At 72.8% G+C, this 56152-nt stretch carries 55 protein-coding genes (2 of these 55 cut by a window edge); 21 read left to right on the top strand and 34 right to left on the bottom strand.

Annotation, left to right across the window (positions count from 1 at the left end; all coding sequences use genetic code 11):
* Positions 1-227, top strand: the 3' end of a protein-coding gene (locus ABD262_RS12755; RefSeq protein ID WP_344136590.1) for an MptA/MptB family glycosyltransferase. 1294 nt of this gene lie to the left of the window's left edge; the window shows 227 of its 1521 coding nt (coding positions 1295-1521); its start codon lies off the left edge, out of view; its stop codon occupies positions 225-227.
* Here ABD262_RS12755 and ABD262_RS12750 read toward each other — a convergent pair.
* Positions 166-2364: an alkaline phosphatase family protein gene (locus tag ABD262_RS12750; RefSeq protein WP_344136587.1), complete on the bottom strand. Its 2199-nt coding sequence runs from the start codon at positions 2362-2364 to the stop codon at positions 166-168. The two genes, ABD262_RS12755 and ABD262_RS12750, sit on opposite strands and share 62 nt — an antisense overlap.
* Positions 2365-2405: 41 nt before the next feature.
* Here ABD262_RS12750 and ABD262_RS12745 point away from each other — a divergent pair, with 41 nt between their 5' ends.
* The 4 genes from ABD262_RS12745 (at position 2406) to ABD262_RS12730 (ending at position 7976) form a co-directional block, all read left to right on the top strand.
* Positions 2406-3731, top strand: coding sequence for a glycosyltransferase 87 family protein (locus tag ABD262_RS12745; RefSeq protein WP_344136585.1), 1326 nt, complete (start codon positions 2406-2408; stop codon positions 3729-3731).
* Positions 3728-4681: a D-2-hydroxyacid dehydrogenase family protein gene (locus ABD262_RS12740; RefSeq protein ID WP_344136582.1), complete on the top strand. Its 954-nt coding sequence runs from the start codon at positions 3728-3730 to the stop codon at positions 4679-4681. The genes ABD262_RS12745 and ABD262_RS12740 overlap by 4 nt, the downstream gene beginning before the upstream one ends.
* 204 nt (positions 4682-4885) lie before the next feature.
* Complete coding sequence (locus ABD262_RS12735) at positions 4886-6544, top strand: FAD-dependent oxidoreductase (protein WP_344136579.1); 1659 nt, start codon at positions 4886-4888, stop codon at positions 6542-6544.
* A 25-nt stretch (positions 6545-6569) separates the two neighbouring features.
* Positions 6570-7976 carry a sensor histidine kinase gene (locus ABD262_RS12730; protein ID WP_344136576.1) on the top strand — a complete coding sequence of 469 codons (1407 nt, stop codon included), beginning with the start codon at positions 6570-6572 and terminating at the stop codon, positions 7974-7976.
* A gap of 97 nt (positions 7977-8073) precedes the next feature.
* Here the strand turns inward: ABD262_RS12730 and ABD262_RS12725 are convergent, their stop codons facing one another.
* From ABD262_RS12725 to ABD262_RS12695, 7 genes are all read right to left on the bottom strand, one after another.
* Positions 8074-8856: an alpha/beta fold hydrolase gene (locus tag ABD262_RS12725; RefSeq protein ID WP_344136572.1), complete on the bottom strand. Its 783-nt coding sequence runs from the start codon at positions 8854-8856 to the stop codon at positions 8074-8076.
* Positions 8857-8889: 33 nt separating this feature from the next.
* Positions 8890-9186, bottom strand: coding sequence for a hypothetical protein (locus ABD262_RS12720; RefSeq protein WP_344136569.1), 297 nt, complete (start codon positions 9184-9186; stop codon positions 8890-8892).
* Positions 9187-9271: 85 nt separating this feature from the next.
* Complete coding sequence (locus tag ABD262_RS12715; RefSeq protein WP_344136566.1) at positions 9272-10120, bottom strand: alpha/beta fold hydrolase; 849 nt, start codon at positions 10118-10120, stop codon at positions 9272-9274.
* A gap of 95 nt (positions 10121-10215) precedes the next feature.
* Complete coding sequence (locus tag ABD262_RS12710; protein ID WP_344136563.1) at positions 10216-11319, bottom strand: CapA family protein; 1104 nt, start codon at positions 11317-11319, stop codon at positions 10216-10218.
* Complete coding sequence (locus tag ABD262_RS12705; protein ID WP_344136560.1) at positions 11301-13094, bottom strand: ABC transporter transmembrane domain-containing protein; 1794 nt, start codon at positions 13092-13094, stop codon at positions 11301-11303. The genes ABD262_RS12710 and ABD262_RS12705 overlap by 19 nt, the downstream gene beginning before the upstream one ends.
* Before the next feature lie 2 nt (positions 13095-13096).
* Positions 13097-14209, bottom strand: a complete 1113-nt coding sequence (locus ABD262_RS12700) for a DUF1611 domain-containing protein (protein WP_344136557.1) — start codon at positions 14207-14209, stop codon at positions 13097-13099.
* A 303-nt stretch (positions 14210-14512) separates the two neighbouring features.
* Complete coding sequence (locus ABD262_RS12695) at positions 14513-15133, bottom strand: TMEM165/GDT1 family protein (RefSeq protein WP_344136554.1); 621 nt, start codon at positions 15131-15133, stop codon at positions 14513-14515.
* Positions 15134-15175: 42 nt separating this feature from the next.
* On the opposite strand from ABD262_RS12695, the gene ABD262_RS12690 reads away from it, so the two are divergent.
* On the top strand, positions 15176-15598 hold the full coding sequence (locus ABD262_RS12690) for a DUF4446 family protein (protein WP_344136552.1): 423 nt from the start codon (positions 15176-15178) through the stop codon (positions 15596-15598).
* On the top strand, positions 15595-16533 hold the full coding sequence (pheA, locus tag ABD262_RS12685) for a prephenate dehydratase (RefSeq protein ID WP_344136549.1): 939 nt from the start codon (positions 15595-15597) through the stop codon (positions 16531-16533). The genes ABD262_RS12690 and pheA overlap by 4 nt, the downstream gene beginning before the upstream one ends.
* A gap of 20 nt (positions 16534-16553) precedes the next feature.
* Here pheA and zwf read toward each other — a convergent pair whose 3' ends face one another.
* Positions 16554-17984, bottom strand: coding sequence for a glucose-6-phosphate dehydrogenase (gene zwf, locus ABD262_RS12680; protein ID WP_344138187.1), 1431 nt, complete (start codon positions 17982-17984; stop codon positions 16554-16556).
* A 265-nt stretch (positions 17985-18249) separates the two neighbouring features.
* Between zwf and efeU the strand changes: the two genes are divergently transcribed.
* From efeU to efeB, 3 genes are read left to right on the top strand one after another with little or no spacing between them, the layout of a single operon-like run.
* Positions 18250-19104 (top strand): iron uptake transporter permease EfeU, encoded by an 855-nt coding sequence (efeU, locus tag ABD262_RS12675; RefSeq protein WP_344136546.1) that lies wholly within the window; start codon positions 18250-18252, stop codon positions 19102-19104.
* 33 nt (positions 19105-19137) lie between these two features.
* Positions 19138-20271, top strand: coding sequence for an iron uptake system protein EfeO (gene efeO / locus ABD262_RS12670; protein WP_344136543.1), 1134 nt, complete (start codon positions 19138-19140; stop codon positions 20269-20271).
* Positions 20268-21560, top strand: coding sequence for an iron uptake transporter deferrochelatase/peroxidase subunit (gene efeB / locus ABD262_RS12665; protein ID WP_344136540.1), 1293 nt, complete (start codon positions 20268-20270; stop codon positions 21558-21560). The genes efeO and efeB overlap by 4 nt, the downstream gene beginning before the upstream one ends.
* Here the strand turns inward: efeB and ABD262_RS12660 are convergent.
* Genes ABD262_RS12660 through ABD262_RS12650 form a run of 3 tightly spaced genes read right to left on the bottom strand, consistent with a single transcriptional unit; the run spans position 21542 to position 23972 of the window.
* Positions 21542-22225, bottom strand: a complete 684-nt coding sequence (locus ABD262_RS12660) for a phosphatase PAP2 family protein (protein ID WP_344136538.1) — start codon at positions 22223-22225, stop codon at positions 21542-21544. The two genes, efeB and ABD262_RS12660, sit on opposite strands and share 19 nt — an antisense overlap.
* On the bottom strand, positions 22162-22860 hold the full coding sequence (locus ABD262_RS12655) for a phosphatase PAP2 family protein (protein ID WP_344136535.1): 699 nt from the start codon (positions 22858-22860) through the stop codon (positions 22162-22164). The genes ABD262_RS12660 and ABD262_RS12655 overlap by 64 nt, the downstream gene beginning before the upstream one ends.
* Positions 22860-23972, bottom strand: coding sequence for a diacylglycerol/lipid kinase family protein (locus ABD262_RS12650; protein WP_344136532.1), 1113 nt, complete (start codon positions 23970-23972; stop codon positions 22860-22862). Before ABD262_RS12650 ends, ABD262_RS12655 begins: the two co-directional genes overlap by 1 nt.
* Positions 23973-24122: 150 nt before the next feature.
* Here ABD262_RS12650 and ABD262_RS12645 point away from each other — a divergent pair, with 150 nt between their 5' ends.
* A complete protein-coding gene (locus ABD262_RS12645) occupies positions 24123-24659 on the top strand; it encodes a DinB family protein (RefSeq protein WP_344136529.1) in 537 nt (178 codons plus the stop codon).
* A gap of 93 nt (positions 24660-24752) precedes the next feature.
* Here the strand turns inward: ABD262_RS12645 and ABD262_RS12640 are convergent, their stop codons facing one another.
* The gene (locus ABD262_RS12640; protein WP_344136526.1) at positions 24753-25391 is read right to left on the bottom strand and encodes a LysE family translocator; all 639 of its coding nucleotides are present in this window, start codon (positions 25389-25391) and stop codon (positions 24753-24755) included.
* 169 nt (positions 25392-25560) lie between these two features.
* Here ABD262_RS12640 and serS point away from each other — a divergent pair, with 169 nt between their 5' ends.
* The 3 genes from serS (at position 25561) to ABD262_RS12625 (ending at position 29015) form a co-directional block, all read left to right on the top strand.
* Positions 25561-26823 carry a serine--tRNA ligase gene (gene serS / locus ABD262_RS12635; protein ID WP_344136523.1) on the top strand — a complete coding sequence of 421 codons (1263 nt, stop codon included), beginning with the start codon at positions 25561-25563 and terminating at the stop codon, positions 26821-26823.
* A gap of 158 nt (positions 26824-26981) precedes the next feature.
* A complete protein-coding gene (locus tag ABD262_RS12630) occupies positions 26982-28193 on the top strand; it encodes an alpha-hydroxy acid oxidase (RefSeq protein ID WP_344136520.1) in 1212 nt (403 codons plus the stop codon).
* A 9-nt stretch (positions 28194-28202) separates the two neighbouring features.
* Positions 28203-29015: an HAD family hydrolase gene (locus ABD262_RS12625; protein WP_344136516.1), complete on the top strand. Its 813-nt coding sequence runs from the start codon at positions 28203-28205 to the stop codon at positions 29013-29015.
* Between the two features lie 61 nt (positions 29016-29076).
* Here the strand turns inward: ABD262_RS12625 and ABD262_RS12620 are convergent, their stop codons facing one another.
* Positions 29077-30309: an FAD-dependent oxidoreductase gene (locus ABD262_RS12620; RefSeq protein WP_344136513.1), complete on the bottom strand. Its 1233-nt coding sequence runs from the start codon at positions 30307-30309 to the stop codon at positions 29077-29079.
* Between the two features lie 56 nt (positions 30310-30365).
* Between ABD262_RS12620 and ABD262_RS12615 the strand changes: the two genes are divergently transcribed.
* The gene (locus ABD262_RS12615) at positions 30366-30830 is read left to right on the top strand and encodes a MarR family winged helix-turn-helix transcriptional regulator (protein ID WP_344136510.1); all 465 of its coding nucleotides are present in this window, start codon (positions 30366-30368) and stop codon (positions 30828-30830) included.
* Here the strand turns inward: ABD262_RS12615 and ABD262_RS12610 are convergent.
* On the bottom strand, positions 30822-31430 hold the full coding sequence (locus ABD262_RS12610) for an LURP-one-related family protein (RefSeq protein WP_344136507.1): 609 nt from the start codon (positions 31428-31430) through the stop codon (positions 30822-30824). The two genes, ABD262_RS12615 and ABD262_RS12610, sit on opposite strands and share 9 nt — an antisense overlap.
* A gap of 155 nt (positions 31431-31585) precedes the next feature.
* On the opposite strand from ABD262_RS12610, the gene ABD262_RS12605 reads away from it, so the two are divergent.
* The 4 genes from ABD262_RS12605 to ABD262_RS12590 all read left to right on the top strand — a co-directional run bounded on the left by ABD262_RS12605 (position 31586) and on the right by ABD262_RS12590 (position 35475).
* Complete coding sequence (locus tag ABD262_RS12605; RefSeq protein WP_344136504.1) at positions 31586-32536, top strand: DUF2332 domain-containing protein; 951 nt, start codon at positions 31586-31588, stop codon at positions 32534-32536.
* Between the two features lie 31 nt (positions 32537-32567).
* A complete protein-coding gene (locus tag ABD262_RS12600) occupies positions 32568-33395 on the top strand; it encodes an RNA methyltransferase (RefSeq protein ID WP_344136501.1) in 828 nt (275 codons plus the stop codon).
* A 70-nt stretch (positions 33396-33465) separates the two neighbouring features.
* The gene (locus ABD262_RS12595) at positions 33466-34101 is read left to right on the top strand and encodes a VOC family protein (RefSeq protein WP_344136498.1); all 636 of its coding nucleotides are present in this window, start codon (positions 33466-33468) and stop codon (positions 34099-34101) included.
* Between the two features lie 231 nt (positions 34102-34332).
* Complete coding sequence (locus ABD262_RS12590) at positions 34333-35475, top strand: acyltransferase family protein (protein ID WP_344136496.1); 1143 nt, start codon at positions 34333-34335, stop codon at positions 35473-35475.
* A 68-nt stretch (positions 35476-35543) separates the two neighbouring features.
* Here the strand turns inward: ABD262_RS12590 and ABD262_RS12585 are convergent, their stop codons facing one another.
* The 4 genes from ABD262_RS12585 to purB form a co-directional block, all read right to left on the bottom strand.
* Positions 35544-37106 carry an HNH endonuclease signature motif containing protein gene (locus ABD262_RS12585; protein ID WP_344136493.1) on the bottom strand — a complete coding sequence of 521 codons (1563 nt, stop codon included), beginning with the start codon at positions 37104-37106 and terminating at the stop codon, positions 35544-35546.
* A 105-nt stretch (positions 37107-37211) separates the two neighbouring features.
* Positions 37212-37610 (bottom strand): MmcQ/YjbR family DNA-binding protein, encoded by a 399-nt coding sequence (locus ABD262_RS12580; RefSeq protein WP_344136490.1) that lies wholly within the window; start codon positions 37608-37610, stop codon positions 37212-37214.
* Positions 37611-37620: 10 nt separating this feature from the next.
* The gene (locus tag ABD262_RS12575; protein ID WP_344136487.1) at positions 37621-37989 is read right to left on the bottom strand and encodes a DUF2568 domain-containing protein; all 369 of its coding nucleotides are present in this window, start codon (positions 37987-37989) and stop codon (positions 37621-37623) included.
* A gap of 106 nt (positions 37990-38095) precedes the next feature.
* Positions 38096-39508 carry an adenylosuccinate lyase gene (gene purB / locus ABD262_RS12570; protein ID WP_344136485.1) on the bottom strand — a complete coding sequence of 471 codons (1413 nt, stop codon included), beginning with the start codon at positions 39506-39508 and terminating at the stop codon, positions 38096-38098.
* Between the two features lie 161 nt (positions 39509-39669).
* On the opposite strand from purB, the gene ABD262_RS12565 reads away from it, so the two are divergent.
* Positions 39670-40707: an aldo/keto reductase gene (locus tag ABD262_RS12565; RefSeq protein WP_344136482.1), complete on the top strand. Its 1038-nt coding sequence runs from the start codon at positions 39670-39672 to the stop codon at positions 40705-40707.
* Positions 40708-40764: 57 nt separating this feature from the next.
* On the opposite strand, the gene ABD262_RS12560 is transcribed toward ABD262_RS12565, so the two are convergent.
* The 15 genes from ABD262_RS12560 to ABD262_RS12490 all read right to left on the bottom strand — a co-directional run bounded on the left by ABD262_RS12560 (position 40765) and on the right by ABD262_RS12490 (position 55142).
* Positions 40765-41598: an ankyrin repeat domain-containing protein gene (locus ABD262_RS12560; RefSeq protein ID WP_344138185.1), complete on the bottom strand. Its 834-nt coding sequence runs from the start codon at positions 41596-41598 to the stop codon at positions 40765-40767.
* A gap of 47 nt (positions 41599-41645) precedes the next feature.
* Positions 41646-43193 carry an LLM class flavin-dependent oxidoreductase gene (locus ABD262_RS12555; protein WP_344136479.1) on the bottom strand — a complete coding sequence of 516 codons (1548 nt, stop codon included), beginning with the start codon at positions 43191-43193 and terminating at the stop codon, positions 41646-41648.
* Positions 43194-43219: 26 nt separating this feature from the next.
* Entirely contained in the window at positions 43220-43609 is a 390-nt protein-coding gene (locus ABD262_RS12550) for a tetratricopeptide repeat protein (RefSeq protein WP_344136476.1), read from the bottom strand.
* A 24-nt stretch (positions 43610-43633) separates the two neighbouring features.
* Positions 43634-44155 carry a low molecular weight protein-tyrosine-phosphatase gene (locus tag ABD262_RS12545; RefSeq protein ID WP_344136473.1) on the bottom strand — a complete coding sequence of 174 codons (522 nt, stop codon included), beginning with the start codon at positions 44153-44155 and terminating at the stop codon, positions 43634-43636.
* 8 nt (positions 44156-44163) lie between these two features.
* A complete protein-coding gene (locus ABD262_RS12540) occupies positions 44164-44940 on the bottom strand; it encodes a M56 family metallopeptidase (protein WP_344136470.1) in 777 nt (258 codons plus the stop codon).
* Positions 44941-45008: 68 nt separating this feature from the next.
* On the bottom strand, positions 45009-45443 hold the full coding sequence (locus tag ABD262_RS12535; protein WP_344136467.1) for a BlaI/MecI/CopY family transcriptional regulator: 435 nt from the start codon (positions 45441-45443) through the stop codon (positions 45009-45011).
* A gap of 10 nt (positions 45444-45453) precedes the next feature.
* Positions 45454-47262, bottom strand: a complete 1809-nt coding sequence (cydC, locus tag ABD262_RS12530) for a thiol reductant ABC exporter subunit CydC (protein ID WP_344136464.1) — start codon at positions 47260-47262, stop codon at positions 45454-45456.
* Complete coding sequence (gene cydD / locus ABD262_RS12525) at positions 47259-48881, bottom strand: thiol reductant ABC exporter subunit CydD (RefSeq protein WP_344136461.1); 1623 nt, start codon at positions 48879-48881, stop codon at positions 47259-47261. The genes cydC and cydD overlap by 4 nt, the downstream gene beginning before the upstream one ends.
* A complete protein-coding gene (gene cydB, locus ABD262_RS12520; RefSeq protein WP_344136458.1) occupies positions 48881-49906 on the bottom strand; it encodes a cytochrome d ubiquinol oxidase subunit II in 1026 nt (341 codons plus the stop codon). The genes cydD and cydB overlap by 1 nt, the downstream gene beginning before the upstream one ends.
* Before the next feature lie 81 nt (positions 49907-49987).
* Complete coding sequence (locus ABD262_RS12515; protein WP_344136455.1) at positions 49988-51421, bottom strand: cytochrome ubiquinol oxidase subunit I; 1434 nt, start codon at positions 51419-51421, stop codon at positions 49988-49990.
* A 192-nt stretch (positions 51422-51613) separates the two neighbouring features.
* A complete protein-coding gene (galE, locus tag ABD262_RS12510; protein ID WP_344136452.1) occupies positions 51614-52630 on the bottom strand; it encodes a UDP-glucose 4-epimerase GalE in 1017 nt (338 codons plus the stop codon).
* Between the two features lie 91 nt (positions 52631-52721).
* The gene (locus ABD262_RS12505) at positions 52722-53480 is read right to left on the bottom strand and encodes a peptidylprolyl isomerase (RefSeq protein WP_344136449.1); all 759 of its coding nucleotides are present in this window, start codon (positions 53478-53480) and stop codon (positions 52722-52724) included.
* A gap of 109 nt (positions 53481-53589) precedes the next feature.
* Positions 53590-54000 carry a hydroxyphenylacetyl-CoA thioesterase PaaI gene (gene paaI / locus ABD262_RS12500; protein ID WP_344136446.1) on the bottom strand — a complete coding sequence of 137 codons (411 nt, stop codon included), beginning with the start codon at positions 53998-54000 and terminating at the stop codon, positions 53590-53592.
* Between the two features lie 27 nt (positions 54001-54027).
* Positions 54028-54813 carry an SRPBCC domain-containing protein gene (locus ABD262_RS12495; RefSeq protein ID WP_344136443.1) on the bottom strand — a complete coding sequence of 262 codons (786 nt, stop codon included), beginning with the start codon at positions 54811-54813 and terminating at the stop codon, positions 54028-54030.
* On the bottom strand, positions 54810-55142 hold the full coding sequence (locus ABD262_RS12490; protein ID WP_344136440.1) for an ArsR/SmtB family transcription factor: 333 nt from the start codon (positions 55140-55142) through the stop codon (positions 54810-54812). The genes ABD262_RS12495 and ABD262_RS12490 overlap by 4 nt, the downstream gene beginning before the upstream one ends.
* Positions 55143-55204: 62 nt before the next feature.
* Between ABD262_RS12490 and paaN the strand changes: the two genes are divergently transcribed.
* A protein-coding gene (gene paaN / locus ABD262_RS12485; protein WP_344136437.1) for a phenylacetic acid degradation protein PaaN crosses the window boundary here: on the top strand, positions 55205-56152 show its 5' portion. Its footprint extends 792 nt past the window's final position; only the first 948 of its 1740 coding nucleotides appear in the window; its start codon is at positions 55205-55207; the stop codon falls past the right edge of the window.

The raw sequence follows: 56152 nt of genomic DNA, 5'->3' as shown, positions 1-56152 counted from the left end.
TGGCCGCGAGCGTGCTCGACACGATCCTCGTCGTCCGCCTCGCGGCGATGGCCGTCGCCTACGTGCCGGGGCGCGTGGTGGGCATGACCCCGACCGTCGAGCGGGTCTCGCTGTGGGTGCGTCGCACCCCGGTCCCGTATGCCGGGCTGCTGGTCTGGGGGTGGCTCACCCGCGCCGCGACGCGCGGGTCGTGGCGGACGAACGAGCCTCGTCCTCCAGCACCCTGACGCTGACGGCGATGATCAGCGGCACCGCGATGATGGCGCCGTTGGCCGGGATGGCGACCCCGGAGTCGTTGATGGCGAAGCCGATCGTGAGCGTGACCAGCAGGGCGATGAGACCCGGACGCAGGGTCGGGCACGCCTCGTAGGACCGCTGGAGCGAGCGCGACCCCCACGACGTCGGCCTGGCCAGGATGTAGATGACGAACACCAGGGCGATCGGCACGAGCAGCGACAGCCGGTAGTTGCCGAACAGGATGTCGATGTTCTGCTGCAGCTTGCGCGCGATGATGTCGAAGGCGCCGCCGCTGAAGATGGAGCGGAAGAACCGGCCCAGGTGCGACTGGTTCTCCACCCCACGCAGCGAGTCGAGGAAGCCGACCAGCAGGAACAGCCCGATGGTCGCGCCGGCGAGGACGGCGCCGCGTCTCCAGGTCATCTGGATGCCCAGGATGGCCAGGACCAGGTAGGCCAGGCCGGGCAGCAGGGCGGGCGGGCCGCCCCCGTCGGCACCCCACCCGGGGTAGCCGTCGACGACCACCGCGGCCAGCCCGATGGCCAGGGCGGCGACCGCAGCGACCTTCGGCCGACCCTGCTTCACGTAGTAGCTCGAGACGGCGATGCACAGCAGGAGGGCGGCGGTCGCGAAGAGGGCGAAGGTGACGTTGCCCATGCCGTAGAACCGGCCGCCGACGACGGGCTGCAGCCCCATCAGCGACGAGATCTGCAGGTGGGACCCGAACATGACGTCCCCGCCGAGCACGAGCAAGGTCACGAGGGCCACCACGACCAGCGGACCGGTGAGCCGGCGGCTCCAGGGACCCAGCAGGGCGATGGCGGAGATGATCGCGACGAAGAGGCCGACGCTGAGCACGACGGCGATCATCGGGACGGGGAAGCGCCACCACGGGATGAGGTTGGCCAGGAAGGTCGATGCGGGCACGGTCGAGGCCACGACGGCGACCCGGCGGGTGATCCGCAGCATCCGCAGGCGCAGGTCGATCGACCCGAAGTCGCGCCGCCAGACCACCGCGGCCAACAGGTAGATCGCGATCTGGGTGTAGACCACGCCGTTGAAGAACGGCGGCACCAGCGGGTGCACCTCGTGGCTGGCCTCGTCGAAGTCGAGCAGCTGCCGCAGCCGGTCCTGCGCGGCCGCGTCGGAGTTGCTGCCCGTGTCACCGCCGGTGTCGCCCCGGCGCAGGGCCGTGCCGCCCAGCGAGTCTGGGACGGGCACACCGGCGGCGGTCAGGGCGGTCACGGTCAGGTCGGCCGACTGGACCAGCCCGTCCTGTCGGGTCGAGGGGGAGTAGAGCGTGCCGGAGCCGAAGTGCGGGCCCTTGGCGGCGACCAGTCGCAGCCGTTCGCTGCTCCCGGCGTCCGACAGGCTCGCCACGACCACGTCCGACCCGCTCGGGGCGGCAGCGAGGACCTCGCCGATGCGCGCGTCGATCGCGGTGGCCTGCTGCGCCCGCGACCCGGGCGCGGTGGCCGCCTCGCCGGCGGGCAGGTCCTCGGGGTCGCGCAGCGAACCGACGTCCACCAGCGTCACCCGGCACCCGGTGAGCAGGCCGGTCAGCGCGGAGGCGTCGTACGCGGCATACCGGGGGACCGCACCGGACTTGTAGGCGGCGCCGACCCCGGCCCCCGGCCCCACCGCCTGGATGCACTGCTTGTTGCTGGCGAGCTGTTCGCCCAGGGTGCCCAGCGTGGAGTCGAACTTGAGGTCGTCGGTGGCCTTGACGTAGTCGTTCCAGCCCGGCACGAACCCGCTGTCGACGACGGGGACCGGTGGGCACGGGTCGGTGGTCTTGCGGGAGCCGTTCTTCCCCGGTCCGGGCGCGGCGGCGCGGTTGCCGGCCGACAGGCTCAGCCAGCCGTCGACGGGGCAGGTGTTCGTGAAGACCGAACGCACCGACACCGCCGCCGTCGACCCGTCGCGCAGGAACGTCCACAGCGCCGGCGTGCCCTGGGCGCTGACGTCGCTCCAGGTGAGGCCGCCGGTGCCGATCAGGATGATCGGGTTGGGACCGTCAGTGCTCGGTGCCGCGCTCGCGCTCGGCCCCGGGAGCACCGCGGCGAGGACCGTGACGAAGAGGGTTGCGAACAGGCCGACGAGGGAGTGCTTGGCGCGGCGGGTCACCGGTACAGGCTACGGGTCGCCCCGCAGGACAGAATGGAGGCGTGACCACCGCGACGCCGACCGCTGCCGTGGCCCGAGGTCGTGGACGCCGGATCCGCGCCGTGGGCCGGTCCGTGGGCTCCCGGGTCGCGGCGTGGTCGCCCCGGGCCAGGTGGGCGCTCGCCGTGGTCGTGGTCCTCGCGGGGGCGGCGATCCCCGTGCTGCGCTACCTGGTCTTCTGGCCGCTGGACCAGTGGCAGGTCGACGTCGAGGTCTACCGCGAGGCGGGCGTGTCGATCCTCACCGGCCGGCCCATCTACTCGGCGATGACCGAGGCGCCCCAGCTGCTGCCGTTCACCTACCCGCCGTTCGCGGCCGTCATCGCGATCCCGCTGGCCCTGGTGCCGTTCGGCGCCGTCGGCTGGCTGTGGACGCTGGCCCAGATCGCGGCCACCGCCGCGATCGTCTGGTATGCCGGGTGGCGCCTGATCCACCGCACCGGCCGCCTCGTGCCGGTCACCCTCGCCCTGCTCACCGTGCCGATGCTGTGGCTGCACCCCGTGTCGGACGGCATCAGGTTCGGGCAGGTCAACGCCTTCATGGTGCTGGCCTGCCTGATGGACCTGCGTCGCCCGCGGCCCGGTCTGCTCCGCCGGATCCCGCCGGGCGTGCTGGTCGGGTTGGCCATGTCGATCAAGCTCACCCCCGGGGTCTTCGTCGTCCACTACCTCCTGAACCGGCGGTGGAAGGAGGCCGCGACCGCGGTCGGGACCGCCGTCGCCGTCACGCTGGGGTCCTGGCTGCTGCTGCCGGAGGCGTCGTTCGCCTTCTGGGGTGGTGCCCTGCAGGACCCGGCTCGCCTGGGCCCCAACGCGGGCACCTCCAACCAGAGCATCCGCGGCTTCCTGCTGCGGGTCGGGCCGAGCGGGCTGGTCGGCGACGTGCTCTGGCTGGTGCTGGTCGCCGTCGTCGGCTTCGTGGGCTTCCAGCTGGCCCGACGGGCCTACCGGGCCGGTGACTCGATCAGCGAGGTCGCCGCGGTCGGGCTGATGGCCGTGCTGCTGTCGCCGGTGGCGTGGATCCACCACCTGCACTGGATGGTCGTGGTGGTCTTCGCCGTGCTCGGTGCCGACCCGCTCCGCGACCGCCGACGGATGCTCGCCGCGGGCGTCGTCACGGCCTTCTTCCTGTGTCGGATGCCGTGGTGGGGCATCACCTGGCTGAGCCACCCGGACTGGCCGCGCTGGATCGGTCGCGTGCTCCAGAACGCCGACACCTTCGGCTCCCTGCTGGCCCTCGCCCTGCTGTGGTGGGCGCTGCACCGCACGGCGCCCACGCGGCATACCGGCGACGCTCGTGACCCGGTCGGGCAGGACGTGCCGTCGTGAGGGTCGCGGTGCTCGACGACTACGCGGACGCGTTCGGCGCCCTGCCGTGCGCGCAGCGGCTGGCGGGCCACGAGGTGGTCGCCTTCACCGACTCGGTGACCGGTGACGCGCTGGTGCAGCGGCTCGACGGGTTCGACGCCGTGGTGCTGCTCCAGCAACGCACCGCCCTCCCGCGTGGCGTGGTCGAGCGACTGGCGACCCTGCGGCTGGTGAGCCAGACCGGACGCAACACCAGCCACCTCGCGCTCGACGCGCTGGCCGCCAAGGGGATCGTGGTGAGCGCCGGTGGCGCGGGCGGCCCCCACGCGACCGCCGAGCTGACCTGGGCGCTCATCCTCGCCGCCCAACGACGGCTGCCGCAGGAGGTCGCTGCGCTCCGCGCCGGCCGCTGGCAGTCGTCGGTCGGCATCGGCCTCCACGCGAGAACCCTTGGGGTCTATGGCCTCGGACGGATCGGCGGACTCGTCGCCGAGGTCGGGCGGGCGTTCGGGATGCAGGTCGTGGTGTGGGGTCGGCACGGCTCGCTCACCCGCGCGACCGAGGCCGGGTATGCCGCGGCGGCCAGTCGCGAGGACTTCTTCGGCCGCAGCGACGTGCTGGCCGTGCACCTGCCGCTCAACGCCGACACCGCGGGCATCGTCACCGCCGCGGACCTCGCCCTGATGAAGCCCGACGCGTTGTTCGTCAACACCTCCCGCGCAGGGGTCGTCGCGCCGGGCGCCCTCGTGGCTGCGCTCGAGGCCGGGCGTCCGGGGCGGGCGGCCGTGGACGTCTTCGAGACCGAGCCCGTGCTGGGCGCTGCCGACCCGCTGCTGGCGCTGCCGACGGTGACGGCGACCCCGCACCTCGGCTACGTCGAGCGGGACGTCATCGCCGCCCTCTACGACGCGGCGGTCGACCACGTCCTGGCCTTCGCTGACGGCGCACCCGTCAACGTCGTGTCCGCCTGACCTCCCCCCCGCAAAACGGCGGTTGCTCGACGATACGGGCCCCATGGAGGCCGTTTCGTCGAGCAACCACCGTTTTGCCGGGGGCGCCAGCACGGGTCCAGCTGGGCCATGGCGCCCGTCCGGGGCGGCGGGTAGCCTCCGAGCAGCGGACCGGCGCCGCTCCGGGCGCCGGGCCCGGCCCGGCTCCGGGGGACGGAGCAGCCCGTGGCGAAGCCGACGATCCTGGCCGTCGACGACGACCCCGTGGTGTCCAAGGCGATCACCCGCGACCTGCGCGACCGGTTCGGCGCGGACTTCCGGGTCGCGGGTGCCACCTCGGGGCTGGGGGCCCTGGAGCTGCTGACCGAGTTCACCCTGCGCGGCCGGGCCGTCGCCCTCGTGGTGTCGGACCAGCGGATGCCCGGGATGACCGGGATCGAGCTCCTGGAGCGCGTCCGCACCGTCAGCCCCGACACCAAGCTGCTGCTGCTCACCGCCTACGCCGACACCGACGTCGCCATCAAGGCGATCAACGACATCGGTCTCGACTACTACATGCTCAAGCCCTGGGACCCTCCGCAGGACAAGCTCTACCCCGTGGTCGAGGACCTGCTCGGCGACTGGCGGGACGGTCATCGCGACAGCGCCGACCAGGTGCGCGTCGTCGGCCACCGCTGGTCCGACCGGAGTCAGGAGGTCAAGACCTTCCTCACCCGCAACCACGTGCCCTACGCGTGGCTGGACGTGGAGCGGGACGAGGGCGCCGCCGAGCTCGTCGAGCTGGCCGGGGCCCGGCCGGGCGACCTGCCGCTCGTGCTGGTGCCCGAGGGCGACCCGCTGCGCAGCCCGACCAACCGTGAGGTGGCCGCGGCCCTGGGCCTGCACACGCTCGCCGACGCGCCCCTCTACGACCTCTGCATCGTCGGGGGCGGTCCGGCCGGGCTCGCCGCCGCAGTCTACGCCTCGTCGGAAGGGCTGCGGACCGTGGTGGTCGAGCGCGACGCCCCCGGGGGGCAGGCCGGGCAGAGCGCGTCGATCGAGAACTACCTCGGCTTCCCCAAGGGGCTCTCCGGGGCCGACCTGACCCACCGCGCGGTGGCGCAGGTGGCGCGGTTCGGGGCGGAGATGGTGGTGGCCAGGGAGGCCGTGGGGCTGCGCGTCAAGGGGCCGGTGCGCTCGGTCGTCATCGACGGCGCCGACGAGCTGGAGGCCCGGGCCGTGGTCATCGCGACCGGGGTCTCCTACCGGCGACTCGAGGCCACCGGGCTGGACGAGCTGGGCGCCAGGGGGGTGCACTACGGGGCCTCCGCCACCGAGGCGGCCCAGTGCGAGGGCGAGGAGGTCTACGTCGTCGGCGCGGCCAACTCCGCCGGCCAGGCGGCCCTGAACCTCGCGCGCTACGCCAAACGGGTGGTGATGCTGGTCCGCGGAGCCGGCCTGGAGCTCACCATGTCGCAGTACCTCGTCGCGCGCATCGAGGCCGCCACGAACATCGAGGTCCGGGTCGGGTGCGAGGTCGCGGCCGCCCGGGGCCAGGAGCACCTCGAGTCGCTGACCCTGCGCGACCGGGCGACCGGCGCGACCGAGGAGGTCGACACCTCGTCGCTGTTCATCTTCATCGGCGCCATGCCCCGCACCGACTGGCTGGGCGACGACGTCCTGCGCGACGACCACGGGTTCGTGGTGACCGGCCCGGAGCTGCTGCAGCGACCGGGGCGGTCGGCCTGGCCGGCGGACCGGCCCCCGTTCGCGCTGGAGACCAGCGTCCCGGGGGTCTTCGCCGCCGGCGACGTGCGGCTCGACTCGATGAAGCGGGTCGCCTCGGCCGTGGGTGAGGGCGGCATGGCGGTGCACCTCGTGCACCGGTTCCTGGCGACGACATGAGCGCCCCCGACACGCGCGCCGCGACATGAGCGCCGAGGAGCTCGCGCACATCCCGCTGTTCGACGGGCTCACCGCCGAGCAGCGGGCGCGGCTCTGGGCGGCCGGGACCGAGTGGTCGTTCGACGGCGGCGAGGTCGCCTTCCGCGAGGGCAGGCCCGCCGACTTCTGGTGGGTGCTGCTCGAGGGGTCGCTCAGCCTCTCGCGCCGGGTCGGCCACCAGGAGACGGAGCTGGGAGTGATGACCAACCCCGGCCAGTGGGCCGGGGGCTTCCAGGCCTGGGACGCCCACGGCGTGTACCTCGCCACGGCCCGGGCCGCGACACCGGGGCGCCTGCTGCGGGTGCCGGCGGAGTCCCTCGGCGAGCTGGCCAGGGAGTGGTTCCCGTTCGGCGTCCACCTCATCGCCGGGCTGGTCAACACCGTCCGCAGCATCGAGGCCAAGGCCCGCCAGCGCGAGTCACTGGTCGCGCTCGGCACCCTGGCCGCTGGTCTGGCCCACGAGATCAACAACCCCGCGTCGGCCGCGACCCGTGCGGTCGACGCCCTCGACCGGGCCACGGAGGCGCTCGGGTCGTCGTTGCGCCGGCTGGCCGAGAGCGGCACGACGCCCGCGCAGTTCGTGGCGCTCGACACCCTGCGCCGGTCGGTCACCGAGGCCGGGGCCGAGCTCGACCCCGTCGCCGCGGCGGACCGGGAGGAGGAGCTGGCCGACTGGCTGGTGCGCCACGACGTGGACCGTGACTGGGTCATCGCGCCACCGTTCGCGGCGGCCGGCGCCGACCCGGCCCTCCTCGACCGGGTCGCCGCCGGTCTCGAGCCCGCCCAGCTGGCACCGGCCCTGGAGTGGATGGCCAGCTCGCTGGCCGTCGACGGCCTGCTGGGGGAGATCCGCGAGGCGACCCACCGGGTCTCGGAGCTGGTCGGGGCGGTGCGGTCCTACTCCCAGCTCGACCGCGCCCTCGTGCAGCAGACCGAGGTCACCGAGGGCCTCGAGAGCACCTTGGTCATGCTCGGCCACAAGCTGCGCGGCGGGATCACCGTGGTCCGCGACTACGCGCCGGACCTCCCCCTCGTCGAGGCCATCCCCGGCGAGCTCAACCAGGTCTGGACGAACCTGGTCGACAACGCCGTGGACGCCATGGCCGGCTCGGGCACGCTGTGGCTCACCGTCCGCGCGGCCGGGCCCGAGCCCGGGGCCGGTGTCGTCGTGGAGGTGGCCGACGACGGGCCCGGCGTGCCCGACGACGTGGTCGCGCACGCGTTCGAGCCGTTCTTCACCACCAAGGAGGTGGGCAAGGGCACCGGGCTGGGGCTCGACATCTCCCGGCGGATCATCGTGGAGCGGCACGGCGGCGAGATCACCCTGGAGCCGAGGCGCGGCGGCGGGGCGCTGGTCAGGGTGCGCGTGCCGCTGCGGGCCGCCGAGGGCTGACGGTCGCCCCACCACCCACCCGTGCCGCACCGCCGGTCCCTGCCCGCCGGTGCGGACAGGTCGGTGCGGGCAGGTCGGTGCGGGCACGTCGGGCGGATCACTGGAACAGGACTGCCCGGGCGGCGGCCGAGGCGAGCATGGACCGGCCGTCGTGGCCCACTCCCGGCACCACGGACAGCGTGTGGCCCGACGGCCGGACGCCGAGCTGGGCGTCGAGGTGGTCGAAGAAGCGCTGCCCCCGCTCGAGGCGGTTGCGACCCTGGAGGTCGGCCTCGCAACCGCTGTCGAGGTCGGCGTCGCGCTCGGTGTCCGAGCCGCCGAGGAGGAGGGCGACCCGGTGGACGGCATACCGCTGGGGGATCCCGGGGTGCTCGCCCAGGTAGGTGTTGAGGCCCTCGAGGCCGTACTTCCAGGTGTTGTAGCCGGAGCAGCCGGTCACGCTCTGGAGGGTGCCGTCGGCCGCCCAGCGCTGGCCGCCGAGGTAGGCGTAGCTCGACGGGTTCATCGGCACGAACGCCGCGAAGGGAGCATCGCTGCCCTCCGCGTAGCGCTGCACGAGCTGGCCGCCCGCGGAGTGGCCGACGACCACGAGCCGCACGCCCGCGCCATACGTCTGGCGCGCTGCCGCTGCGAGCTGGTCCAGGGCGGCGAAGCTCGAGATCCTGGCGCCGACCGTGTTGGCGCTGACGTTTCCCTCGCGCCACCCGGAGCCCCAGGTGAGGTGCGGGTCGCCGCTCGGCACCGGATCGGTCCGGAAGTGGGGGGCGACGACCAGGGTCGTGCCGAGGACCCCTGCGGCGCTGGCCGCGTCGATCGCGTACCGGGCGTAGTCGCAGTAGTTGCCGGAGCTCCCGTGGACGACGAAGACCACCCGGCGCACCGAGCCGGCCTGGTGCGTGACCGAGCCGTTGCCTCAGTAGTCGAGGGTTGCCGCCCCGATCGCGAAGGTCCGGCTCGACGGTGCCGTGCTGGTGGTCGCCTCGGCCCGGCCTGCGGTGAGGCAGGCACCCGCGACGAGGCAGAGGGCCGCCGTCACGCGTCCGGTGCGGGCCGCGGCCGTGGCTCGAGCGGCCGGTGGCGAGGAGTGCCACCGGGTATGCCGTGCCGCACCGCGCGTCGGGCGCGGCCGCCGCGCCGCCGGGGCCAGGGTGCGACACCTGCGGTGGGAGCGGTGCGCGGGGTGGACTGTCGGGGTCTGTGGGCTGCTCATGGCGACCGCCTGCCTTCACGTCGGGGGATGCCGACAAGACGGTGTGGGGGCGGCGCGCGTTACGGCGCCGGCTGCGGCGCGAGCCCTATCGGGCGAAGAGGTCGGCTGCGGCCGCCGACATGGCCGAGTGGTCGTGGGCCACCCCGGGGACGACCTGGAGGCTCCAGTGGAAGGGGGTGCCGAGCTCGCGAGCCCGGGTGCTGGCCACCTCGTAGAAGCGCTGGCCCCGGTCGATGCGGGTGGCGCCCTGCCGGCTTGCCCCGTCGTCCTGCCGGAGGTTGTCCTCCTCGACGTCGTCACTGCCGAGCAGGACGGTCAGGTCGCGGGCGAAGAGGGTCGGCAGGTCGACCCCACCCGGCGCGTCGCCCAGGCCGTAGGGGAACGACACCGAGGCGTCGGTCTCGGTGTACCACCCGGCGTTGGCCGCCACGGCGCGTCGCACCGGGGCGTCCGGGACGAACTCGAGGTAGCGGTGCACGAACTGGGCGCCGGCCGAGTGCCCGAAGAGGTCGAAGTCCGCCTCGCGCACCCCGCTCCTGGCCCGGGCCTGCTCGACCAGCGGCTCGAGGTAGGAGAAGGTCCACTCCGAGGGCGACACCGGGTCGCCCGAGTCGTCGACCACCCCACCGAGGTTGTAGGCGGCCACGCCGGGGAAGTCCTGGCGGTCGAACTCGGGGGCGACCACGACCCACGGGTGGTGCCGCAGGAGCGGGACCCACGAGTCGCGGTACTCGGCGGCGTTCCGGTTCGTGCCGTGCATGACCACGACCACCCGGCCACCGGCCACGTCACCCGAGCCCACGGCATAGAAGACCTTGATGGGTGTCCGACCGGCCGGCGCGAGCTCGAACGAGCCGGTGTCGTGCGGTCCCCAGGAGCGGTCGGTCGGGGAGCTGCAGGCCGCGCTCACGGCGATCGTCACGAGAAGCACCATCCAGGTCAGTCGGGGTCGTCCGGGTCGTCGGGGTGGTCCGGGTCGTGTGGGTCGTCGGGGTGGTCCGGGTCGTGTGGGTCGTGCAGGTCGTCGCATCAGAACGAGATCGACGCGGTGTTCTGGTTCCACGTCACCCGGGTGCCCAGCACCCGCTGTGCCGCGGCGCGGGTGGTCGGCGGGCAGGCGCGGGCCACGTAGCCGTCGAGGGTGTTGTCCGTCTGGACGCAGTCGAGGCGCAGGGTGCCGCGGCCCGTCGCGTCCCAGCGCAGGTGGGCCACCGCACCGACCCCGACCTTGCCGTAGCTCGCGAACCGGCCGGGCGCCCCGAACGCGAGGTTGCCCAGGCCGTAGGCCACCGGGGTGCCGTGCAGCAGCTCGACCGGCTGGAGGACGTGGGCGCCCGTGCCGATGACCGCGTCGTAGCCGGCGTCGACGAGGACCCCCGCCCAGTAGCGCTGTTGCGCATTGACGTCGGCGTAGTTGTCGCCCCAGTGGACGAAGGCCACGATCCGGGTGGCCCCGGCGGCGCGGGCGGTCAGCACCCCCCGCTCGACGCGGTCCACGGTCAGCGGCACCATGCCCGGCGTGGTCTCGGTGCTGCGGTGCAGGGGACCGAAGTTCTCCCCGAAGGCGATCACGGCGACGGTCTCCTGCGGGGAGCTGAGCAGGAGCGGCCGCATGGCCTGCGCGAGGTCCGCACCGGCCCCGAACGTCGACATGCCCGCCGCCTGCGCGAGCTGCTGCGTCTCGGCCAGCCCGGCGCCGCCGCGGTCCATGGCGTGGTTGTTGCCCAGGCCCAGGACGTCCACCCCGGCGCGGGCCAGCGCCTTGGCTCCCGCGGGGGCCACGGCATAGGAGTACTTGGCGCCCGGGTTCGCCGGGCTGGCCACGGTCGTGATCGGCCCCTCGGCGTTGACGATGGTGACGTCGCCGCCCAGGAGCGGCGTCACCCCCTTCAGCGGCGCGTCGGGGCCGGCGGCGTCGATCAGCTGCTGCGCCCCGTCGCCGAGCATCGTGTCGCCCGTGAAGGTCAGGTCGAGGCGACCGTCCGGGCCCGCGGAGACCGTGCGGTTCACGACCTCCGGGTCGTCGGGAGCAGCGACCGCGAGCTGCCACCCGACGGACCCGAGGCACACGGTGGTCACGGCGGTGAGGACGGCCATCAGCCGTCGGTCACGGGTCAGGTGGTGGCGGGCCATCGGGTCTCCTCGGGGTTGCGGCCGGTCCATTGCTCTTCGCGGTAGGTGCCGCTGTCCTTGACCTCGGTGAGGCGGCCCCGCTCGACCACCCAGATCACGTCGGCCTCGGCGAGGTCGGCCGGGTCGTCCGTGCACCACAGCACCGTGCCGCGGTGACGCAGCACCATGGCGCGGGCCAGGATGCGGCTCGCCGGGTCGAGCGCCTCGAAGGGGCGGTTGAGCAGCAGGATGGGCGGGTTGCCCATCAGGGCCCGGCCCAGCGCGATCAGCTGCCGGTCGGCGGGAGAGATGTTCTGCCCACCCTCGACGAGCCACTCGTCCACCCCGGAGCCACCGAGCCGGGGCAGGGCCTGGTGCAGGCCGAGCCCGAAGGCGATCCGCTGGACCTCCTGCGGCGTCGACGACCTGGCCGAGTAGGTGAGGTTGCGGGTCACCGTCCCGCGCATCAGCGGGAGGTCGGGGCCCACCATCCCCACGGCGCGACCGATCGAGCTCGGAGCGGTCTCGACGAGGTCCTGGTCATCGATGATGACCGCGCCACCGTCGGGGTCGACGAGGCGCGCCACGACGTCGAGCACGGTGGCGGCTCCGGAGTCGGCGCCGCCCGCGATCGCCACGACCGTCCCCGGCTCGACCAAGGCGGTCAACCCGTCGAGCGCACCCTGCACGGTGACGTCGTTGAAGCGGAGCTCGCCCCGCCGCACCCGCAGTGGGGGGAGCAGGGCGGTCTCCACCGCACGGCTCGAGCTGGTCAGGAAGTCGAGGATCTTCAGGCGGGAGACGGTGCCGCGGTGCCAGTAGTCGTGCATCAGCCCCAGGGTGCGCACCGAGCGGGTGAGGAACCGGGCGACCAGGACCTCGAGCAGCACCGTGGCCGGGAGCACGTCACCGCGTCGGGCCTGGACCACGCCGGTGGCCACGACGGCGGCGGTGCCCACCATGCTCGTGCCGGTGGCCAGGCCCCGGAGCCGGCCCCGGAGGTCGGCCACCCGCACGAGGGCCCGGTTGAGCGAGTCGTTCTGCCGAGACAACCTGGCGAACTCGCCACCGGTGCGGCCGGCCACCTGCGTGACGGCCAGGGCGTTCAGCTGCTCGGTGATGTTGCCGATGACCAGCGAGCGCCGGCGGCGCATGGTGCGGGTGGCCGAGCGCATCGCCTGGCCGCTGTAGAGGGAGGCGACCGCTCCCAGTGAGAACACCGCCACGAGCGAGCACGCCATCGGCCAGTTGAGGACGAAGCTCCCGGCCAGCCCGGCCACCAGCGTGATGGCGGCCGAGGTCCCCTGGAGCTGGCCGCGGCTCAGCCACATCCGCAGCATGCTCAGGTCGCCGGTCAGCCGCAGCAACAGGCCGCCCCTGGCGCGGTGGAGGAGGTGGCCCGGCAGCATCCGCTGGAGGTGGGCGTACATCTCCATCCGGAGGCGACGCACCACGGCATACCCGGCCCGCTCGGTGACGCTGAACTCGATGGCGCGCAGGATGCCCAAGGTGGCGCCGAGCCCGGCGAGGACGGCGCAGGCCAGGAGGGAGTGGCGGTACTGGCGCTCGGCGGCGAACCCGACCGTGGTCGGCTCCAGCACCTCGACGACCTTCGACAGCAGCAGGATGAAGGCGAGCAGGCAGGCGCCCTGGGCCAGGCCGAGTGCCACGACCGCCCAGACCGCCGCACGGGGGACGCGGAACCGGTCGCGGTCTCCGTGGGGTCCGCCCAGGGCCTTGAGGTCGGCGCGCCGAGGGGTCTGCGAGGACGGCCCGAGGGGTGGTGGTGCGTCCACGGTCAGATCGCCTGGTGGAGCAGGGGAGCGGTCGGCGCGTCGGCCAGCCGTGCGTCGGCCAGCTGCACGTCGGCCAGCTCGATGAGCTCGGGGTCAAGGCCCTCGAGCTCGATCGGCCAGGCCGCGGGGGGCGGCGGCTCGGGCTGTCGGGCCAGCGCCGGGTCGATCCCCAGCACGGGCATGACCAGCTCGGGGGCCTGCAGCTCGGGGATGCCCCAGACCGGCAGGCCGGTGGCCTCCTGCGTCTCGCGGATGGCCAACGGCGACCGCGTGAGCATGCCCGACACGGCCGCCACCTCGAACCCGCGCTCGCGCAGGTGGGCGACCCCGTGGGCGGCACCCATCGCGTCGGACGCGGCCAGCACGACCACGTCCAGCAGGTCGTGGACGACCGGCGAGGTCAGCAGCATGCGGTTCTCCTGCTGGAAGACACCGTCGGCGATCTCGACGAAGTTGACGCCGCAGCCCGCTGTCGTGAGCTGGGCGACCAGCTGGGTCATGGCCGACTCCAGGACCGGGATGGGCTGGCGGAACGTCGAGGCGAGCCCGGCGTCGGTGAAGTCGAACATCCGGTGCGCGCCGGCATCCAGCATCACCCAGTAGTCGTTGCCGGACCCGGTGCCGGTCACCTTGACCGAGCCGGGGCTGACCCCGACCTTGCTCAGACCGTGCAGCAGGTAGTGCATCGTGGTCGTCTTGCCGGCGTTCATGGACGTGCCGAGGACGGCGATGGTCCGCGGGCGCACGGCCGGTGGCGCCACCTCGGGCATCCGGAAGTCCCACACGTTGAGCGGTCGTCCGAGCTCGTCGCCGACCAGCCCCAGGGGGACGATGTCGGTGGCGCGGCGCACGGACCTGCTCTGCGACAGGGCCTGTGAGGCGATCCCACCGGAGGCCACCAGCTGCACCCGCCCGAGCGAGCGGGGCACGTGCGACTCGAACTGGTCGGTGGCGTAGCGGTCGGCGTACGCCACGATCACGAGGTCGCCGAGGTGCAGGGCGCTCCTGCGGCCGTTCGGCTGCTCGATCCGGCGGTGGTGCCCCAACCGCTCGACCTGCGCCAGCACCACGTCGCCCGAGCGGGGACGGACGGCCCCACCGACCAGTGTGTGCATTGCCGACCCCGGCACCCGCCGGGTGGCGAAGCTCTGCCGTGCCCGCTCCCTCGTCCTCGTGTCCAACGGCCGGACCCACACGTCCTGTCGAGACATGACCCCTCCTCCAGAGTTCGCTCAGAGCCACCCACCGGCGCGGGCCACCTCGGGCCCGACCCCCTCGTCAGCCCGCACCGGGCACGACGACGCCAGCGACGCGGTCACTGGTCCTGATGACCGCATGACGACGGCTCGCTCAAGGGATAGAGAGCGGGGAGTGGACGAACGGTGACGCGGGCGGCAGGGCGCGCGGTCGTCGCCGACTCAGATGGAGATGACCTCGAGGACCTGCAGGACGGTCAGCGCCGCGAGGAGGAAGCAGACGCCACCGCCGATCCGGCGGATCGTGGCGAGCTTGACCCGGGTCAGGAGCGCGCGTCCGAGCACCGCCGCGAGGGCGGACACGGTGGCCAGGGCGAGGAAGGCGCCGATGAAGACCGACACGGGTTGCTTGAACTGGAGCACCATCGAGGCGGTGAGCAGCTGGGAGAGGTCGCCCCACTCGGCGAGGAACAGCACCCCGAACGAGACCCCCACCGCCTTGAGCCCGACCGCGGTCGCAGCCCCCTTGTGGGCGAACTCCTCCTCGGTCTCGGCCTCCTCCTCGTCGGCCTTGTCCGCCCCCCTGACGAGGATGAGGCCGCCCACGAGGAACATCACGGCGGCGAACACCTCCACCGGTCGCTTCGGGAGCTGGGCCAGCAGGCCACCGACGGTGACGGCGACCAGCGTCTGCACGGCGAACGCGAGGGACACGCCGATCCAGACGAAGAGCGGTCGGAACCTCGTGGCCAGCACCAAGGTCGCGATGAACGTCTTGTCGGGCAGCTCGACCAGGAAGATCGCCCCGAAGACGATGGCGATGGTGGCGATGTCGAAATCCATATCGCGTCGACTCTATCCACGAGCCCCCAATACGCTGACGGGGTGTCCGCCCCCCAGACCCTCGCCGTGGCCGCGCTCGTCGTGGCCGGCCTCGCACTCCTGGTGGCACTGCTGGCCGTCATCGTCGTCAACCGGGTGCGGGTGCAGCTGCGCGAGGTCGAGGGCCAGCGTCCGGTCGGCACGGGCGACCTCGCCGCACTGCGCGCCGACATCGCCCAGGCGCTGCGGCACGTCGCGGTGGTGCGCTACGACGCCTTCGGCGACATGGGCGGGCGGCTGTCGTTCAGCGCCGCCGTGGTCGACGACCGTGGTGACGGGCTGGTGTTCTCCTCGATCCACGCCCGCGGCGAGTCCCGCACCTACGCCAAGGGGATCGTGGGTGGCGGCTCCGACGCGACCCTGACCCCCGAGGAGCAGCAGGCGCTCGCCGCTGCCCGCACCGGATCCCCAGGAGCATCGACATGACCTCCGTGACCAGGCACGGCTACTTCGGCCCCGCCGGCACCTTCACCCAGATGGCGCTGCAGGCGTGGGCGCCCGCCGAGGGGCAGGAGCACGTGCCGCTCCCGTCGGTCGAGGCTGCCCTCAACGCCCTGCGCGCCGGTGAGGTCGACGCCGCGATGGTGCCGATCGAGAACTCCGTCGAGGGCGGCGTGAGCGCCACGCTCGACGCCCTCGCGAGCGGCGAACCCCTCGTCGTCGTGGGGGAGGTGCTGGTCCCGATCACCTTCGTGCTCGCCGCGCCCCCCGGTATGCCGCTCGGCGAGGTCCACGCCGTCGGCACCCACAGCCACGCGTGGGCCCAGGTCCGCGGCTGGATGAGCACCCACCTGCCCGACGCGGCCTACGTCCCGACGTTGTCGACGGCCGCCGCCGCGGCCGGGCTGGCCGCTCCCGACGGTGCGGCCGCGGCATACCAGGCGGCGGTGTGTGCGCCCGTCGCGGCGCGCAACTGCGGGCTCGAGGTGCTCGCCGAGGGCATCGGTGACAACGCCGCCGCGGTGACCCGCTTCGTCTCGGTGGCCCGTCCCGGCCGGCTGCCCGAGCGCACCGGCGCCGACAAGACGACGCTGGTGCTGTTCCAGCGCGACGACCACGCGGGTGGGCTGCTCGAGCTGCTGGAGCAGTTCGCGGTGCGCGGCATCAACATGTCGCGGCTGGAGTCGCGTCCGACCAAGTCGTCGATGGGCGACTACTGCTTCTCGATCGACATCGAGGGGCACGTGCTCGACGAGCGGGTCGGCGAGGCGCTGCTCGGCCTCAAGCGGGTGTGCGCCGACGTACGGTTCCTGGGCAGCTACCCGGCCGCGCACGGCACCGCGGTCCGCGTGACGCCACACACCAGCGACGCGGCGTTCGGCGAGGCGCGCGCCTGGCTGCGCAGCCTCCGCGGCGCCTGACGACGCCTCCCTGGCAGGGCTTACTTCTTCTCGCGCCAGACGCGCTCGAACGGCAGCCGCCAGGCGTGCGGCGCGATGAGCTGGTGGATCGCGTTGGGTCCCCACGACGAGGCCGGGTACGGCTTGGCCTCCGGCGGGTTGTCGAGCAGCGGCTGCGAGCGCTCCCAGAGCGACTCGATGCCCTCGGCCGTCGTGAACAGCGTGTGGTCGCCGCGCATGGCGTCGAGGATCAGCCGCTCGTAGGCCTCGAGGACGTCGCCCACCCGCTCGGTCTCGCGGGTGGAGAACTGCATCGAGAGCTTCTCCAGCCGCATGCCGGGGCCGGGGCGCTTGCCGTAGAACGACAGCGACACCTTCGACTCGTCGGCCAGGTCGAAGGTGAGGTGGTCGGGGCCCGCGTTGCCCACCCCCGAGTGGGTCGGGAACATCGACCGGGGCGCCTCCTTGAAGGCGATCGAGATGATCCGCGCGCCCTCGGCCAGCTTCTTGCCGGTGCGCAGGTAGAACGGCACGCCGGCCCAGCGCCAGTTGTCCAGCCCGACCTTGAGCGCGATGAAGGTCTCGGTGTCGGAGTCGCCCGGCACGCCGTCGAGGTCGGTGTAGCCGGCGAACTGGCCCCGCACGACGTCGGCGGGGTCGATCGGCAGCAGCGACCGGAAGACCTTGTTCTTCTCCTCGGAGATGGCCCGCGGCTCGAGGGCGGTCGGCGGCTCCATCGCCACGAACGCCAGCACCTGGAACAGGTGGGTGACGACCATGTCCTTGTAGGCGCCGGTGGCCTCGTAGAAGCCGGCCCGCTCGTCCAGGCCGAGGGTCTCGGGGATGTCGATCTGGATGTGGTCGATGAAGTTGCGGTTCCAGATCGGCTCGAACAGCCCGTTGGCGAACCGGAAGGCGAGGATGTTCTGGGCCGCCTCCTTGCCGAGGAAGTGGTCGATCCGGAAGACCTGGCTCTCGTCGAACGTCTCGTGCACCGTGTTGTTGAGCGCGATGGCGCTGGTGAGGTCGGTGCCGAACGGCTTCTCCATCACCACCCGCGAGCGCGCGACCAGGTCGGCGTCGCGCAGCATCTGGATCACGGCCACGGCGGCCTTCGGCGGCACCGAGAGGTAGTGCAGCCGCAGCGTGTCCGGCCCGAGCGACTCCTCGGCGTTCTTCACCGCGGCGGCCAGCGCCTCGGCACCGGCCGACTGGGGCACGTAGACGAGGTTGTCGTCGAACTTGTCCCACTGCTCGGGGGTCAGCGGGTGGGTGCCGAACTCGTCGACGGCCTGGCGCGCGAACTCGCGGAACTGCTCGTCGCTCAGCTCCTCCAGCGAGGTGCCGACGACCCGGATCGCGGGCGCCAGCTCCGACGAGACGAGGTGGGCCAGCCCCGGCAGCAGCTTGCGTCGGGCGAGGTCGCCGGTGGCGCCGAACAGCACGATGACGTGCGGGTCGGCCTTCTCCAGGGCCGCGCGCGAGCTGCGCGCGTCGGCCGCGGGATACGAGATCGTCTGGGCGGCGCGCGGTGGCGTGGCTTCGGGCACGACCCCGATCATGGCACCGGCGGTGCCTGCCCGCACCTGAGTGTCAGCGGGTATGCCGCGCGGCGGCTCCGGGGGTACGCCGGCGTGGCGGCGGGCCCGGTCCGCGGGTGCGACTTGACGGGGCACCTTAGGTGAGGCTTACCTTGGTCCTAATACGCAACATCCGTATGCCGGAAATCAGGTCATCGTGCTCGTCAGCAATGCGCTCATCGGACTCCGTGAGGGTCTGGAAGCTGCCCTCGTCGTCGTCATCCTCGTCGCCTTCCTGGTCAAGACCGACCGGCGCTGGGCGCTCAGGCAGGTCTGGACGGGGGTGGCCGCGGCCGTCCTGCTCTCCGTGGCGGTCGGCGCCGTGCTCACCTTCGGCACCCGGCAGCTGTCCTTCGAGACCCAGGAGCTGATCGGCGGGTCCGCCTCGATCCTTGCCGTCGCGTTCGTCACCGCGATGGTGTTCTGGATGCGCACCGCCGCCCGGACCATCTCCGGCGAGCTCAAGGGCAAGCTGGACCAGGCGCTCTCGGTCGGCGGCTGGGCGGTCGCCCTCGTCGGGTTCCTCGGCGTCGGCCGCGAGGGCCTCGAGACCGCCCTGTTCTTCTACGCGAGCGTGCAGACGGCTGGGTCCGGCACCTCCCAGCCGCTCATCGGCTTCGTCCTCGGCATCGTGGTCGCCGTGGTCCTCGGTGTCCTCATCTACCGCGGGGCCGTGCGCATCAACCTCTCGAAGTTCTTCCGCTACACCGGGGTCGCCCTGGTCGTCGTGGCGGCCGGGATCCTCTCCTACGGCATCCACGACCTGCAGGAGGCCGGCTTCCTGCCCGGGCTGAACACGCTCGCCTTCGACGTCAGCGGCGCGGTCCCGCCCGGCTCCTGGTACGGCACGCTCCTCAAGGGCACGGTGAACTTCACCCCCGCCACCACCTGGCTGCAGGCCGTCGCGTGGACCCTCTACCTCGTCGTCGTGATGACCTTCTTCCTCCGGCCGGCCCGGACCGCACCCGCCCCGGCCGGCCCCACGCCCGCCACCGTCGGCACCCCCCGCTAGTCGCCGGCCCGGCGACCTGTCCCCAGGAGCACCATGCGCATCAGCCCCCTCCACGCCGGCCTCGGCCTGGCCGTCCTCCTCGCCACCGCGGCCTGCAGTGGCTCGGACCGGACGGCTCCCACGAGCGGGAAGGGTCCGATCGCGGTCGAGGCCAGCGACACGGCGTGCACGGTGGAGCGCACCGAGGCGGCCGCGGGAACGATCGAGTTCACCGTGCGCAACACCGGCTCGGAGGTCAACGAGTTCTACCTCTACGGCGAGGGTGACGAAATCGTGGGGGAGGTCGAGAACCTCACCCCGGGCCTGACCCGCACCTTCCACGTCGACGTGTCGACGCCCGGCACCTACCAGACCGCGTGCAAGCCGGGCATGAAGGGCAAGGGGATCCGCGCCCCCTTCACCGTCACCGGCGCGACGACCAGCCAGGCGCCCGACGCCGCGATGGCCGCCGCCGTGACCGACTACCAGGCCTTCGTGACGGCCCAGTCGGACGAGCTGCTGACCCGCACCACCGAGTTCGTCGACCTCGTGAAGGCCGGCCGGGTCGCCGAGGCCAAGCGCGCCTTCCCCGTGGCGCGCGGCCCGTGGGAGCGGATCGAGCCGGTGGCCGAGTCGTTCGGCGACCTCGACCCGATGATCGACGGTCGCGAGGACGTCGTGGCGGAGGGCACGGAGTTCACCGGCTTCCACCGCCTCGAGAAGGACCTGTGGGTCGACGGCCTGCAGCCCGACTCCTCGGCCATCGCCGACAAGCTGCTCGTCGACGTCAAGGCGGTCGTCGCCAGGGCCAAGGCCGTCGAGCTCAACCCGCTGCAGCTCGCCAACGGCTCGAAGGCGCTGCTCGACGAGGTCGCCACCGGCAAGATCACCGGCGAGGAGGACCGCTACAGCCACACCGACCTCTACGACTTCGACGAGAACGTCAAGGGCTCCAAGGCCGCGATCGACGCGCTCCGCCCGGTGCTCAAGGCCCGTGACGCCGCCCTCCTCACCGACATCGACGCCCGCTTCGCGGCGCTCGACGCCGAGCTCGACAAGCACCGCGCCGAGGACGGCTTCCGGCTCTACACCGCGCTGTCCAAGGCCGAGATCCGGTCCCTGACCGTGGCCCTCGACGCCCTGAGCGAGCCGATCTCGCAGGTCGCCGGAGTGGTCGCGTCCAGGTGACCGACGCCCCCTCCAGCCAGGTCTCGCGCCGCCGCCTCCTCGGGGTCGGCGCCGGGGCGGTCGTGGCCGGCGCCGTCGCCGGGGTCGGTGGGGCGTATGCCGCGACGCACGTCGCTGCCGACCCCGCCACCGAGGCCGAGACCGCGGGTGGTCCGGCGGACGACGCGGTGCCGTTCCGGGGGGAGCACCAGGCCGGCATCGTCACTCCGGCCCAGGACCGCATGCACTTCGTCGCCCTCGACGTGGTCACCGAGGACCGCGCCGCCCTCGCGGCCATGCTCAAGGCCTGGACCCGCGCGGCCGAGCGGATGGCCGCCGGCGCCGAGGCCGCCCCGGGTGGCGTGGTGGGCGGGGGTCCCTACCGCGCCCCCGAGGACACCGGCGAGGCCTACGACCTCGACGCGTCGGACCTCACCATCACCATCGGCTACGGCCCCTCCCTCTTCGACGACCGGTTCGGCCTCGCCGACCGCAGGCCGGCGGCCCTGACCGACCTACCCGGCTTCGTCGGCGACGAGCTCGACCCGGCGCGCAGCAACGGCGACCTCTGCATCCAGGCCTGCGCCAACGACCCGCAGGTCGCCGTCCATGCCGTGCGCAACCTCGTGCGGATGGGCTTCGGTGTGGTCGCGGTCCGCTGGAGCCAGCTCGGCTTCGGGCGGACGTCGTCCACGACCCGCGCCCAGGTCACGCCGCGCAACCTGTTCGGCTTCAAGGACGGCACCAACAACCTCAAGGCCGAGGACGTCGACGCCCTGTCCGAGCACGTGTGGGTCCAGCCCGAGGACGTGCCCGGGGCCAGCGCGTGGATGGCAGGCGGCTCCTACCTGGTGGCCCGCCGGATCCGGATGCACATCGAGATCTGGGACCGCACGCCACTGCAGGAGCAGCAGGACCTCATCGGCCGCGACAAGGGCGAGGGCGCGCCGCTGGGCCAGCAGGCCGAGTTCGACCCCCTCGACTTCGCCGCGAAGGGTGCCGACGGCCGGCCCGCCATCCCGGTCGACGCCCATGTGGCGCTCGCGCACGAGAGCCGGCTCAACGGCATACGGATCCTGCGCCGTGGCTACAACTTCACCGACGGCTCCGACGGCGTCGGGCACCTCGACGCCGGGCTGTTCTTCATCGGGTTCATGCGCGACGCCCGCCGGCAGTTCGTGCCGATGCAGCGGTCACTGGCCGCCAGGGACGGCCTCAACGAGTACATCGAGCACACCGGCTCGGCGGTCTTCGCCTGCCCGCCGGGACTGGGCCCCGACGAATACTGGGGTCAGGCCCTCTTCAGCTGAGGTGCCTCGGCGCGGGCCCGGTGCCGATACCACTGGTAGGCGAGCACGGCGCAGACCACGCCGTTGACCATCCCGGCCAGCACGTCGGAGATGTGGTGGGCACCGCGGTAGAGCCGCGCGATCCCGACGAGGAACGGGATCACGGCACACGCGGTCATCAGCAGGCGCCGCAGCCACGGTCGCTCGATGCGGGCCGCGGCCATCAGGAGCAGCGAGAAGTAGAGCGCCGTCGAGGCCCCCGTGTGACCGCTGGGGTAGCTCGACGTCGGCGGGGAGGCGTCCATCGGGATCGCGGGCGGTCGCTGCCGACCGACGACCAGGGTCAGGAAGAGGAAGATCGTCGCCTGCAGCGAGATCGCGATGAGCGGCACCACCGACCAGCGCCACTCGCGGGTGCGCCACCAGATGATGGCCACCGCGATGAGGCAGACCCCGATCACCACCTCGGTGTTGCCGAACCGCGAGCAGACCCAGCTGATCGGGTCCCAGAAGTCGGTGCGGTTGCGGTTGAACGCGTCGGTGACCTTGTCCTCGGCGTCGTCCACCGCGTCGAGGGGGCCGTTGAGGAGCAGGCCGACCCCGGCCAGGACCGCGAAGAGGACTACGCCGGGTGCGACGGCCCGGACGAGGAGGTCGCTGACGTCTTGCCGATGAATCCGAGCCATGAGGAGAACGTAATGCCCACACCGAGCACATAGCCCGCCAACACGTCGGACGGGAAGTGCACACCGAGAAAGATCCGGTCCAGGCCCACGACCAGCGCAAAGACCACGGCGAGCACGACCGCCACGCGGTGGCCGACCGACGAGAGCAGCGGCCAGAGCAGGAAGACGACGACGGTGGAGACGACCGCGGCGTTGAACGCGTGGCCCGAGGGGAACGAGTAGCCGGGCGAGTGCGAGATCGGGTCGTCGACGACCGGACGGGCGCGGCCGACCAGCGTCTTGGCCAGGAGGCCGATGTTCCAGCCCACCATCATCGTCACGAAGGCCCACAGGGCGCGGTTGCGCAGCCCCTTGCCCAGCCAGGCCCACAGGCACAGCGCGCTGGCCAGGATGTAGAGCAAGAAGGGTCGGCTGATGGCCTCGAGCGAGAGGAGGCTGTCGGCCAGGCCGTGCCGGCGGGTGAAGCCCGTCGCGCTGCGGATCACGGCGTTGTCGAGCCGGATCAGCGGGTCGAACTTCTGCCGCACCGCGAACCCGAGGAGCAGCACCGGCACCACGAACAGCACCATCGCGACGGCGCCCCGGGCCAGCCGCCCGGCGCGGGCCACCTGGGGTGAGGCCGTGCTGGTGGCCATCACTCGACCGACCCCACCCGCACCACGAGGGCTCCGGGGACCACCTCGGCGGAGATGGCGCGGGCCTTGCCGAGGGTGTCGCCGTCGATCTGGACCTCCTGCGGACGGTCGGCGCGGATCTTCATCGAGGGGCTGGTGTAGTGGTCGACGATCTGGTGCCCCTTGCGCTTCTTGGTGGCCAGCCGAGCCGCGACGGCGGCCCAGCCGGCGACGCCCTTCGGGGACAGGATGACCATGTCGAGCTGGCCGTCGTCGACCTCGGCCTCCGGCATGAGGACGAGCCCGCCGAGCAGCTTGCCGCAGTTGCCGATGACCACGGTCCGCGCACGACGGCTGAACTCCTCCTGGTCCTCGACCTTGACCCGCACCTTGAACTGCGGGCCGCGCAGGTTGCGGGTGCCGGAGACGACGTAGGCCGCCGGGCCCACCTTCGCCTTCAGCTTCTCCGGGGCGTCGGCCATGATCGCCGCGTCGAAGCCGAGGCCGGCCATGACGAGGAAGACGTGGGTGGCCGGCGACTGGTCCTCACCGGAGGTGTCCATCGTGAGCCGGCCGACGTCGACCCGCTTGTTCTGGCCGGTCAGGGCCACTCGCAGCGCGTCGTCGAGGTCGTCGACCGGCAGGTCGAGGTTGCGGGCCAGCAGGTTGCCGGTGCCGCCGGGCAGCAGCCCCATCGGCACCTCGCTGCCGACCAGCGCCTCGGCGACCGCGCGCACGGTGCCGTCGCCGCCGAGCGGGCAGACCAGGTCGACCCCTTCGTCGAGGGCCTCCTTGGCCTGTCCCGTGCCGGGGTCGCGCTCGGTGGTGAGGATGAACAGGGGCTCGGCCCACCCGTGACGGGTGGACTGCTCGGTGATCTGGCGGCGCACCGCGTCGACGTCGTCGAACTTGGTGGGGTTGACGATGATCGCGGCGCGACGGGTGGGGGATTCGGACACGGTGCCCTCCGGGCGGAAGTCGTTGCGGTGGGGGCGGCGCCCCCACCGGCGGCCACGGTGGGCACCGCCGACTGTGCGCACCCGCATCCCGGCCCACCCGGCGATGCCGAGGGCGAGGATGACGACGAGCACGATCGCCACGAGGACGACCCAGCCGGAATGTTCGCGAAGCACGGGCCGACGCTACCCCACGGTGGGGCCTGCATCAGCACAGGTCAGAGCGCCTCCCGGCGCCTCGGCTCGCGGGCGATTGGCCGGAAGTCGTGGGTGGTTGGCGTTGTCACGCCTCGGCAGCCCGCCGCCCCGCGCCCTACCGTGGTCGCCATGCCCGACCAGCCCGCCGACGCGATCGTCTCCGACACCAAGGACTGGACCTGGACCCTCCAGCGCCCGTGCCCCGACTGCGGGTTCGACGCCCGCGCGGTCGCGGCGCAGGACGTCGCGCCGACCACCCTCGCGGCCACGTCGCCGTGGGCGGCGGTGCTGGCCCGCCCGGAGGCCACCCGGCGACCGGCCCCCGACGTGTGGTCACCCCTCGAGTACGCCTGCCACGTGCGCGACGTCTGCCGGGTCTTCGACGGACGGGTCCGGCTGATGCTCGACGAGGACGCCCCGCGGTTCGCCAACTGGGACCAGGACGAGACCGCGCTGGCGGACCGCTACGGCGAGCAGGACCCGGTCGTGGTGGGTCGCGAGCTGCAGGAGGCCGCCGCCACCGTGTCAGCCGGGTTCGCGGCGGTGCGCGACGACCAGTGGGGACGCACCGGACTGCGCAGCGACGGCTCGGAGTTCACCGTGCTGACGCTGGGGCAGTACTTCCTGCACGACCTCGCCCACCACCTGGTGGACGTCCGCGCCTGAGCCGCGCACGGCGCGGCCTGACCCTGTTCACGGCATACCCGGGGCTCGCGCATCCCAGGGCACGTGGCACACCCCTCCCGGCGTCGCCGAGCGTCAGGCCTTCTGGGGATGACCCGTCAGGGCCGCCGCCCCGCCCATGACGAGGAAGATGCTCCCCGAGACGTACTTCTGCCGCTCGACCGCGCGGGGGTGCCGAGCCAGCCACTGCCCGATCGAGCCCGCGCTGAGTGCGTAGATGCTGTCGAACACCGCGCCGATGGCGACGAAGATCGCGCCCAGCACCAGCACCTGCGACCAGATCGGGCCCGACTCCCGGTGCAGGAACTGCGGGAAGAAGGCGACGAAGAACACCGCCGTCTTGGGGTTGGAGATACCCACCAGGAAGGCGTCACCGAACGCGCGACGGGAGTGCGTGACCGGCGCGCGGTCGAGGGCGAAGTGGCCCTTGCTCCGGAACTCCCGGATCGCCAGGTGGACGAGGTAGGCCGCGCCGGCGTACTTCACGACGGAGAAGGCCAGCACCGAGGAGCTGACCACCGCGGACAGGCCGAACGCCGTCGCGACCACCATCACCGCGGTCGCGGTCTCGATGCCGGCCATCGACGCGACGGCCAACCGGCGGCTGCCCTGGCCGATGCCACGCGAGATCAGGAACAGCATGGCCGGACCGGGCAGCAGGATCAGGGCGGTCGCGGCGAGGGCGAACGACGCGAGGGTGGGCGTGGACGGCATACCGCAAGGATCGCGCCCGGCAACCTGCCCGGGCAACGTGTTTCAGAGGTTGGTCAGAGGGTTGGTCAGAGGGATGGTCAGAGGGTTGGTCCGAGGGATGTCCGAGGGATGGTCGGACCGCGAGATGGACCTCCGCTGGGCCCTCGTGCCTGCTCGATAGGCTGACCCGGTGATCGACATCAAGCTCCTGCGTGAGGACCCCGAGCGCGTCCGCGCCAGCCAGCGCGCCCGTGGTGAGGACGAGGGGATCGTCGACGCGATCCTCGCCGCCGAGCAGACGCACCGCTCCTGCCTCACCGAGTTCGAGCAGCTGCGCGCCCAGCAGAAGTCGATGGGCAAGCAGGTCGCCCAGGCCCAGGGTGACGAGAAGCAGGCCCTCCTCGCCCAGACCAAGGACCTGTCCGCGCGGGTCAAGCAGCTGCAGGCCGACGCCGACGCCGCCCAGGCCGAGCTCGGCGGGCTGCTCCGCCAGATCGGCAACATCGTCGAGGAGGGTGTGCCGACCGGCGGTGAGGACGACTACACCGTCCTGGAGACGGTCGGCTCGATCCCGGAGTTCGACTTCGAGCCCCGCGACCACCTCGCGCTGGGGGAGTCGCTCGCGGCCATCGACATGGAGCGGGGCGCCAAGGTCGGCGGCTCGCGGTTCTACTTCCTCACCGGGGTCGGTGCCCGACTCGAGCTCGCGCTGCTCAACATGGGCATCGCGCAGGCCGTCGAGCACGGGTTCACGCCGATGATCACGCCCACGCTGGTCAAGACCGACGTGATGGCGGGGGCCGGCTTCATCGACAAGCACGCCGACGAGGTCTACCGCCTCGAGGCCGACGACCTGTTTCTCACCGGCACCTCCGAGGTCGCGCTCGCCGGCTACCACGCCGACGAGATCCTCGACCTCTCCGCCGGACCGAAGCGGTATGCCGGGTGGTCGGCCTGCTACCGCCGCGAGGCCGGGTCGCACGGCAAGGACACCCGCGGCATCATCCGCGTCCACCAGTTCCACAAGGTCGAGATGTTCACCTACTGCCGGGTCGAGGACGCGGCTGCCGAGCACCAGCGGCTGCTGGGCTGGGAGAAGGAGATGCTCGCCAAGATCGAGGTGCCCTACCGCGTCATCGACACGGCGGCCGGTGACCTCGGTGGTCCCGCGGCGCGCAAGTTCGACTGCGAGGCGTGGGTCCCGACGCAGGGTCGCTACCGCGAGCTGACCTCCACCTCGAACTGCACCACCTATCAGGCCCGTCGGCTCAACACCCGCGAGCGCGACCCGAACGGCCAGGGCACCAGGGCCGTCGCCACGCTCAACGGCACGCTCGCGACGACCCGGTGGATGGTGGCCATCCTCGAGAACCACCAGCAGGCCGACGGCTCGGTCGTCGTGCCGCGGGCCCTGCAGCCCTTCCTCGGGCTGGAAGTCCTCAAGCCGGTCTGACCGCCCCGCACCCCCACCCCGCCCCCACCCCCGCCCGGACCTCCCGCCCCCGCCCCGCCCCCACCCCCGCAAAACGGTGGTTGCTCGACGAAACGGCGGCCACAGAGCCCGTTTCATCGAGCAACCACCGTTTTGCGGGGGGCGGTAGCGTCGGCGAGGTGAGCGATCGACAGCTGCCCAAGTGGTCCGAGCTCAAACCCCTGCTCCGGCCCAAGCCGGTCGAGCTGAACGCGAAGAAGCGACGGCTGGCCGCCGCCCTGACGATCGCGGACCTGCGCGAGGTCGCCCGGCGACGCACGCCTCGCTCGGTCTTCGACTACACCGACGGGGCCGCCGAGTCCGAGCTCAGCCTCGCGAGGGCCCGGGCGACCTTCCGCGACCTGACCTTCCAGCCGTCGGTGCTGCAGGACGTCGGCGACATCGACACCACTACGACGGTGCTCGGGAGACCGGCGGCGCAGCCCTTCGGGTTCGGCCCGACCGGCTTCACGCGAATGATGCAGCACGAGGGCGAGCGAGCCGTGGTCCGCGTCGCGGAGCGGGTCGGCATCCCCTACGGCCTCTCGACCCTGGGCACCACCGACGTCGAGGGCGTGGCCGAGGCGTCGCCCGGCGCCCGCAAGTGGTTCCAGCTCTATGTCTGGCGCGACCACGCACCGGCTGAGGACCTGATGGCCAGGGCGAAGGCGGCCGGCTTCGAGGCGCTCATCCTCACCGTCGACGTGCCCGTCGCCGGGGTGCGGCTGCGCGACGTGCGCAACGGCTTCAACATCCCGCCTGCGCTCTCGGCGAAGACCGTGCTCGACGGCGCGATGCACCCGAGCTGGTGGGTCAACTTCCTCACCACCGAGCCGCTGCGGTTCGCCAGCCTGGACCGCTGGGACGGCACGGTGGCCGAGATGATGAACGCGCTGTTCGACCCCACCATGACGCTCAAGGACCTCGACTGGGTGCGCTCGACCTGGGAGGGCCCCCTCATCGTCAAGGGCATCCAGACCGTCGACGACGCGCGCCGGATGTTCGACGCCGGAGCCGACGCGATCGTGCTCTCCAACCACGGCGGACGGCAGCTCGACAAGGCACCGGTGCCCGTGCGCCTGGTCCCCGACGTGCGCGACGCCCTGGGCGACGGGCCGGAGGTGATGGTCGACACCGGGGTGATGTCGGGGTCGGACGTCGTCGCGGCGATGGCCCTGGGCGCCAGCTCGGTGCTCGTCGGTCGCGCCTACCTCTACGGCCTGATGGCCGGTGGCGAGGCCGGCGTCGAGCGGGCCGCCCAGATCCTCAGCACCGAGGTGCGCCGCACGATGGCCCTGCTCGGAGCGCGCCGCATCGCCGACCTGGGTCCGCAGCACGTCCGCCTTCCGTAGGCTCGCCGCATGACCGTACCCCCGCAGGCGGGCCCGCCCCACCTCGTCGCCCTCGACGTCGACGGCACGACGATCAACCACGCCGGCGAGCTGTCACCCGGGGTCCGCGGCGCCGTCCACGACGTGCTCGCCGCCGGCCACCACGTGATCATCGCGACCGGCCGGTCGATCGTGGCGACGACCACGATCATGGCCGAGCTGGGCATCGAGAGCGGGTATGCCGTGTGCTCCAACGGGGCGGTGACCATCGAGCTGGACACCAGGGAGGACAACGGGTTCCGGATCATCGACGCCATCACCTTCGACCCCGCTCCCGCCCTCAACCTGCTCCGCCACGAGTGGCCGGACGCGGTCGTCGCGGTGGAGGAGCTCGGTGTGGGGTTCAAGCTCAGCGCGCCGTTCCCCGACGGCGAGCTCCAGGGCGAGCTGCGGGTCGTGCCGTGGGACGAGCTCGTCGCCGACCCGGTGACCCGTGTGACGTTCCGGGCGCCGAACGGCACGGCCGAGGACTTCCTCGCCCTCACCGAGCGGATCGGCCTGCACGGCGTGAACTACGCCGTGGGCTTCTCGGCCTGGCTCGACCTCAACCCCGAGGGCGTCTCGAAGGGCTCGGCGCTGGAGCTCCTGCGCCGCCGGCTCGAGGTCGAACCGCAGTACACCGTCGCGGTCGGCGACCAGCGCAACGACGTCGAGATGCTGCACTGGGCGGCCCGGGGCGTGGCGATGGGCAACGCCCCCGACTCGGTCAAGGAGATCGCCGACGAGGTGACCCTCACGGTCGACGAGGACGGCCTGGTGCCGGTGCTGCGCTCGCTGCTCTGAGCGGTGGGGACCTGACGGTTCCGCCCTGAACGGTGAGGCCCTACGGTCAGGCCCTGAACGGTCAGGCCCTGACCGGGCCCGCCTCGCGCGCGCCGGCGCTGACCGCCCTGCCTTCCGGGGTCTGGCTGACCCGGTAGCCGGTGACCCAGTCCTGGGCCCGGTCGGTCACCAGCAGTCGGAAGACCACGCGCATCACCGCCTCCTGTGGGACCCGACCGATCCGGCCCGGCAGCTTCGAGCTGCTCGAGCGCGCACCGACGGCGACCACCTTCTCCACCCGCTGCCGCCGCGCCGTGACGAAGGACTCGAAGGCTGCAGGCACGCCCCGGGCCGTGGCGAGGCACCCGGCCAGCACGACGGCGTCCTCCAGCGCGAGCGACACCCCTTGTCCAGAGCTCGGCGACGGCGCGTGCGCGGCGTCGCCGACCAGCACGACCCGGCCCCGGTGCCAGGTCGCCACGTGGCCGAGGTCGTGGGTGTTGTCACCAGCCAGTTCCAGCTCTCCCGACTCGATGAGGGCCCGAGCCGGTCCCGCGTCGGCCGCCACGAGGTCGGCCAGCCGCGCCCGCCACTGGTCCGGGGAGGTGGCGGAGCGCTGGGAGCGGCTGATCTCCGGCTCCGGCACGTTGACGAACCACACGACGTCGTCGGCAGGGGTGCGGTGCAGCCCGACGAACGCGCGGCGCCCGAAGGTGAACTGCCAGCCGCCCGTGGGCAGGGCCTGCGCGAGCGGGGTGTCGCGGGTGATGCCGCCGAAGTTGGTCAGCCCGACGTAGCGGGCGGCCGGCGCCGACGGGTCGACCGCGCTCCTGACCGAGGAGTGCACGCCGGACGCGCCCACCAGCAGGTCGCCCTCGATGGCGCGCCCGTCCTCGAGGACGGCGACCGCCCGCTCTCCTCCGGTGCGCACGGAGGTGACCTTGGCGGCATACCTGACCTCTATGCCGCGGCGGGCGGCCTCGCCCATCAGCGCGCCGGTGAGGTGGGGCCGCTTCATCGTGAGTGCTGGCGTGCCGTCGGCCAAGGGGGTGCCGAGGGTGATCGAGCCGAGCTGTCGTCCGGTGGCCCCCAGCATGATGTTGCGACGCGAGGGGAACCCGAGGTCGCGCACGAGGTCGAGGCAGCCGATGGCGGCCAGGGCGTCGAGGCCGTTGGGCGCGATCGTGAGGTAGGACCCTGCCTGCGTGGCGGCCCGGTCCCGGGCCTCGAGGACGACGGCCTCGATGCCCACCTGCTGGAGGGCCATGGCGGTGGCGGGTCCGGCCACTCCGCCTCCGACGACGACAGCCTTCACGGTGCTAGCCTTTCTTACGACAATCGGATAGTTCGATAATCGAAAGGATTGCACGCGTGACACGGACCCGTCAAGCGGCCATCGAGCAGGCCGGGAGGGCGATGCAGCGCTACCAGCGCAGCGTCCAGTCGTTCGACGACGCGGTCGGCCGCGCGCTCGGGCTCGGCCCGGCCGACCTGCGCTGCCTCGACATCCTCAGCGAGGGCCCGCGGACGGCCGGCGAGCTGAGCGCCGCCACGGGGCTACGGCCGGCAGCCACCACCGCACTGATCGACCGGCTCGTCGTCAAGGGGTTCGTGGTGCGACAGCCGAGCGAGACCGACCGGCGACAGGTGCTGGTGGCCATGACGGAGGAAGGCGCCCGTCGCACGTGGGAGGCCTACGGCCCCATGGTCACCGAGGGACAGCAGGCCTTCGCGTCGTTCACGGTCGCTGAGCTGGAGCGGATGCGCGAGCTCCTCGACGGCGCCACCGAGCTGACCGAGCGGCACCGCGCGAGGGTCGAGCGCGGCTCAGCGTGACTGGAGCGCGTCCAGCGCCACCGCCATGCCCAGACCGACCCGCCAGTCGAGCTGCCACCCGTTGCTGGCCTGTGGCATGTGGATGTCGTAGCGGTCGCGCAGGCTCCGCTTGCGCTCCGACGACAGCACGACACTGCCGTCACCGGTGGTGAAGTCGAAGTGGAAGAGGAACGGCAGGGGGATGTCACCGACGACCGGGATGAAGTCCCAGACCCGGCGCAGGATCGCGATGTTCTGGTTGCGCTCGGTGCCGAACGCCTCGAGCCCGTCCGGGGTGCCCAGGTGCCACGACGAGCGCAGCAGCGACTTACCGAAGTCCTTGCGGAACCAGCCGATCGGCGCACCGCTGGCGTCGAAGACGTCGTAGGTCGCCCCGAGGTCCATCCGCGTGCGGGCCTTGAACGAGAAGACCGGCTGGGTGCGCGCCTCGTCGGCGTAGAACGTGACCTGCTCCTTGAAGGCCATCCGCTTCTGCTGCGCGACGGCGATCACCGGCCCCTCGGCACCGGTGGCGTCGACCGACCGGATCTCGTAGCGGTTGACCATCATCGTGATCTTCTGGCGCAGGGAGTAGTGCTCGGTGACAGCGGGTTGGCTCATGGCGGACAGTGTGCCGCACTCCCTGACCGCACCCGGTGGACTGGTGCCGCAGTGGACAGGTGCCGCGGCGGACAGGTGCCGCGGTGGACTGGTGCCGCGGTGGTTCGGTGCCGGGGTGGTCCGGTGTCGCGGTCCTTTCTGTCACAGTGGCGGACGTGGCCGTTCGCGACGAGTACCTCGCCTTCGCCCGCGGGCAGGCTGCCGGCGTCTCACCCACCTACGAGGCGCTGGCCGGAGCGGTGGCCGCCCACGACCAGCTGGAAGGGCTCCTCGCCGACCTGCCCACCGGCAAGCAGCAGCCGAACCTGCTCTTCGGCGTCGCCCGTCACCTCGACGGCCCCGTCACCGACCCTGCGGCCTTCGTCGCATGGGCCCTCGACCAGTGGCCGGTGGTCCGGGCCGAGCTGCTGGTCCGCTCCACCCAGACCAACGAGGCCGGCCGGTGCGCCACCCTCCTGCCCGTCCTCTCCGGTCTGCCCGGCCCGCTGGCGCTGCTGGAGGTCGGCGCCTCCGCGGGCCTGTGCCTCTACCCCGACCGGTACCGCTACGACTACGGACAGGGCACCGTCGGGGACGGCGACGGGCCGGTGCTGGGGTGCGCCTGGGACCGCGACGACCCGCCGCCCACCCGACGGCCGGAGGTGGTGTGGCGGGCCGGGCTCGACCTGCACCCCCTCGACGTGACCGACCCGGACGACCTGCACTGGCTCGAGTGCCTGGTCTGGCCGGAGCAGGAGCAGCGCCACGAACGCCTGCGGCAGGCGGCCGCCGTGGTCGCCGCGGACCCGCCGCTGCTCGTGGCGGGTGACCTCGTCGACGACCTCGCCGCGCTGGCCGCGCAGGCGCCGGTGGGGGCGACCCTCGTCGTCCTCCACACCGCGGTGCTGGGCTACGTCGACCCCGTTCGACGCCGACAGTTCGCCGACCTCGTGCGCACGCTGCCGGGGCACTGGGTGGCCAACGAGCACCCGAGCCTGCTCGAGGGTGTGGTGCCGGGTGCCCCCGACGCGACCCGGCCACCCCGCGAAGGTCCGGAGGCGTTCCTCACCGCACTGGACGGCATACCGGTCGGCTGGTCCGGACCCCACGGGCAGTTCTGTGCCTGAGCCGCTCGGGGACTGACAGACTGGCCACGCCATGGCTGACCTGATCATCACCTCGCCGTCGAACCCGCGCCTCAAGGCGCTCACCGCGCTGCGCCGCAGGCGCACCCGGGAGGAGACCGGCCGCACGCTGATCGAGGGCTTCGAGGAGCTCACCCTCGCGCTCGGCGCCGGGGTGCTCCCGGAGGCGCTCTACTACTGCCCCGAGCTGATGCTCGACCCCGCCAGCCAGGAGGGGGTCGTCGACGACGTGCGTCGCGAGGGGGTCGAGACGGTGCAGGTCTCGCGCACCGCCTTCGAACGGGCCGCCTACCGCGAGGGGCCGGACGGCTTCATCGCCGTGGTGCCGTCAGTGCTGCGGTCGTGCAGCGAGCTGACCGTGGGGCCGCGCGCCCTGACCGTCCTCTGCCAGGGTGTCGAGAAGCCGGGCAACCTCGGCGCCATGCTGCGCACCGCCGATGCCGCCGGTGCCGAGGCAGTGGTCGCGGCCGACCCCGTGACCGACTGGGGGAACCCGAACCTGGTCCGCGCCTCCAAGGGCACGGTCTTCAGCGTGCCGGTCGCGAGCGACTCGACGGCCGAGACCCTCGCCTGGCTGGACGCGCACGGCATCGCGCTCGTCGCGACCACCCCGGACACCGACCTGCTGCACACCGACGTCGACTACACCGGCCCGGTCGCCATCGCGGTGGGGGCCGAGAAGTACGGCCTCACGGACGAGGTGCTGGCGCACGCGGCCTACAGGGTGCGGATCCCGATGGTGGGCAAGGCGAACTCGCTCAACGTCGCGACCTCGGCCGCCATCGTCATCTACGAGGCGGTGCGCCAGCGCGGTGCCGCAGCCCCGGCTGCGCGGTCCTGATCTCCCACTGAGGCCCCACCGACCACACCCGTGTCAGGGGCACTCCCTGACGTATGTCACGATGTCGGGTATGCGAGTTGACCACGTTTCGTATGCGGCAGAGCACGACGGACTGCAGGCGACCGCGGAGCGCCTCGCCAAGCTGATCGGGGTCGACCCGGTCGATGGGGGGATCCACCCGCGCTTCGGCACGCGCAACGTGATCCTGCCGCTGGCCCACGAGCGCTACGTCGAGGTCGTCGAGGTGCTCGACCACCCGGCGTCCGACAAGGCGCCGTTCGGCCAGGCCGTCCGGGCCCGGTCCGAGGCTGGCGGCGGCTGGCTCGGCTGGTGCATCGCGGTCGACGACCTGGCGCCGCTCGAGGCCCGCATCGGCCGCGAGGCAGTGCCCGGCAACCGGTACCGTCCCGACGGCGTCGAGCTGCGTTGGCGCCAGCTCGGCATCAAGGGCCTGATGTCCGACCCGCAGCTCCCCTACTTCGTGGAGTGGGAGGACGTCTCGCTGCACCCGTCGTCCGCGGCCCACACGACCGTCACCATCGACAGCCTGCAGATCGCCGGCGACCCCGACCGGGTGCGCGACTGGCTGGGCCTGCCGCCCGACGAGACGTCCTCGGTCATCGACTTCACCTTCGTCGCCCCCCGCGGCACCCCCGGGCTGCTCGCGGTCACCTTCGACACCCCGGACGGCAAGGTCACCATCTGACCTGCTCGTCCCCGACACACGCCCCGCCCGACCCCCAGGTCGCCGCGGGGCGTCGTCGTCTCGCCACGTGCGCCCGGCGCGAAGGGTCCAGAGCCTGAGCGCGGCGTCACCAGCGCGGCGTCACCAGAGCGGCGTCACCAGAGCGGCGTCACCAGCGCGGTGACCTTCGCCCCTGCTGTGGTCGCTCCCACCGTGGTGCGCTGGTGGGAGGACGCAGGAGGGAGGAATGCCATGACGATCTCTCGCCGGGCGCACCCTTTCGTCCCGGCAACCCGGCCCCGTTCCGCCCATGCCGACAACCTGAAGGTCTGCCTCGTGATCGGCGTCATCGTGGCCCACGTGACGATGGCGTGGACCGGCATGGGCACGTGGGTCTTCGACGAGCCGCCCGTCCGCGAGCCGTTGCTCACCATCGCGACGTTGGTGGCGGTGATCGGCTCGTTCTTCGGGCTCGGGCTGTTCTTCCTCGTGGCGGGGATGTTCACGCCGAGGTCCCTGGCCCGCAAGGGGCTGGGCCGGTTCCTCACCGACCGGGCCGTGCGGCTGGGGATCCCCATGGTGTTCTTCTCGGTCGTGCTGAGCCCGCTCGTCGAGTACGTGGACCCGGACAACGCCGGCTGGGACCAGGGGTTCTGGGCGTTCGCGGTGCACACCTGGTGGCCCCCGGTGCCCGGACCCACGTGGTTCCTCGGCGTGCTCCTGCTGTTCTCCGCGGTCTACGCGGTCACCCGGACGCTCTGGCCAGCTCGCCCACCCGGTCTGACTGCGCTGCGCCCCCGACACCTGGTGACCGCCGGCGCGGTCATCGCCCTCACCTCGTACGCCCTGCGGTTCGTCGTTCCCCTCGGCGAGGAGCGCTGGCACCTGGCCCTCGGGCAGGCGCCCACCTGGGTCGTGGGGTTCACCCTCGGTGCCCTGGCCGGCGAACGCGGGTGGTTCGACCCGATCGGGGCCACCATGGCGCGTCGGGCCCGCCACCTCGCATGGGTCACGCTCGCCGGGTGTGTCGTCGTCCTGGGGCTCGCCAGTGCGCTGGGGGCGGACATCGACGCCTTCGGCGGTGGCGGCACCTGGCAGTCGCTCGTGACCGCGGTGCTCGAAGGAGCGCTCGTCGTGACGATGTCACCCTGGCTGCTCGACCTCTTCCGTCGCCGCTTCGACCACCAGGGTGCGCTGGCGCGCGAGCTGAGCCGGGCAGCCTTCGCCGCGTTCGTCGTCCACCAGGTCGTCCTGGTGTGGCTCGTCCTCGCGAGTCGACAGGTGCCGTGGCCGCCGGAGCTCGAGTACCTGTCGGTCGGCGTGCTCGGAGTGGCCGTCTCCTTCGCGATCGGCTCCCTCCTGGTGCGGCTGCCGGGTGTCTCCCGCGTCGTCTGACGGGCGCACGGTCAGGGACGCGCTGGCTGCGGCGCCCTTCGCCCCACCGAGCCAGCCGCCTTGCCGAGCTAGCCGCGCCGGGGCCCGAGGCTGCTGAGGACGAGCTCGTCGTCGGCGTCCCGTGCGGGCCAGGGCGGGTCGTCCCCCGAGGGTCCTTCGCCGTGACGGCCGAGCGACGTGACAAGGGTGAGGGTCCGCTGTGCGGCCTCGTCGTGGAGGATCTCGATGTCGTGCCACCGGGCGCGTTCACCGGTCGGAGGTTGGTATGCCGGGGCGTGGGGTGGTGGGGGCGGGTCGCCGCCGGGTGGTGCGACGAGCTCAGCGGGGCAGGGCGGTCGGACGGGGAGGCCGTGGCGGGTGGTGACGACCAGGCCGTCGGGGCGGGTGGGGTCACCGCTCATGCGGTAGTCGCCGCGGCCGATGGCGTCGTGGTGGAAGGGGCAGAGGCTGACCTGGTTGTCGTCGTCGGTCGCGCCGCCGTCGGCCCAGCCGTGCAGGTGGTGGATCTCGACGAACCGGGTGGCGGTGCAGCCGGGGAACCGGCAGCCGCGGTCGCGGTCCTCGATCAGCCGACGCGACCGGGGAGGCAGGATCCGCATGGCCCGCCCCACGCTGACCGGGCGCCCCTCGGTCTCCCAGACCGGCTGGAGCACGCCGTCGGAGACGAACCGGTCGAGCAGCCGCTGGGGAATGGCCCCGCCGCCGTTGACCCACGCGCCGTCGGTGGAGAGGTGCAGGTAGACCCGGTAGTGGCTGGCCCGACCGGTCGACGCGACCGAGGAGAGCGACCGCCGGGCGAGCTCCTCGAGCGCGTCGGCGTAGCTGGGGCGGTCGGTCGCCGCGAGGCCGCGCACCCGGGACACTGCGGACTGGTGCGGGCTCGCGCCATCCACCGCCTGGCCGACGGGCCCGTCCTCCCGCTGGGGTGCGGGACCGTCCTCGGGTGCGTTGGACGCGGCGAGGAACAGGGCGTCCTTGGCTTCCTTGATCGCCTGCTCGACCAGCGCCCCGACCGGTGCCGGCGCGCTGAAACGCAGCTGGAACCGTCCGTCCACGTCGTAGTGCATCGCCAGGTCGGGGCGGGCGCACGCCCTGCGCTCCGACTCGTCCTGCCCAGGCAGTCCAGCGGCGGGCGCCGTGTCGGTGGGAGACGGGTCGGTGGGAGCGGTGTCGGCGGCTGCGCGCTCGGCTGACTGGGCGTCCGTCGGCGGAGCCTCGGCGAAGGCGTGCCGGCTCAGCGCGCGACGCAGCTGCGGCACCGTGGCGTGCTGGGCGAACTCGGCCGCTGACTGCTGGTGGCTGGCCGGGGCGTGGTGGGCGACCACCGCGGTCTGGTCGAGGGACAGCAGCCCGTCCCGCAGGGCCTCGGAAGCAGCGGTCAGCTCGTGGCGCCGTTTGGCGATCGCGACCACGTCTCGAGCGTGCGCCGGCGACAGACCGGCACGGACGACGAAGTAGTGCTCCGGGGAGCGGAACCCTCCATCACCCCAGTGCTGGCCCTCGATGAGCTCGACGGCCAGGTCGACGAGCTCGCCCTGAGCCCGGTTGAGCCGCCCCGCGACCTCGGCCGTGCGCGCCCACAGCGCGCGCTGCTCCTCGTCGCGCTGCACGGCTGCCGGGCTGACTGACATAGGCCAATCGTACACCTGTTCGAAGACGCAAACCCAGTAATCCACACGTGAAAACGCCTGAGCCGCAACAGATCTCGATGCCCAGCGAACTCCCGGCGTCAGGGCTCAGTCGCCGAAGAACTCCTCGACCAGCTTCTTCGGGGCACGCGCGGCCCACGCATCCGTCACGACCTCCGCGAGCTCGGCGCGGGTAAGGCGGCCGAGGTCACGCTGGCGGAGCAGGACCGCGTTGTAGCCGTCGAAGTGCGGTGTGGTGAACCACGGTCCGTCACCGTCGACAAGCGCCTCCTTGTCACTCTGGTCAGGCACGCTGAAGACGATGACGTCCTGCATCCGCTCGCCGGTCTCGGGGTCGAGGGCGCCGGGTCGCGGCTCACGGAAGTGCAGGAACGACTTCTTCCGCACCACGTAGGCGGGGTTGCCCCACGACCGCCCTTCCTCGGCCTCGGGGAGCGAGAGCGCGATCTCCGCGAGGTCGGCCAGCTTCGCCTTGCGTGCGGCCATGGCAGCGACGCTATGCCGACTCGTGCCGGCCGCGAGTCGGGGCGTCGCCGACCAGCGCCTGGATCGAGGGCAGCTGGGCGAGCCCGTTCACCACCACGGAGAAGACGAGGAACGCGACCGCCCACCCGTGCTGCCCCACCGCCCAGAGGCCGAGCCCGGCCAGGCCGAAGACCAGCACCTTGGTGACCGGCCGGATCACCGGGCCCCCGAGCGGCGCCTTCGGTGACGCGAAGACCCACCAGACCCCGATGACCACCAGCACCATGCCGATGGCGAGCAGGACGCCGCCCTCGTGGTTGCCCCACACCGCCGCGGCTGCCGCAGCCAGCAGCTCGTCGACGAACACCAAGGCCAACACCACCCAGCCCAACGCCACCATGGGTCCAGCGTCGCACGCAGGCGACGAGCGGGGCCAGAGGCGTGAGAGGTATGCCGCGTGGTCACCACGCGGCATACCGGTCACCCCACGAGCTCAGTCGGGGTCGTCAGACATCCAGGAAGTCGACCAGCTCGGGGGCCACGCCGAGGTAGGTCTGCGGCGTCAGCTCGGACAGCCGCTTGGCGACGTCGTCGGGCAGACCGAGGCCTGCGACGAACTCGCGCAGGTCGTCGCCGGTGATGCGGCGACCACGGGTCAGCTCCTTGAGCCGCTCGTAGGGGTTCTCCATGCCGGCCACGCCCTGGGCGCCGAGGGCGCGCATCGCCGACTGCACCGGCTCGCCGAGCACCTCCCAGTTGGCGTCGAGGTCGGCGGCCATGGCCGCCGGCACCGCGTCGAGCCCGGCCAGCCCGCGAGCGGCGTTGTCGATCGCCAGCAGCGAGTGGCCGAACGCGACGCCGATGTTGCGCTGCATCGAGGAGTCGGTGAGGTCGCGCTGGAGCCGGCTGTTGACCAAGGTCGAGGAGAGCACGTCGAAGAGCGCGTTGCTCACCTCGAGGTTCGCCTCGGCGTTCTCGAACCGGATCGGGTTCACCTTGTGCGGCATCGTCGACGACCCGACCGTGCCCTGACCGCGCACCTGCGCGAAGTAGCCGAGCGAGATGTAGGTCCAGACGTCGGTGCAGAGGTTGTGCAGGATCCGGTTGAACCGCGCGAGGTCGGCGTAGAGCTCGGCCTGCCAGTCATGCGACTCGATCTGCGTGGTGAGCGGATTCCACTGCAGCCCAAGGGATTCGACGAACTCGCGGCTGAGCGCCGGCCAGTCGGCTCCGGGCACGGCCGCGAGGTGCGCGCCGTAGGTGCCGGTGGCGCCGTTGAGCTTGCCGAGGAACTCGGCCGCCCTGATCCGTCGCAGCTGGCGTCCGAGCCGGTGGGCGAGCACCGCCAGCTCCTTGCCCATGGTGGTCGGGGTGGCGGGCTGCCCGTGGGTGTGTGCCAGCAAAGGCACCTCGCGCAGGTCCGAGGCCATCGTCGCGACCGACTCGACGAAAGCGCCGGCCCGCGGGTGCCAGACGTCGGTGACCGCGCCCTTGACCATGAGGGCGTAGGACAGGTTGTTGATGTCCTCGCTGGTGCAGCAGAAGTGGATCAGCTCGGCGAGCCCGCGGTCCTCGTCCCCGGGGGCGATCGCGGTGAGGCGGCGCTTGAGGAAGTACTCGACCGCCTTGACGTCGTGCTGCGTCTCGCGCTCGATCGTCGCGAGCTCCTCGATCTCGGCCGCGCCGAAGTCGTCGACGACCTGGCGGAGCTGCCGCTGCTCGTCGTCGGTGAGCGCGCGCACGCCCGGCACGACCTGGTGGGTGGTGAGGAAGATCAACCACTCCACCTCGACCCGGATGCGCTCGCGGTTCAGCGCCGGCTCGGACAGGTGGTCGACGAGGGGAGCCACCGCACTGCGGTAGCGACCGTCGAGGGCGCCCAGCGCGATGGGCGGGGTCGCGTCAGCAAGCGAAGCCATGGCCCACAGTCTCCCAGAGTGCGCGGCCACCCCAGGACACCGGTATGCCGCGTGGTCGCCGCCCGGCGCCGGACCCTGCGCCGCCCGGTGCCGGGCTCCACTCCGGCCCCGGCCGGCCCGCGGCCGCGCGCCAGCCTGCGGCGCGGCATACGGTGGGAGGCATGCGATACACCACCCTCGGATCCAGCGGCACCGTCGTCTCCACCCAGTGCCTCGGCACGATGACCTTCGGCGCGGAGGCGGACGAGGCGACGTCCGGTGCGATCCTCGAGGCGTTCGTCGAGGCCGGCGGCACGTTCCTCGACACCGCCGACGTCTACTCCAAGGGCGTCTCCGAGGAGATCCTCGGTCGGTGGCTCGCGTCCCACCCAGAGGACGCCAAGGACCTCGTGGTCGCGACCAAGGGCCGGTTCGCGATGGGGGACGGAGCGAACGACCTGGGGCTCTCGCGCCGCCACCTGCGCCGCGCCCTCGACGACTCGCTGCGGCGCCTGGGGGTCGAGCACATCGACCTCTACCAGATGCACGCGTGGGATGCGGTGACCCCGATCGAGGAGACGCTGCGGTTCCTCGACGACGCCGTCAGCGCCGGGAAGATCTCCTACTACGGCTTCTCCAACTACCTGGGCTACCAGGTCACCAAGGCCGTCCACGTGGCTCGCGAGCACGGCTGGACCGCGCCGGTGACCCTGCAGCCGCAGTACAACCTGCTGGTCCGCGACATCGAGCACGAGGTCGTGCCGGCCTGCCTGGACGGCGGCCTCGGGCTGCTCCCGTGGTCGCCGCTCGCCGGAGGTTGGCTCACCGGCAAGTACCAGCGCGACACCACCCCCACCGGCCAGTCGCGGTTGGGGGAGGACCCCGAGCGCGGCATGGAGGCCTGGGGGCCGCGCAACCGGCAGGAGCGCACCTGGGCCGTCATCGACGCGGTCGGCGAGGTCGCCTCGGAGGCGGGCGTGACGTCGGCGCAGGTGGCACTCGCCTGGGTCGGCGCCCAGCCGGCCGTGACCTCGGTGATCCTCGGCGCGCGCACCGTCGAGCAGCTCACCGACAACCTCGCCGCGGCCGACCTCGACCTGTCCACGGAGCAGCTCGACCGGCTGGGTGCGGTCAGCGCACCGCACGCCGACGACTACCCGTACGGGACCGCCGGAGTGGGCCAGCGGCACCGGGACATCGCCCCTGCCTCGACCGACTGAGCCCCGTCGCGCCGGGTCGCGCTGGGTCGCGCAGGGGTCGCGCAGGGTCGCGCTGGGTCAGCTCGCCGAGAGGAGCGCCTCGACCCGGTCGAAGCCGAGCTGGTCGCGGTGGCTCGCGCGCGCGGCCCGGCACAGCTCGAGGGCGCTCGCGCCGTCGTCGTCGACCCCCTGAGGGTCGGCGCCGAGCGCGAGCAGGTGTGCGACCGACCGGTCGCGGCCACCCGCGGCGGCGAGTCGCAGTGGATGGCGTCCCCAGACGGCGTCGGCCCGATCCACCGGAGTGCCTGCGGCGACGAGGTCGTCGACCACGTCGAGGCGCTGGTGGTCGGCCGCCATCACGAGGGCGCGCAGCCGGGCCTGCTCGTCGGCCCCCTCGATGAACCCGCTGACATCGCCGACGGCCGCTGCCTCCTCGACCGACCCCGGGGTGGCGCCGGCCGCGACGAGGACGTCGACGACCGAGGTCATGCCGAAGACGGCGGCGTGGAGCAGGGCCGTCGCCTCGGGCACGCCCCCGCCCTGGGCGGAGGACCGGGCGTCGAGGTCGGCGCCCGCCGACAGCAGCTCGGCCGCCACGGCGGCGTCTCCGTAGCTCGCCGCCGTGATCAGCGGCGTCTCCGCGTCGCCGACCTCGCCGTCGACCGGCGCTCCGGCCTCGACCAGCGCTCGCGCCAGGTCACCGGCCCCCGGCACGTCGCCCCAGACGCCGGTCGCCGGGTCGAAGCGAAGCATCGCCACGAACCCCAGCGGGGACGCGCCCCGGGGATGCCCGGGAGACGGGCGCAGCCCAGCGGACGCGCGCCCGGGCTCGGCAGCCAGCAGCTCGCGCAGGGCCTCGACGTCCCCGGCGCGGAGCACCGCGAGCAGGCGTCGGTCAGACTGCTCGTCCATCGTGCCCACGAGCGGACCGTACCCCGCGACCGGCAGACGGGGCCAGGTCAGGCGAAGCCGTACCGGTCCAGGGCCGACACCAGCTCGTCCTCCTCGAAGGCGAGGTGCTCGAGCAGGGTCGACGACAGGAGGTCGACGACCCGCTTCAGCTCGGCCGTGCCCCCGCCGTTGGTGGAAGCAGTGCCCGACACCAGCCCGACCAGTGCCTCGTCGAGCTGTTCGAGCACGTCGTGGATGACCAGGTGCTCGGACTCCAGCCGGTCGAGCACCGGCGTGAGCGCCGGGTCGCTGCGGCGCAGGTGCGGGAACACCGACCGGTCCTCCAGGCCGTGGTGGCCGGTGACGAACCGGCAGTACTGCGCGCAGTAGGCGCCCAGCGTCCAGTTGTTCTGGCGCATGGTCAGCTCGTTGATGGCGTTGCGCGCGCGATGGGCCTGTTCCTCGCCGGCCACCACCTGCTCGACGATGTCGCGCAGTCGGGTCAGCTCGGCCCGGAGGCCGTCGTGCACCTCGACGAGGTGCGCTCCCGCGCCCGAATGGCGCGGCGTGGCGTCGTCCGACGCTGAGGGTGATGGTGATGAAAGTCGTTCCGCTGCAACGTCTTCCTGGCGTTCCGCCACCGCCGAGTCGAGGGTATGCCGGGTGCTCACCGCCTCCGCGGGTGTCGCCTCCCCGGCGACCGCGGTGCTGCGCCGTGCGCGCTCGTCGTCGACCAGCTCGCGCACTGCCGGCGCGACCTCGTGGGCGAAGCGTTCGACCTGGTCGATGGTGTCGACGGCCAGGATGTAGGTGCTCATGCCCTCGGTGAGGGTGAGCTCGGCGAGCTGCTCGGCCCACTCTCGCGGCGAACCCTGGAGCATCGAACCCCCGCGCGTCCCGCCGTCCGCCCCGAACCGTCCGTGGATGTTGTAGAGCCGGCGGACCGAGGCCGGGTCGCGCCCTGCCTGGGTGGCTGCGTCGTCGATGGTCCGGTTGAGCTCGCGCAGGGCGTCCGGCGCGGCATACCCCATGCTCGGCAGCCAGCCGTCCGCGGACCGCCCGGTGAGGCGCAGCATGCGCGGCTTGTAGGCGCCCAGCCAGATCTCGACCGGGTGCGCGGGGGCCGGTCCGGGGTGCAGCCCGACGACGCGGTGGTGCTTGCCCTCGACCCGCACGGTGGGGGCGCCCTCGCCGGCCCAGACCGCCCGGATGACCGCCATCGCCTCGGTGAGCGACTCGATCGACTCGCCGGGGGTCAGCCGAGTGCCGCCGGCCACGACGATGGCGTCGAAGAACGCGCCGGTGCCCAGCCCCAGCTCGACCCGCCCACCGCTGAGCCGGTCGAGGGTCGCCACGCTGCGCGCCAGGACGACCGGGGGGCGCAGCGGGAGGTTGGCGACGTTGGGGGCGACGCGCACCGAGGTGGTGCGCGCCGCGATGACCGACAACAGCGTCCAGGTGTCGAGGTGCTTGGCCTGGTAGGGGTGGTCCTGGATCGTCACGAGGTCGAGCCCGGCCACGTCGGCAGCCGCGCTGAGCTCGAGGACGAGGTCGGCGTGGGCGGCGTCCGGGCTCGGGAAGATCCCGAACTGGAGGTCCTGTCCGTAGTCGGTCATCGCGGGCTCACTTCGTCGGCACGGTCTCAGCTGGTCGGCACGGGCGTGGGGCCACCGTAGGCGGCCGGACGCTCGTAGTCCCCGAGCACCTCGGCCAGCGCCAGGTGGCGCTGCGCGTCGGCGTGCCGACGCTGGCGCTGGAGGGTGCGGCCCAGCAGCAGGTGCAGGTAACCGTCGTCAGGGGCGTCCTCGACCAGTGCGCGCAGCTCGGTCTCGGCCCGACCCAGCTGGGCCGACCCGAAGTAGGCGCGGGCCAGCAGCATCCGCAGGTCGGCCGTGCCGTGCAGGTGCTCGGCGCTGCCGGACTCGTCGACGAGCTCGCGCAGCGCGGTGGCGGCAGCGCTGAAGTCGCCGCGGTCGAAGAGGCTTCGGGCCCAGTCGAGCCGGAGGGCGAAGGGCGTGCTGTTCGTCGTCATGACCGCTCAACAATAGTTCGATATTCAACTATTCCGGGTGTCGAGTGCCTGGCGCACGTGCTCGACGATGCCGTCGGCCGCCGCCACCACCTCCGCGTAGGTCCGGTCGAAGGCGGTGTCGTCGCCGTAGTAGGGGTCGTCCATGTCGAGGTGGCCGCCGCGCTCGGCGGCCGGGTCGAACTCCCGGAACAGCCGCAGCTTGGCGCGCTGGCTCTCGGTGCGCGCGAGCCTGGTCAGCTCGCGCAGGTGACCGGCGTCGGCGGCGAGCACCAGGTCGACGTCGTCGAGCCAGGACCGCTCGAAGCGGCGGGCCACGTGGTCACGACCGCCGAAGTCGTCGTGCCCGTTGCGTGCCAGCACCGCGAGGGTCCGCGGGTCGGCCGGGTTGCCGACCTCCCACGAGTGGGTGCCCGCCGAGTCGACGACGACCCGGTCGCCGAGTCCGGCGTCCTCGAAGCGCTCGCGCAGGACGAACTCGCCCATCGGCGAGCGACAGATGTTGCCGGTGCACACGACGGTCACGCGGTAGGGACGCTCGGTTGCCATGCCTCCATTCAACCCACGGCGACGACGAGCAGGGCCACGGGGGCGGCGAGGACGCCCGCGGCGAAGGCCAGCATCGACGCCCGGAGCCACCCCGGCGCGGGGGGCTCGGCCAGCAGCCGCATCCGGGCCGCGGTGGTCGCGCGGTCCTCGGTGGCCCCGAGGGCGGTGTCGGGGTGGCTCCCGGCCGCGAGCGCGACCAGCGCCCGCGCGAGCGGCACGGGACCCACCGCCCGACGGGCGACGCGGTCCGCCAGCACCTCGATGAGCAGGTGCACCTCGCGCAGCGCCGGGGCGGCCCGGAGGCGGCCCGGGACCGCCCGGTGCAGCACGGTGAAGAACTCGAGCACCAGGTCGTGCCGGGCCCGCAGGTGGGCGCGTTCGTGGGCCATCACCGCGGCCAGCTCCTCGGGCGGGAGCGTCGCGAGGGTGCCCTCGGTGAGCACCACCCGTCGCCGCAGGCCGGGCAGGCAGTATGCCGTCGGCGTGGGGTGCGCGAGCACGCGCACGTGGTCGCCGGTGTCGGTCCCCAACGCGTCGACGAGGGTGCGGTGCCCCCGGCGCTGGGCGCGCAGCCCGGTGCCGATGGTGTGACCTGACCAGAGCAGGCGGACGAGCATGGCGGCGCTGAAGCCGGTCGCGAGGACCACCCCCCACCGCGGGAGCGTGGTGGACAGGGTCGCGGCGGGTGCCACCGCGAGGGCGGCGACGACGCCCGCGAGCGAGACGGCCTGCCACACCAACAGCGCCTCCCTCGGCGCGCGCCGGAAGCCGACGAGCCGGGTCATGACGCGCGGAGCGGGGCCGGTCAGGCCGAGCGCCAGGACCGCCAGTCCGGCCGCGGCGAGGGTGCTGCTCAGGGTGCCTTCGCCCGCGAGTCGGCGCCGTGCCGTGCCTCCACCTCGGCGAGCGCGGCCTTGAGGTCGGCGATCTCCTCGGGTGAGGCGTCGCCGAGGAAGTGCAGCATCGCGGAGCGTCGGTCGGTGGTGCCCATGCCGTGCAGCTGGTCGAGCATGGTCGAGGCGGTCAGCTCCTCGCGGGAGCCTGCGGGGGAGTAGCGGTAGGCGCGGCCGCTGCGCTCCTGGGTCAGCAGCCCGGCGTCCGCCAGCCGACCCATCACCGTCATCACGGTCGTGTAGGCGAGGTGGCGGCTGGTCACCAGCGCGTCGTGGACGTCCCGCACCGACACGGGAGCCCGGTCCTCCTCGGCGGCCCGCCAGACCTGCTCCATCACGGCCCGTTCGAGGTCGCCCAGCGTGTTCATCGCCTTGCGGTGCATCGTCAGCGTCACCTCATTCCGTTCACTGCAGGGTCGGCACGGCCTCGGGGACCGTGGTGGTCCCGGTCAGGTCCATGATGCCGTGTGCCTCGGCCAGCCCTTCGGGTCGGTGGCTCACCACCACCACGCTGCGCTCGCCGCGAGCGGCCAGCAGGTCCGCCATCACGGCCAGCGCGGTCGGGTGGTCGAGGTGGGCCACGGGCTCGTCGAGGAGGAGCACCGGGCGCTGTGACAGCAGCGCTCGCGCGATCGACAGCCGGGCCCGCTCCCCGCCGCTCAGCCCGCGGCCGCCCGCGCCGAGCCGGGTGTCCAGCCCGTCGGGCAGGCCTGCCTGCCAGCCGTCCAACCCGGCCGCGACCAGGGCTTCGACGAGGTCCGGGTCGGTCGCCGCGGGCCGGGCCAGCCGCAGGTTCTCGCGCAGCGTCGTGGCGAAGACGTGGGGCTCGTCGTCGACCACCGCGAAGAGCCCGCGCACCCGCTCCACCGGGAGCCCGAGGGCGTCCTGCCCGTCGACCAGGTAGCTCCCCGCGTGCGGGTCGAGCTGCCGGGCGAGGACGGCGAGGAGGGTCGACTTGCCGCAGCCGCTGGGGCCGGTGACCGCGACGACCTGGCCGCGTGGCACCTCCAGGTCTGCGTCCTGCAGGGCCTGCCGGCGGCCGTCCCACGAGGCCCCCAGGCCCCGGAGCCGAAGGTGTGGGACGTCGGTGGCGGGCTCGGTGGAAGGCACGGCGGGCGCCTCCGTGGCAAGCACGGTGGAAGGCACGGCGGACGCCTCGGTGGAAGGCGCGGCGGACGCCTCGGTGGAAGGCACGGCGGACGCTCCAGTGGCGGGTGGCAGGACGGCGACGGCGGGTCGTTCGTCGAGCAGTGCCGTCAGCCGGCGGTCGGCAGCGCCGGAGCGGGCCCACGCCCGAGCCGCCTCCGGCAACGCGGTGAACACCTCCGCCAGCGCGAACGGGGCCAACACGAGCAGCGCCGAGACCGGCGCGCTGTGGTCCGTGCGCGTCGCGACCAGGGCGCACCCCACGGTCGCCAGGGCCGTCGCGAGCGGCAGGGCACCGGTGGCCAGCGCGCGTCCGCGACTCTGGACCCGGGTCGCGTCGGCCACCCGGCGCTGGGCGTCCCGCACCCACCCGACCGCCTCGGCGCCGGCGCCGACGGCCTGCAGGTCGAGGGACTGGCTGGCGACCAGCTCGGTCACGCGGGCCACGTCGTCGCGGGCGGCCACCAGGGCGTCCATCGACCGGGTCTCCACGCGCCGGGCGAGCAGCGTCGTCAGTCCCGCCACGAGCAGGAGCCCGGCGACGACGAGGCCGGCTGCCGGCTCGACCCACGCGCAGAGCACCACGGTCGCGAGGCCCGCGAGCGCGGTCGTGACGATCGGCACGGTGACCCGCACCTGCGCCTCCACCCGCTCGGTCAGGTCGTCGACGACCCCCGCCAGCATGGCGGCCCGGCCGCGGCGCGGGAGCCGCGCGGGCGTGAGGGGCACCAGCGCGGCATACACCTCGGTGCGGGCCGTCGCGAGGTCGTCGAGGGCGGCGTCGTGCGACCGCAGCCGCTCCCAGTAGCGGAAGACCGGACGCGCCATGCCGAAGGTCCGGACGGCCACGATCGCGGTCAGGAGGGTGAGGATCACCGGGCGCTCGCTGGCGCGGACCACGAGCCAGCCCGAGGTCGCGGTCAGGGCGACCCCTGAGCCGAGCGCGGTGGCGCCGAGGGCGCCGGCGGCGGCGATGCGGGGCGAGAGGCGCGGCGCGCGGCGAGGCGAGCTGCGCGGCGCGCGGCGGAGCGAGACGCGGGCGGAGAGGCGGGGCGCGGAGATGGTCATGCCGTGACCGCCCGCGCGGTGGTGGTCGCTCGGAGGGTGACGTGGTGGCCGGTCAGGGCCAGGAGCTCCGCGCGGTGGGTGACGGCCACGACGCAGCGCTGCCGGGCCAGCTCGAGGATGACGCGGTGGGCCACGGCGACCGACTCGTCGTCGAGGTGGGCGGTCGGCTCGTCGAGCAGGAGCACGTCGGCGGGCGAGAGCTTGGCCCGGGCGAGCACCAGCCGGGCGCGCTGCCCGGCGGAGAAGCCGCGGCCGTCGTCACCGAGCGCGGTCTGCAGCCCGTCGGGCTGGGCGGCGACCACGCCGTCCAGACCCACGGCGCGCAGCGACTCCCAGATGGCGGCGTCGGTGACCTGGCCCGCTCCGAGCGTGAGGTTCTCGCGGAGGCTGCCGACGGTGAGGAACGGACGCTGCGTGACCAGGTGGACCGATCCGGTGCGGACGTCACCGGCCGTCGGGGTGCGCAGCCCCGCGAGGAGCTCCAGCAGGGTGGACTTGCCAGACCCCGACGGCCCGGTGACGACGGTCAGCCCGGTGGACGCGGTGAGGTCGACCCCCTCCAGCGCCGGCGTGTCCGACCCCGGGTAGCGGTAGGAGAGCCCGCGGGCGATGACGACCCCCGGCCGATGGGTCGGGGCCGGGGCACCGAGCTCCGGGGCCCCGAGCTCCGGGGCCGCGGGCTGCGGCGCCGCGAGCTGGGGAAGCGCCGTCGCCAGCGCCGCGGCGCCATCGGCTGCGCTGTGGAACTCGGCCCCCACCCGGCGGATCGGCCAGTACGCCTCCGGCGCGAGCAGGATCGCCAGCAGCCCGGTCGCGAGGTCGACCGACCCGTGCGACAGCCGCAACCCCACGGTCACGGCCACGATGGCCACGCAGATCGTGGCCAGCAGCTCCAGGGCCGCCGAGCTGAGGAAGGCCAGTCGCAGGGTCGCCATCGTGGCGCGACGGTGCCGCTGGCTCACGTCTCGGATCGTCTGCACCTGCCGCTCGCCCCGCCCGTACGCCACCAGGGTCGGGAGCCCCCGCACCACGTCGAGGAAGTGGCCGGAGAGGTCGGCCAGCGCACCCCAGCGGCGTTCGGTGGCGTCCCGGGTGGTCGCCCCGATCAGGGCCGCGAAGAGCGGCAGCAACGGCAGGGTCAGCACCACCACGAGGGCGCTCGGCCAGTCGACGAGCGCCAGGGTCACCACCGCCAGGACGGGCACGACCGCGGCCGTGACCAGCGCCGGGAGGAAGCGCGCGACATACGGCTCCACGCTGGCGGCACCCTGGGAGGCGAGCGTCACCGCGTGCGCGGTGCTGGGTCGGTCCTCCGCCGGAGCCGAGAGCCACCGGGTCAGCAGCTGCTCCCGCACCGCGCTGCTCACCGTGGTGCCCGCCGACGCGGCGACCGTCTCCCCGACGAACGACAGCACCGCGCGCACCAGCAGGACCACGACCAGGTATGCCGCGGGCCGGGCCACCGGCTCGCCGCGCACCACCGCGACCACGAGCGAGGTGAGCGCGAAGGCGGTGGCGACCGTCGCCACGCCCTGCGCCACCCCGACCGCGGCGAGCAGCCCGAGCGGGCGCCGGGCCTGCGGCACCGCGCGCAGCACGGCCGGGTCGAACGGACGCATCAGTGGCTCGCCACCGCGGGGATGTGCTGGGTGCCGATGCGCTTGCGGAAGACCCAGTAGGTCCACGACTGGTAGAGCAGGACGATCGGCGTGAAGACCACCGCGACCCACGTCATGATCTTCAGCGTGTAGGGGGTGCTGGAGGCGTTGGCGGTGGTGAGCGACCAGGCGGCGTCGGTGCTGCTGGGCATCACGTCGGGGAACAGCAGGAGGAAGTAGGTCGCCACCGCCATCGCGATGGTGACGAAGGTGCCCACGAAGGCCCATCCCTCGCGGCCGCGCAGGTTGGCCGCCAGCGCTCCCACCAGGGCGAGTGCGGCGAGCACCGTCGTGACCCACGAGGCGGCGTCGCCGCCGGACGCGCCGAGGATCCCCAGCAGTGCCACGGCGAGGACTGCCGTGACGACACCGGTGCGGGTGGCGATGTCCCGCGCGTCCGAGCGGATCGGGCCGTCGGTCTTCAGGGCCACGAACAGCGCGCCGTGGGTGAGGAACAGCCCCAGGGTCACGAGCCCGCCCAGCAGCGACACGGGGTTCAGCAGGGTGACGAGGTTGCCTGTGAACTCCTTGGCACCGTCGATGGGCAGGCCCCGCACGACGTTGGTGAGAGCGACGCCCCACAGCAGGGCGGGGACCAGCGAACCCACGACGATGGCCGCGTCCCAGCGGGCCCGCCAGCGCACGTCGTCGCGCTTGCCCCGGTAGTCGAACCCGAGGTTGCGCACGATGAGGGCGACGAGGATGAGCAGCAGTGGCAGGTAGAAGGCGCTGAACATCGTGGCGTACCAGTGCGGGAACGCCGCGAAGGTTGCGCCACCGGCGGTCAGCACCCACACCTCGTTGCCGTCCCAGACGGGCCCGATCGTGTTGATGAGCACCCGGCGGCGCTTCTCGGTCGTCTCGGCGTCGCCACCCCTGCCGAGGACGGGGAGCAACATGCCGACCCCGAAGTCGAACCCCTCGAGGACGAAGTAGCCGGTCCACAGGATGGCGATGATGACGAACCAGACGGTGCTGAGTTCCATGGCGGTGCAAGTCCTTCCGAGAGGTGCAGTGAGGGGGCCGGCGGGTCGGCAGGCGGGTCGGCCAGCCGGTCGGGCGGCAGGTCAGTAGGCGAAGGCGAGGGGAGCCTGGTCGTCGTGGGTCTCCGGGGTGGCCGGCTCCTCGAAGGGCGGCGCGCCCGCCCGCAGGTAGGTCAGGAAGAGCTTGACCTCGACGACGGCCAGCAGCCCGTAGAGCAGGGTGTAGACGACCATCGACGTGACGACCTCCCCGGCCGACACCGAGGGCGACACCCCGGTCTTGGTCGCCATCACCCCGAAGACGAGCCACGGCTGTCGACCGACCTCGGTGAAGATCCAGCCGAAGCTGTTGCCCAGGATCGGCAGCAACGGCGCGGCCATGATCGCCCAGTGCCACCAGCGGGCCCGGGGGATGCGTTCACCGCGGGTGGTCCACAACGCGAGCGCCGCGATGAGGGCGGCCAGGATGCCGACCCCGATCATCAGCCGGAAGCTCCAGTAGGACAGCGGGATGTTGGGCGTGTACGTCGCGTCGGCGGTGAGCGGGCTACCCGTGCCGTACTTCTGCGCGTACTCCTTCTTGAGCTCGTTGATGCCCTGGACGCTGCCGTCGAAGTGGCCGGTCGCGAGGAAGCTCAGGACCCCGGGCACGGTGATCGCGAACTTCTCTTCCGACCCGTCGAGCGACCCGACCGTGAAGAGGCTGAACGGAGCGTTGCCGTCCGAGCTCTCGTAGAGGGCCTCGGCCGCGGCCATCTTCATCGGCTGGACCTCGGTCATGATCTTGCCCTGGACGTCACCGGTCACCGCGACTGCCAGCCCGGCGACGAGGACCACGCTGGCCCCGAGGCGGGTCGCCCTGCGGTACATCCCCGCGTCCGCGCCCACGTCGCGGCGCCGCAGGTGCCACAGCGCGACCGCCATGACCATCGCCCCGCCGACCATGTAGGCCGCCGTGACCACGTGCGGGAAGGTCACGAGCTGGACCTTGTTGGTCAGGACGGCGACGAAGTCGGTCAGCTCGGCGCGGTGCGTCGTCGGGTTGTAGCGGTAGCCCACCGGGTTCTGCATGAACGAGTTGGCGGCGAGGATGAAGTAGGCCGACAGCAGCGTGCCGATGTGGACGATCCACATGCAGGCGGCGTGGAGCTTCTCGGGGATGCGGCCCCAACCGAAGATCCAGAGCCCGAGGAAGGTCGACTCGAGGAAGAACGCCAGCAGCGCCTCGATGGCCAGCGGTGCTCCGAAGATGTCGCCCACGAACCGGCTGTAGTCCGACCAGTTCATCCCGAACTGGAACTCCTGGACTATGCCGGTCACCAGGCCGAGGGCGAAGTTGATCGTGAACAGCTTGCCGAAGAACTTGGCCAGCCGCAGGTCGTCCTCGCGCCTGCGGCGGACCCAGGCGGTGTGGTACCACGCGACCAGGGCGGACAGCCCGATCGTGACTGGTACGAAGAGGAAGTGGTAGACGGTGGTGATGGCGAACTGCCACCGGGCGAGGTCGAGGTTGTCCATCCTGGCTCCGCGGTCGACGTGACTACTACATGGCGTAGTAGATACTACGGTATGTAGTAGTCAGGTCGACAGGGCCGAAGGTCCCGTGTGGGTCAGGTCACCGGTCGGTCACCGCGGGTCGGGCCACCGCGGGTCGGGCCACCGCGGGTCGGGCCACCGCGGGTCGGGCCACCGCTCAGTCGGGGTAGCCGCTCAGTCGGGGTAGCCGAGCGGGTTGCCGCGCTGCCAGCGCCACTGGTCGACGCACATGTCCTCGATGGTCCGCGTCGCCTTCCAGCCGAGCTCGCGCTCGGCCCGGGACGGGTCGGCATACGAGGCGGCGATGTCGCCGGCCCGGCGGCCCACCACCTCGTGGGGCAGCTCGTGGCCACAGGCCTTCTCGAAGGCGTGCAGCACCTCGAGCACCGACGTGCCGTGGCCGGTGCCGAGGTTCCAGGTGGACACCCGCTCGTCGGTCGAGCCCAGCTTGGTCAGCGCCGCGAGGTGCCCGGAGGCGAGGTCCTCGACGTGGATGTAGTCACGCAGCGCGGTGCCGTCGGGGGTGTCGTAGTCGTCGCCGAAGACGAAGAGCTTCTCCAGCTTGCCGACCGCCACCTGGGCGATGAACGGCATCAGGTTGTTCGGAGTGCCCGAGGGGTCCTCGCCGATGGTCCCCGACTCGTGCGCGCCGACCGGGTTGAAGTAGCGCAGCAACGCGATCCGCCAGCGCTCGTCGGTGCGGGCGACGTCGCGCAGCACCTGCTCGATCATCACCTTGGTCCAGCCGTACGGGTTGGTCGCGGAGGTCGGCAGGTCCTCGGTGAACGGCGGGGTCGCGCTCTCGCCGTAGACCGTCGCCGACGAGGAGAAGACCAGCCGGAAGCAGCCGTGCCGTTGCATCGCGCGCACCAGGGCGAAGGTCGAGTCGAGGTTGGTCTGGTAGTACTCCAGCGGCACCTCGACGCTCTCGCCGACGGCCTTGAGCCCCGCGAAGTGCACGACCGCGTCGAACTTGCGCTCGGCGAACAGCGACTCGACCTTGTCGCGGTCGGTGAGGTCGAACGCGTGGACCTCCAGCGGCCCGCCGGTCAGGGCCTCCAGTCGCGGCACCACGGTGGGCTTGGCGTTGGAGAAGTTGTCGACGACGACGACCTCGTGGCCGGCCGCCCTCAGCTGGACGACGGTGTGGGACCCGATGTACCCGGCACCGCCGGTGACCAAGACGCGCATGGCCCCACCGTATGCCGCGGGCCCAGCTCCCAGCCACGGGCCGCCACCTCGTGGGCTGGGAGCTGGGTGCGAGCGGGACTGGGAACCGGGGTCAGCGACCGCTCTTGGCGCGCTCGATGGTGACCCGGTGGGCCGGGGCGCCGTCCTCGGGTGTGCCCTCGGTGCCGGGGTCGATGCCACCCGCGGCGATCTCGTCGAGCACCCGCATGCCCTCGTCGGTCACGTGGCCGAAGACCGTGTAGTCGGGCCGCAGGCGCGAGTCCCGGTAGACGAGGAAGAACTGGCTGCCGTTCGTGTCGGGGCCGCCGTTGGCCATCGCGAGCGTGCCGCGCGGGTAGCTCTTGCGGCTGCCGTCGGGGAAGCCGGGCCAGTTCTCGAGCGCCCGGGCCGAGTCGAGCTCGTCCTCGAACGCGTAGCCGGGGTCGCCCCAGCCGGTGCCGAGCGGGTCGCCGCACTGCAGGACCGACAACGCGAACGGCGGCGTCTGGTAGGCGGTGAGGCGGTGGCAGTCGGTGCCGTCGAAGTACTTCTGGTGCGTCAGGAACGCGAAGCTCTGCACGGTGCACGGCGCCAGCGCGCGGTCGAGCACGACCGGGATGTCGCCGTGGTTGGTCTGGAGGGTGAAGCCCAGGGTGCCGCGGGCGGGCGTGCGGGCCGGGTCCTGGGGCAGCCCGGTCCAGGTGGAGTAGGTCTGGTCCTCGAGCGGGGCGTAGCCGCAGGCGCCTCGGGTCGGCCCGTCGGCGGGCGTCTCGCCGGCGGTCGCGACGCCGGGGGTCAGGGCGGCCGAGGCGGCGACGCCGAGCGCGACGGCCAGCGTCCGCAAGGAGCTCTGGATCTTCAGGGTGCGCATGTGTCCTCCCAAGGTGTCCGGGCCGGTTCTCGGCCACCTCGGACCCTAGGGACGAACACGACATTTCGCGCGTCGAGCGCCCGCCGCGACAGCGCGGCGGCCGACCGGCTCAGCGCGGCGGCAGGCTGCGCGACCGGCCGCGGAACTCCGCCACCAGCGCCCCGTCGGACTCGCGCGTCACCGTCACGTCGGTGATCCCACTGCGGCCGTATGCCGCGCGGACCCGGCCGTCGGCGACCAGCACGTCGCCGCGGTGCGCCGTCGTGACGAAGGTGATGTCGGCCCCGGCCGCGACCGTGAGCTGCCCCCGGGAGTTGCAGGCCAGCGCGAACGTCGAGTCGGCCAGCGTGAAGATGAAGCCGCCGTGGGCGATGTCGTGCCCGTTGACCATGGCGTCGGTGACGGTCATCCGCACCACGGCGTGGTCGACCTCGACGACGGTCGCCTCCATGCCGAGCCCGCGGGAGGCGCGGTCGTCGGCCCACATCCGGGAGACGTGGGTCAGGTCTGCGTCGTCCATGCCCCGGAGTCTGTCAGAGCGGCAGGCTCAGTCCCCGGCGCCGGCGAAGCGCACGTCCCAGGGTCGGACGGTCACCCCCAGCAGGCCGCCCAGCACCGACTGGTCGTCCGTCGTGGCCAGTGCCTCGACGTCGACCTCGGCGCCGGCAGGCAGGCGCAGCACCGCCATCCCGGTGCCGGCTGCCGCGTCCACCGGACCGGCCGCCACCAGCCACCCGCGCTCGCCGAGCCGCTGGAGGAAGGCGACGTGCTCGGCGAAGAGCGGGTGGGCGAACACCGACCCGCCCTCGGCCAGCAGCGGTCCGGGCCGGTGCTCGAGCGCGAACCAGCGTTCCGCCCCAGCGGAGCCCGGCTCGTCCTCGGTGCCCAGCCGCCGTTGGTAGCCGGAGAGCACGACCGGCCAGCCGTGGTCGTACTCGTCGCGGGCCTGCTGCGGCTCGGCCAGCCGCTCCCACCCCGTGTGGGTGAGCGTCACCAGCGTGCCGGCTCCGTCCTGGGTGAACTCGACGGTGACCTCGGTGGCGCGTTCGGGTCCCTGGCCGGGGTGCCAGGTCATCGCGAACCCGACCGGTCGCTCCCAGTGCAGCACCGTGCCCCAGACCGCCGTGTCGGACCCGCGTCGCTCCACCAGCGCGCCGTCCTCGAAGGCGACGCTGCCCTCGGCGCCGAACACGCTGTGGGTGCCCAGCGGCCACCAGGCCCCGAGGTGGGCGGTGAACAGCTCGAAGGCCGTGTCGGCGTCGCACCGCACCCGGACCTCGCGTCGCACGGGGGCGATCGGGTGGCCGGTGCTGGGAGTGGTCTCGGTGGTCATCGAGGTCGTCCTTCCGACTCAACGCCCTGCTGGTCGACATACGTGGCGAAGGAGGCGAGCGCGGTGTCCCAGGTCGTCACCAGCCACTGCTGGAGGTCGACGAGACCGTCGGGCGCGAGGGCGTAGAGGTTGCGCGTGCCGCGGCTCTCGTGGTCGACCAGCCCGGCGCCCTCCAGCACCTTGAGGTGCTTGCTCACCGCGGGCCGGCCGATCGGCATCGCCGCGGCGATCTCGCCGACCGCGCGCGGGCGCTCGGCCAGGAGCTCGAGGATCTGCCGGCGGCTGGGGTCGCCGAGGGCGTCGAGGGCGAGGGCTGATTGGTTACTCATGGGCAACGGTTACTCTAGAGCGACGGTTAGGCCGATGTCCAGAGCCCTTTACGATGAACCGCATGATCGAGGACCGCACGACCACGGCAACGGCGCCCAGCACCCACCCGCTCGTCACCAAGCACGCGGAGCTGCTCGCCCAGGCGACCACCGCGCTCGCGGAGCGGTCGTACTTCAGCCGCTTCCCCGAGTCGCCGTCCCCGCGCGTCTACGGCGAGGGGGCTGCGGAAGCCGGCCAGGCGGCATACGAGGCGTTGCGCGACAACGCGTTCGGTGGTCTGGGCGACGTGCGCACCGATGGCGACTGGGTCGGCGAGGAGGTCTCGCCCTACGGTCCTGCGCTGGGGATCACGTACCCGCACCTCGACGTCGACGCGGCTCTGGCCGCCGCGACCGAGGCGATGCCGGCCTGGCGTGACGCCGGTGCCCGCACGCGGGCCGCCGTCTGTGTCGAGATCGTCGAGCAGATCAACGCGCGGTCGTTCGAGAACGCCCACTCGGTCATGCACACCACGGGCCAGCCGTTCGTGATGGCGTTCCAGGCCGCGGGGCCGCACGCCCAGGACCGGGCGCTGGAGGCTGTCGTCGCCGGTCTCGTCGAGCAGGAGCGGGTGCCGAGCTCGGTCGTGTGGGAGAAGCCCGGCCGCGACAAGGAGGGCAACCCCGCGCCGCTGCGGATGCAGAAGGACTACCGCCTCGTGCCGCGCGGCGTCGCCCTCGTCATCGGCTGCAACACCTTCCCCACGTGGAACGGCTACCCCGGGCTGTTCGCGTCGCTCGTGACCGGCAACCCCGTCATCGTCAAGCCGCACCCGCGGGCCGTCCTCCCGCTCGCGATCTCCGTGGCGGTGTGCCGCGAGGTGCTCTCCGCGGCCGGCTTCAGCGCCGACCTCGTGCAGCTCGCCCCCGAGGCCGAGGGCGAGGGGCTGGCCAAGGTGCTCGCCGAGCGCGACGAGGTGCGGATCATCGACTACACCGGTGGACCGACCTTCGGCGCGTGGCTCGAGGAG

It is taken from the genome of Pedococcus bigeumensis (assembly GCF_039531795.1).
GTDB classification, from domain to species: domain Bacteria; phylum Actinomycetota; class Actinomycetes; order Actinomycetales; family Dermatophilaceae; genus Pedococcus; species Pedococcus bigeumensis.
The sequence above is the reverse complement of the archived record's forward strand: the minus strand, read 5'-3'. Positions and strand labels throughout refer to the sequence as shown.

Excerpts from the sequence above, each read along its gene's own strand:
- ABD262_RS12550 (WP_344136476.1), bottom strand. The coding sequence starts at position 43,609 with ATGACGACGAACAGCACGCCCTTCGCCCTCCGGCTCGACTGGGCCCGA.
- ABD262_RS12640 (WP_344136526.1), bottom strand. The coding sequence starts at position 25,391 with ATGCCGTCCACGCCCACCCTCGCGTCGTTCGCCCTCGCCGCGACCGCC.
- galE (WP_344136452.1), bottom strand. The coding sequence starts at position 52,630 with ATGCGCGTCTTGGTCACCGGCGGTGCCGGGTACATCGGGTCCCACACC.
- ABD262_RS12700 (WP_344136557.1), bottom strand. The coding sequence starts at position 14,209 with ATGCACACACTGGTCGGTGGGGCCGTCCGTCCCCGCTCGGGCGACGTG.
- paaI (WP_344136446.1), bottom strand. The coding sequence starts at position 54,000 with ATGGACGACGCAGACCTGACCCACGTCTCCCGGATGTGGGCCGACGAC.
- ABD262_RS12575 (WP_344136487.1), bottom strand. The coding sequence starts at position 37,989 with ATGGTGGCGTTGGGCTGGGTGGTGTTGGCCTTGGTGTTCGTCGACGAG.
- ABD262_RS12715 (WP_344136566.1), bottom strand. The coding sequence starts at position 10,120 with ATGGTGCTTCTCGTGACGATCGCCGTGAGCGCGGCCTGCAGCTCCCCG.
- ABD262_RS12625 (WP_344136516.1), top strand. The coding sequence starts at position 28,203 with ATGACCGTACCCCCGCAGGCGGGCCCGCCCCACCTCGTCGCCCTCGAC.
- ABD262_RS12595 (WP_344136498.1), top strand. The coding sequence starts at position 33,466 with ATGCGAGTTGACCACGTTTCGTATGCGGCAGAGCACGACGGACTGCAG.
- ABD262_RS12495 (WP_344136443.1), bottom strand. The coding sequence starts at position 54,813 with ATGACCACCGAGACCACTCCCAGCACCGGCCACCCGATCGCCCCCGTG.
- ABD262_RS12515 (WP_344136455.1), bottom strand. The coding sequence starts at position 51,421 with ATGGACAACCTCGACCTCGCCCGGTGGCAGTTCGCCATCACCACCGTC.
- ABD262_RS12555 (WP_344136479.1), bottom strand. The coding sequence starts at position 43,193 with ATGACCGACTACGGACAGGACCTCCAGTTCGGGATCTTCCCGAGCCCG.
- ABD262_RS12655 (WP_344136535.1), bottom strand. The coding sequence starts at position 22,860 with ATGGCCACCAGCACGGCCTCACCCCAGGTGGCCCGCGCCGGGCGGCTG.
- ABD262_RS12645 (WP_344136529.1), top strand. The coding sequence starts at position 24,123 with ATGCCCGACCAGCCCGCCGACGCGATCGTCTCCGACACCAAGGACTGG.
- ABD262_RS12505 (WP_344136449.1), bottom strand. The coding sequence starts at position 53,480 with ATGCGCACCCTGAAGATCCAGAGCTCCTTGCGGACGCTGGCCGTCGCG.
- cydC (WP_344136464.1), bottom strand. The coding sequence starts at position 47,262 with ATGACCATCTCCGCGCCCCGCCTCTCCGCCCGCGTCTCGCTCCGCCGC.
- ABD262_RS12545 (WP_344136473.1), bottom strand. The coding sequence starts at position 44,155 with ATGGCAACCGAGCGTCCCTACCGCGTGACCGTCGTGTGCACCGGCAAC.
- ABD262_RS12600 (WP_344136501.1), top strand. The coding sequence starts at position 32,568 with ATGGCTGACCTGATCATCACCTCGCCGTCGAACCCGCGCCTCAAGGCG.
- pheA (WP_344136549.1), top strand. The coding sequence starts at position 15,595 with ATGACCTCCGTGACCAGGCACGGCTACTTCGGCCCCGCCGGCACCTTC.
- efeO (WP_344136543.1), top strand. The coding sequence starts at position 19,138 with ATGCGCATCAGCCCCCTCCACGCCGGCCTCGGCCTGGCCGTCCTCCTC.
- ABD262_RS12590 (WP_344136496.1), top strand. The coding sequence starts at position 34,333 with ATGACGATCTCTCGCCGGGCGCACCCTTTCGTCCCGGCAACCCGGCCC.
- purB (WP_344136485.1), bottom strand. The coding sequence starts at position 39,508 with ATGGCTTCGCTTGCTGACGCGACCCCGCCCATCGCGCTGGGCGCCCTC.
- cydD (WP_344136461.1), bottom strand. The coding sequence starts at position 48,881 with ATGCGTCCGTTCGACCCGGCCGTGCTGCGCGCGGTGCCGCAGGCCCGG.
- ABD262_RS12710 (WP_344136563.1), bottom strand. The coding sequence starts at position 11,319 with ATGGCCCGCCACCACCTGACCCGTGACCGACGGCTGATGGCCGTCCTC.
- ABD262_RS12490 (WP_344136440.1), bottom strand. The coding sequence starts at position 55,142 with ATGAGTAACCAATCAGCCCTCGCCCTCGACGCCCTCGGCGACCCCAGC.
- ABD262_RS12580 (WP_344136490.1), bottom strand. The coding sequence starts at position 37,610 with ATGGCCGCACGCAAGGCGAAGCTGGCCGACCTCGCGGAGATCGCGCTC.
- ABD262_RS12565 (WP_344136482.1), top strand. The coding sequence starts at position 39,670 with ATGCGATACACCACCCTCGGATCCAGCGGCACCGTCGTCTCCACCCAG.
- ABD262_RS12540 (WP_344136470.1), bottom strand. The coding sequence starts at position 44,940 with ATGACCCGGCTCGTCGGCTTCCGGCGCGCGCCGAGGGAGGCGCTGTTG.
- ABD262_RS12660 (WP_344136538.1), bottom strand. The coding sequence starts at position 22,225 with ATGGCTCGGATTCATCGGCAAGACGTCAGCGACCTCCTCGTCCGGGCC.
- ABD262_RS12720 (WP_344136569.1), bottom strand. The coding sequence starts at position 9,186 with ATGAGCAGCCCACAGACCCCGACAGTCCACCCCGCGCACCGCTCCCAC.
- ABD262_RS12610 (WP_344136507.1), bottom strand. The coding sequence starts at position 31,430 with ATGAGCCAACCCGCTGTCACCGAGCACTACTCCCTGCGCCAGAAGATC.
- ABD262_RS12695 (WP_344136554.1), bottom strand. The coding sequence starts at position 15,133 with ATGGATTTCGACATCGCCACCATCGCCATCGTCTTCGGGGCGATCTTC.
- ABD262_RS12585 (WP_344136493.1), bottom strand. The coding sequence starts at position 37,106 with ATGTCAGTCAGCCCGGCAGCCGTGCAGCGCGACGAGGAGCAGCGCGCG.
- cydB (WP_344136458.1), bottom strand. The coding sequence starts at position 49,906 with ATGGAACTCAGCACCGTCTGGTTCGTCATCATCGCCATCCTGTGGACC.
- ABD262_RS12730 (WP_344136576.1), top strand. The coding sequence starts at position 6,570 with ATGAGCGCCGAGGAGCTCGCGCACATCCCGCTGTTCGACGGGCTCACC.
- ABD262_RS12560 (WP_344138185.1), bottom strand. The coding sequence starts at position 41,598 with ATGGACGAGCAGTCTGACCGACGCCTGCTCGCGGTGCTCCGCGCCGGG.